Below are 57671 nucleotides of genomic sequence, written 5' to 3'. Positions count from 1 at the left end.
TACCTTCCTTCTTTTTTATTAAGTTCTTGCTGGTTTGTCTAAAAATAGAGCAAATCCCAACAAAATAGTTTACCGCTTGTCAACTAAAATGATAACACTTTATAGAGGAAATGTCCAATTATTTTTAAAATTTAATATAAAAATATTAAAAAACCAGTCTTCCCTTACAAGGACCGGTTCTGTCATTTCTCTGTTTTTCTTCTAGTTGGTTATGCGATAACAATTTTGTTTGAAGGACCAGCTGGACTATCATAGGCAGCAAAGCTGGTTAGGGGTGAAGATACAAGGTTGAGAAATGTCTTAGAGAACTGCTTGCAAGGAACAGGGTCATCCTGAGTGATCCAATTCTCAATAAGAGAACTAATCCAGCCGGCCAGCAGTTGATTGGCCAGGTCTTCAGGAATACCTAATTTTTGGTGGTCAAGATTTAGATTCTGCTCGATCCAGTCCTTGTAACTGGCAGTAATAAAATCGCTCCACAGGGGATCGACAGAACTAGTATATAATATTTTAATGCGTTGGCGTTGCTCATAAATAGCGGGAAGAATCGTTTGAGCCAAAAAGGTGAAAGGATCTAAGCCCGCTTCAGCATTATTGCTATTCCAGTTAGGAGCAAAAGCTTGCTTCACCATATCTTGGCGAATGTATTCGATAATTTCAGTAGTGTTATTAAAGTGTCGTTTGTAAATAGCCTGTCTGGACAAGCCGGCTTCTTTAGCGATTTCTGTAAAGGTAAAACGCGGTCTATCTGGCTGTTTATCTGCTAATTCAAAAAATGCATCCAAAATCCTATCTCGTGTATTAAGAGCCATAATTTTATCCCTCCTATACCATTTTACTTTTTCTATCTTAAATAAGCTAGAAAATAGCCCAGAATTTTTACTAAAAAAGTTTACACATTGTTAAATGGAAAAAATTTTAGTTTAATTTTTGGACATCGTGTCTATTTAAAAACTGGACGATTTTACAATTAATGTACATAAATCAAGCCGATAATTGTTTTGTTTTAAAAGGTTAATATGATAAAATAATAAAAAATCTTATCAGAAGTCAAATAGAAAGTGTAGTTTAAAAATTACCAAATCTGAAAGATTTATGGGAGGTTTGACTGGACTTTTTATTAAGGGTTACTGATCAGGATAATAAAATATGTTCAGAGGAGAAAAAGATGAAAAGAACAGAAAAAGTTTTGCGATATTCTATTCGGAAGTCTGTTTTAGGTGTTGGGTCAGTCCTTATTTGTGCTCTGTTTTTGGGTCACAGTTTGGTGGCGGCGGATGAGGAACAGCCAGTGGCAAATGCAGTAGAGAACCCAGTTGCTGCATCGCCAGTAAATCAGGATTTGACAACGGTTAGGGAGGCTGCTAACAAGGAAGTAGGCACATTTCTGGCTGAGAAAGTGACAGATCTTGGGAATAATCCAAATTTGTCAGATGAGGAGCTTGCAGCAGCTAAGGACGAAGTCAATCAAACAGCTGCAAAGGCTCAGAATGAAATTGCCGCAGCTGAGGATAAAGAAAGGATTGATCAAGCTAAAGAAGATGGATTGGCAGACATCAACTCTATCAATCCAGTCGGCAAAGATTTACTTCTAGATGAAATCCAAAATGGGAAAGCAGAGTTTGACAAACTTGTAGATAGTAGCGATTTGCTGCCTGAGGAGCAAAAGAAAAGTTTCCAAGAGTCTGTAAGGAAGAAGGCTGCAGAAGCAGAGGATGCAATTCAGAAATTAGATGTTAATGCAGCAACAGCAGAGCAGGCGGAAGTGATTCAAGAGCAAGCAGTAACCGAGGAAGATAAGTTTTTCAAATTTATAGCAAGTTCAACCGTAGATTTCACTCTGGCTGCCAAGTTAGCTGACTTGGAAGCAAATCCTAATCTTTCAGAAGCAGAAAAGAAAGCAGTTAGAGGCGAGATAGAGCAGGTGGTGGAAGCAGCCAAGAAGGCTATTGAAGGAGCAGATTCTCAGGAAGTCTATGACCAGGAAAAAGAAACAGCTATAGCCCGCTTAGCCAAGATTCACCCTATTGGCAAAGAGCAGTTCTTAAAAGAAATTCAGGAAGAAAAAACAGCTACTATCGAGGCTGTTGAGAAGAGTCAAAGTCTTTCTGTTGAGGAAAAAACTGCAGCTAAAAAGAAAATTGAAGATGCAGCAGCCATAGCTCAAAAAGCAATTGCAGCTTATAATGCTTGGGTTGAAAGTCCTGATGATGCCGAAAAAATTCAAGAACAGGTAGCGGCAGAGAAGCAAGGTTTGCTGAAAGCTACGACTGGACTGAAACTAGATCTTGCTCTGTCTGATAAGCTAGCAGACTTACGGAGCAACCCGAATCTGTCAGATGCAGAACGGGCTACGGCTAAAGCTGAAGCGGAAGCAACTCTAGCAGATACGAAAACAGCGCTTGAAAAGGCTGATACCGAAGAAGAACTGGAGAGAATTGAGGAAGCTGGAATTGCTAGCTTGGACACGATTCATCCAGTTGGCAAAGATTTGGTTTTAGATGAGCTTGAAGAAGAAGTCGACAAACAGATTGAAGCAATTGAACATCATCAAACACTTTCAGAACTCGATAAAAAGCAAGCTAAAGAAAAGATTCTAGCAGTATTAAAGACGGTGACAGATGCGATTGCGCAGCTAGATGATAGTGTAGACAGTGCTGAAAAAGCAGAGAAGCTGCAGGAACAGATTGCTGCTGAGCAGACAAAAGCTCTTGAAAATCTAGAAGCGATTGTCAAGAATGCTGCTAAAGCTAAGACAGCTTCTTCTATTCCAAGTGATTCACCACAGGAAGATAGGCAAGAATTTAGTGGAGGCGTCAGCGACTCTGAGCCAGCAACAGCAACGGCGTCGAAATATGATTTGTCTAGCCATGAAGTTGGAACTCATCCCGATACAGCTCCACAGTCTTCAGTACAACCAGAATTCAGTGGCAATGTAAATGATTCAGAAGCACCAACAGCAACACGGCCTGAATTTAGTGGAGGCGTCAGCGACTCTGAGCCAGCAACGGCAACGGCGTCGGAATATGATTTGTCCAGCCATGAAGTTGGAACTCATCCCGATACAGCTCCGCAGTCTTCAGTACAACCAGAATTTAGTGGAAATGTAAATGATTCAGAAGGAGCAACAGTAACACGGCCTGAATTTACAGGAGGCGTCAATGATTCTGAGCCAACCATGGCAGAAAATAACGCCTATGATGCTGGCGTTCAGCCATCAGTCAGGAGTGCACATCCAGACAGCGCTCCTCAAATGGCGGCTCTTCCGGAATTTACCGGCGGTGTCAATGCTGCTGACGCGGCAGTAGCTGATGCTTTACCTGCTTACCAAGTAACTAGCGGTATTTTGCCAGCAGTTGATGGGACCAAATCAGTACAAGAGCAGTCTTCATCAGCTAAGGTCACCCAGCTAGCTCAGCTTAAAAACAAGGAAAGTAAGAGTGGTGCGTCAGTCTTGCCGCATACGGGTCAAGCTTCTAATGCTCTTTTCACAGTTGCAGGACTTATCAGCGCTTTAGGCGCAGCTGGATTGTCATTCCGTAGTAGAAAAAAAGAAGAATAAGTTTTAAAGAGGCCCAGTGGTCTCTTTTTTTGATGGAGAAAATTTTCAAAAATTATGCAAACGTTTTACTAAAAGTGCTTGAAAAAGTCAAAAAAAAACGATATAATGGACAATGTGAAAGCGCTTTGCAAACGAGAGCTTAAAATAAAATATTTTTATTCAAAAGAAGGGGCTTATTATGGTCGAATTAAATCTAAAAAATATCTATAAAAAATATCCCAACAGCGACCACTACTCAGTGGAAGACTTCAATTTAGATATCAAGGACAAGGAATTTATCGTCTTTGTTGGTCCGTCCGGTTGCGGAAAATCAACTACTCTGCGTATGATTGCGGGTCTTGAAGACATCACTGAAGGAACTGCTTCTATTGACGGTACAGTGGTCAATGATGTGGCGCCAAAAGATCGTGATATCGCTATGGTCTTCCAGAACTATGCCCTTTATCCGCATATGACTGTCTACGACAACATGGCTTTTGGTCTCAAGCTGCGCAAGTACAGCAAGGAAGATATTGAAAAACGGGTCAATGAAGCAGCAGAAATCTTGGGCTTGAAGGAATTCTTGCAGCGTAAGCCAGCTGATTTATCTGGTGGTCAGCGTCAGCGGGTAGCAATGGGACGCGCTATTGTTCGGGATGCAAAGGTTTTCCTTATGGATGAGCCTTTGTCTAACTTGGATGCTAAGCTACGTGTTTCTATGCGGGCAGAGATTGCCAAGATTCACCGTCGTATCGGGGCAACAACTATTTATGTTACCCACGACCAGACTGAAGCTATGACTCTGGCTGACCGGATTGTTATCATGTCAGCGACCAAGAATCCTGCTGGAACTGGAACGATTGGACGAGTGGAGCAGATTGGTACACCTCAAGAAGTCTATAACAACCCAGTTAATAAGTTCGTTGCCGGTTTCATCGGCAGCCCAGCTATGAACTTTATCCCAGTTAAGCTTGAAGGGAATGAGATTGTAGCAGAAGGTCTGCGCTTGACTGTGCCAGAAGGAGCTCTCAAGGTTCTGCGGGAGAAAAATTACGAGGGCAAGGAGCTGATCTTCGGTATTCGTCCGGAAGATATCAATGCGGAAGCTGCTTTCTTGGAAACTTTCCCGAATTCAGTTGTCCATGCTAAGATTTCTGTTTCAGAATTGCTGGGAGCAGAGTCTCACCTCTACTGCCAAGTGGGTTCTAGTGAGTTTGTAGCGCGTGTGGATTCACGGGATTACCTAGAAACTGGTGCAGGTATTGACCTAGGCTTTGACCTCAATAAAGCGCACTTCTTTGATCCAGAGACAGAGAAGACAGTCTATTAATCAGTTGATAAACAAATAACGCAGACAGGCTTGTCTGCGTTTTTAAAATGGCTGTTATAACAGCGTTTTTTACTGAAAGGAGCTTAGATTTTTTCTTGTTTTAGTTTTCCGATAAGAATCTCAGCTGAAATGGTGGCATGTGTAAGCTGCTCCCAATTGATTAGATTTTTTTCAACATGAAAGAGTAAAGGAGTCATCTGCAGTAGGGCAGTTTTCTCCTTAGAATGCAGGGCATGTGTGGATTCTACGGTTTTTCTGGATAGAATCGTAAAGTGCTTCTGGAAGTGCTGGATGATATCTTGATTAGAATAATCTTTCTTGTCCAGATATTGAGTAGCTTTTTGACGAATTTCTTTCAGATGACTTTCTGTCGGGATGACTTTAATGATAAGCCCCTCTTTTTTCAATACTCGTTGAAATTCATGATAGTTAGCTGGTGAGAAGATGTCCAGTAAGACATCCATGCTTTGATCCTGAACGGGTAAGTGTGCCAAATCCCCGACGAACCATTTTACAGCAAGGCTCTGATCACTTTTGGCAGCTAGTTGAATAGAATCTTTGGATAGATCAAAAGCGTAAATTTCTTTGTTGGGGAATTTTTCCTGAATTTTTCGAGCATAGTAGCCCTCTCCGCAAGCGACGTCTAGAATGGTCTGTTCTTCAGGCAGGGCCTGCAGCAGATCCTGCAACTCGTCTAGGATATGCTGATAAAAGCCGGCTTCCAAGATGGCTTGCCTATTTTGAAAGCTTGTTTTGTCATAGTCTTTAGCTTGTTTAGCCTGGGGAGCTAGATTGACATAACCGAATTTGGCGATGTCGTAGGAATGGCGATTAGGACACTTGAGGCTGTTTTCTTCCATAGCCAAGCTTTGCTGGCAGAGTGGACAGGCCAGAGCTGGAGCTTGGGCAAAACGGGCAAGTTTTGGTTTCATAGGCGTTCTCTTTCTATTGTTTTTATAGTAAGGTATAGAAAAATCCGATTATTTGAATCGGATTTTTATCTTTAGTAGGTCAGGACAAAGTATTTCTTTTTACCGCGGCGGATAACTGTTAGCTCGTCTTCCAGTTTATCTGAGGCGCTGAGGACATAGTCTAAATCTTGAATGCGCTCACCATTGAGATAGATAGCGCCGTTTTGGACGTCCTCGCGAGCTTGACGTTTTGAGTTTACCACGCCAGCTGTCACAAGCAGTTCTACAATATTGAGGTTGTCTTCTGCTTGGACCTGATAGTTAGGCACACCGCGCAGGCCTTGTTTGAGTTCCTTGACGGACAAATTCTTGATATTTCCGGCAAAGAGCTGCTCAGTGATGTTGAGAGCTTCTTGATATGCTTCTTGACCGTGAACCAGACTGACCACTTCGCGAGCCAGAACTTTCTGCGCCAAGCGTTCGTGTGGTGCTGCTTCAAACTGTTGGCGAATCTCTTCGATTTCATCCAAGGACAGGAAGGTGAAGATTTTCAGGAAGCGGATAGCGTCTGCGTCCATGACATTCATCCAGAATTGATACATTTCGTAAGGAGAAGTCTTGTCAGGATTGAGCCAGACAGCATTACCTTCTGACTTACCAAATTTTTTGCCAGTAGCATCGGTAATGAGCGGAACGGTTATCACATGGCCAGTCTTGTCAGCCTTGCGGCGCAGGAGTTCTGTACCTGCTGTCATGTTGCCCCACTGGTCAGAACCACCGATTTGCAGGGTTACACCGTGATTTTGATTGAGGACATAGAAGTCATATCCTTGCATGATCTGGTAGGCGAATTCTGTATAGGAAATCCCTGTCTCAATCCGGCTCTTGACGGAATCTTTACTCATCATGTAGTTGACAGTAAAGTATTTGCCGACATCACGCAGGAAGTCGATAAAGCTGATGCTGCTGAACCAGTCATAATTGTTGACCATTTCGGCCTTATTATCGCCCTTTTCAAAGTCCAGAAAACGAGAAAGCTGATCTTGGATAGATTTCACCCAGCCTTCCACGGTTTCCTTGGTTTGGAGACTGCGCTCTGCATCCTTAAAGGATGGATCGCCAATCAATCCAGTTGCTCCTCCGACCAGAGCGTAGGGTTTGTGTCCGGCTAGTTGCAAGCGACGGCTGGTCAGAATGGCTACCAAGTGGCCAAGGTGCAGGCTGTCAGCGGTCGGATCGTATCCACTATAATAAGAGACTTGTCCTTCTTCTAAGGCCTTGCGTAAAGCTGCTTCATCAGTGGTTTGGAATACCAAGCCACGTTCTTTTAGCTCATCAAAAATGTGCATCATGTCTCTCCTATTCTAAAAGCCAATAAATTGGCTTATCTATATTTTAAATTTATGTTACTCTATTGTATCATAAAGCTTTTAAATAGCAATGATTCCTTGAAATAAATCATAGATATTTGGTATAATGGGAAGATAACAAGGAGAATCAAACTTGGAACAATTAATAGAGAAATTAAAAGAGTTCTGGGGAAAAGCCCAGCAGTTTATCAAAAAAATACATCTTCCAGAATGGAGCAAGAAAATCGGCAGTGGTAACAACGGCTGGTCTATCAGTGATGTTTTTGCTGTTTTCTTGCGGACTTTTAAACTTCTGATGAATATGGCTTTTGTGTTTATCTTCTTCGGTGGCGTAATCGGTGCTGGGATTGGGATAGGCTATGCAGCTAGTCTTTTCAGTAAGGTGGAAGTGCCCAAGCAGGAAGAGCTGGTCAAGCAGGTGAATAATATCTCTGGTATTTCTAAGCTTACCTATGCCGATGGCAGTTTGATTGCAGAAGTGGACAATGATTTGCTCCGCATCCCAGTTAAGAGTGACGCCATCTCTGAAAATGTTAAAAAAGCCGTTATCGCTACAGAGGATGAGAACTTTGAAACGCATAACGGAGTGGTGCCCAAGGCTGTGCTTCGGGCTACGCTCGGTTCAGTTGTTGGAGTTGGCTCGTCTAGCGGGGGGTCAACCATTACCCAGCAGTTGATCAAGCAGCAGGTGGTGGGCGATGCGCCGACCTTCAAGCGGAAAGCGGCGGAGATTGTTGATGCGCTGGCTTTGGAGCGCTACATGTCTAAGGATGATATTTTGACGACTTACTTGAACGTTTCGCCTTTTGGGCGCAACAATAAGGGGCAGAATATCGCCGGTGTGGAAGAAGCTGCTCAAGGGATTTTTGGTGTCTCTGCTAAGGATTTGACAGTGCCCCAGTCCGCTTTTATTGCCGGCTTGCCACAGAGTCCGATTGTTTATTCGCCTTATGCTGCGGATGGTAGTCTCAAGAGTGCAGGAGATATGGCTCTGGGCTTGGAACGTGCCAAGGATGTGCTCTATAATATGTATCGGACGGGCCAGCTAAGCGAGAAAGAGTACAAGGAGTACAAGGACTACGACCTGACCAAGGATTTCAAGCCTTCTGAAAGCTCGGAAAAATCTTCGCATGGCTACCTTTACTACACAGCGATTGAAGAAGCCCAGCAGACCATGTACGAGTACTTGATCCAGCGGGACAATGTTTCCCAGCAAGAGCTGAAAAACAATGATACTGTCAAGGCCTACAAGGAATTGGCTGCTAAAGAACTGAGCGATGGCGGCTATACTGTCACCACCACGATTAACAAGAACATCCACACTGCTATGCAAAATGCAGTAGCGAACTATGGCGGCGTCTTGGACGACGGAACTGGTGCAATTGAAGTGGGAAATGTCCTCTTGGATAATAAAACCGGTGCTGTGATTGGCTTTGTCGGAGGCAGAGATTATGCTTCTAATCAGAACAATCACGCCTTTGATACGGAACGCTCACCGGGTTCGACTATTAAGCCGATTTTGGCTTATGGGATTGCTATTGACCAAGGCCTGATGGGCAGTGCCAGCGTTCTTTCTAACTATCCGACTAACTTTTCAAGCGGTGACCCGATTATGCACGTGGACAGCCGTGGTACAGCCATGATGGACCTGCAAGAAGCGCTCAATACTTCTTGGAATATCCCGGCTTATTGGACTTACCGCGGATTACGCGAAAAAGGTGTCAATGTCCGTGGCTATATGGAAAAAATGGGCTATTACATCGATGACTACAGCATTGAGAGTCTCCCAATGGGCGGCGGGATCGAAGTATCTGTAGCTCAGCACACCAATGGTTTCCAAACCTTGGCTAATAATGGAACCTACCAGAAAAAATACATGGTTGAAAAAATCACAGACCGAGATGGCAAGGTGATTTACCAGCATAAGGCCAATCCTGTTCAGATTTACAGTCCAGCAGCTGCTACGATTATGCAGGAGCTCATGCGGGGAGTTATCAATTCTGGGGCTACTACGACCTACAAATCCAGAATCAGTCAGGTCAATGGAACCTTGGCTGGAGCCGATTGGATTGGTAAGACTGGAACGACCAACACCAACGGTGATATGTGGCTGATGCTTTCTACTCCTAAGATGACTCTGGGAGGCTGGATTGGTCATGATGATAATAGCTCTATGGCGGCGTTGACTGGTTATAACAATAACGCTTCCTACATGGCCTATATGGCAGATGCTATCTATCAGGCAGATCCGAATGCCTGGGGTGTTGGTGATAAGTTCACTCTTGATCCGAGTGTGATTAAGTCTGATGTACTCAAGTCCACAGGGGAAAAGCCAGGTACAGTAACGGTAAACGGCCGCTCTGTTAATCTCAGCGGTCCGACAGTGCCTAGCTATTGGGCTAAAAACGGTGCTCCGACCACGACCTACCGGTTTGGTATCGGGGCATCAGATGCGGATTATCAGAAGGCTTGGTCAGCTATACTGGGCGGTTCTACCTCTAATTCTAATTCAAGTTCCAATTCTAACAATAATCGGCAGGGGAACTAGCGCATCAAGAACAGTTTTTAACTTTTCAGAAAGCGGATGAAATCCTTGCAATTTCTAGCTAAATAAGGTATAATGATAACAATAATTTGTCGTGTGCTTTATTTGAAATATTGTCCAAATAGAAGCTTACAGCAGTTAAATCAAACTTGAATAAGTCAGATTTAGCTGCTCTTTTTGTGCCTATTTTTAGGAAAAACGGGTTACGTAATCATAATTTAATTTTTCTGAAAATTAAACAAAAGGGACTGATTGTGGCTGTTTTGCAGCGTTGTAAATGACAGAGGATTTTTCTCTGAAAACATTTCACAGAACTCGCTCTAAAAAGCGTGAGGTAAAGATATGCTTCTTCTCGCTTTATCAAGGGCTTAGTATCTTATCATAAAGGAGTAAAAACTTGGCAGGACATGAAGTTCGATACGGTAAACACCGTACCCGTCGTAGTTTTTCAAGAATTAAGGAAGTTCTTGATTTACCAAATTTGATTGAAATCCAAACGGATTCGTTCCAAGATTTCTTGGATCATGGTCTGAAGGAAGTCTTTGAAGATGTACTTCCTATTTCAAACTTTACCGACACCATGGAATTGGAATTTGTTGGCTATGAAATCCGTGAGCCTAAATATACGCTGGAAGAAGCACGTATCCACGATGCCAGCTACTCAGCGCCAATCTTTGTAACCTTCCGTCTGATTAACAAGGAAACTGGTGAAATCAAGACTCAGGAAGTCTTCTTTGGCGATTTCCCAATCATGACTGAAATGGGAACCTTCATCATCAATGGTGGTGAGCGGATTATCGTATCCCAGTTGGTGCGTTCTCCAGGGGTTTATTTTAACGATAAAGTTGACAAAAACGGAAAAGTTGGCTACGGTTCAACGGTTATTCCTAACCGCGGAGCTTGGTTAGAGTTGGAAACAGACTCAAAAGACATTGCCTACACTCGTATTGACCGGACACGGAAGATTCCTTTTACCACTCTGGTGCGTGCGCTTGGTTTCTCAGGAGATGATGAGATCTTGGACATCTTTGGTGACAGCGACTTGGTACGCAATACCATCGAAAAAGATATCCACAAGAACCCAATGGACTCCCGTACAGATGAAGCTCTGAAAGAAATCTATGAGCGTCTTCGTCCAGGAGAGCCTAAGACGGCTGAAAGTTCTCGTTCCCTTCTTGAAGCGCGTTTCTTTGATCCGCATCGTTATGACTTGGCAGCAGTTGGTCGTTACAAGATTAATAAGAAACTCAGCGTCAAGACACGCTTGCTGAACCAAACCATTGCAGAGCCATTGGTAGATGCTGAAACAGGAGAAATCTTGGTTGAAGCTGGTACAGTTATGACCCGCAGTGTCATTGACAGCATTGCAGAGCAGCTGGACAATGGTTTGAATAAAATCACTTATATTCCAAACGACTCAGCTGTCTTGACAGACCCTGTAGAATTGCAGAAGTTCAAGGTTGTGGCACCAACTGATCCAGACCGCGTTGTGACTATCATTGGTAACGCAAATCCTTCTGACAAGGTACGGATTGTAACACCAGCTGACATCTTGGCTGAGATGAGCTACTTCCTCAACTTGGCTGAAGGTATTGGTCGTGTGGACGATATTGACCACTTGGGGAACCGTCGTATTCGTGCTGTTGGTGAGCTTTTGGCTAACCAAGTCCGTCTTGGACTTTCTCGGATGGAGCGTAATGTCCGTGAACGGATGTCTGTTCAGGATAATGAAGTATTGACTCCACAGCAAATCATTAATATCCGTCCAGTAACTGCAGCCATTAAAGAATTCTTTGGTTCTTCACAGTTGTCACAGTTCATGGATCAACACAATCCACTGTCTGAGCTTTCTCATAAGCGTCGTCTGTCTGCCTTGGGACCCGGTGGTTTGACACGTGACCGCGCTGGTTATGAAGTGCGGGACGTGCACTATACTCACTACGGTCGTATGTGTCCGATTGAAACGCCTGAAGGACCAAACATTGGTTTGATCAATAACTTGTCTTCTTATGGACACCTTAACAAATACGGATTTATTCAGACTCCTTACCGTAAGGTAGACCGTGAAGCTGGCGTGGTAACCAACGAAATCGTTTGGTTGACAGCTGATGAGGAAGATGAATTTATCGTAGCGCAGGCCAACTCTAAGCTGAATGAAAAAGGTGGCTTTGCAGAGCCTATCGTTATGGGACGCCACCAAGGTAATAACCAAGAATTCCCATCAGACCAAGTAGACTACATGGATGTATCGCCTAAGCAGGTAGTTGCCGTAGCGACAGCATGTATTCCTTTCTTAGAAAATGACGACTCCAACCGTGCTCTCATGGGTGCCAACATGCAGCGTCAGGCTGTGCCTTTGATTGATCCAAAAGCACCTTATGTTGGTACTGGTATGGAATACCAAGCTGCCCACGACTCTGGTGCAGCGGTTATTGCTCAGCATGATGGTAAGGTTACCTATGCGGATGCAGACAAGGTTGAAGTCCGCCGTGAAGATGGTTCTCTTGATGTTTACCAAATTCAAAAATTCCGCCGTTCGAACTCAGGAACTGCTTACAACCAACGTACCTTGGTAAAAGTTGGCGATGTCGTTGAAAAAGGCGACTTTATCGCTGACGGACCTTCTATGGAAAATGGAGAAATGGCCCTGGGACAAAACCCAATCGTTGCCTACATGACATGGGAAGGTTACAACTTCGAGGATGCGGTTATCATGAGTGAGCGTCTGGTGAAAGACGATGTCTACACCTCTGTTCACTTGGAAGAATACGAATCAGAAACTCGCGACACCAAGCTTGGCCCAGAAGAAATTACCCGCGAAATTCCAAACGTAGGGGAAGATGCCCTACGCAATCTGGACGAAATGGGGATTATCCGCATTGGGGCGGAAGTCAAGGAAGGCGACATCTTAGTAGGTAAAGTTACCCCTAAGGGTGAAAAAGATCTTTCTGCTGAGGAACGTCTCTTGCACGCTATCTTCGGAGACAAGTCTCGTGAAGTCCGCGATACCTCTCTGCGTGTGCCACACGGTGCCGACGGAGTGGTTCGTGACGTGAAGATCTTTACCCGTGCTAATGGTGATGAACTGCAATCTGGCGTTAATATGCTGGTTCGCGTCTACATCGCTCAAAAACGTAAGATTAAGGTCGGAGATAAGATGGCTGGTCGTCACGGAAACAAGGGGGTTGTATCCCGTATCGTTCCTGTGGAAGACATGCCTTACTTGCCAGATGGAACACCAGTTGATATCATGTTGAATCCACTCGGGGTACCATCTCGTATGAACATTGGTCAGGTTATGGAGCTTCACCTTGGTATGGCAGCACGTAACTTGGGCATCCATATTGCAACTCCAGTCTTTGATGGAGCAAGCTCAGAAGATCTCTGGGATACAGTGCGCGAAGCTGGTATGGATAGTGATGCCAAGACTATTCTCTATGACGGACGTACCGGTGAGCCGTTTGACAACCGTGTATCTGTCGGTGTCATGTACATGATCAAGCTCCACCACATGGTAGATGACAAACTCCATGCCCGCTCAGTAGGTCCTTACTCAATGGTTACCCAACAGCCGCTTGGAGGTAAAGCTCAGTTTGGTGGACAACGTTTTGGTGAGATGGAAGTTTGGGCCTTGGAAGCTTACGGTGCTTCTAACGTTCTGCAAGAAATCTTGACTTACAAGTCAGATGATGTCAATGGACGTTTGAAGGCTTATGAAGCTATTACCAAAGGGAAACCAATTCCAAAACCAGGTGTGCCAGAATCCTTCCGCGTTCTTGTCAAAGAATTGCAATCTCTTGGTCTGGACATGCGCGTTCTCGATGAAGATGACAATGAAGTAGAACTGCGTGACCTAGACGAAGGTGAAGATGATGATGTGATTCACGTTGACGATCTTGAAAAAGCGCGTGAAAAAGCAGCTCAAGAAGCGAAAGCAGCTTTTGAGGCTGAAGGAAAAGAATAAGAATACACACTGATTAGAAAATGAAGAAAGGTAAGAAATAGTGGTTGATGTAAATCGTTTTAAAAGTATGCAAATCACCCTAGCTTCTCCTAACAAGGTCCGTTCATGGTCTTATGGGGAAGTGAAGAAACCTGAAACAATCAATTACCGAACCCTGAAACCAGAACGCGAAGGCCTTTTTGACGAAGTGATCTTCGGTCCAACAAAGGACTGGGAATGTGCCTGTGGTAAGTACAAACGGATTCGTTACAAAGGAATCGTCTGTGACCGCTGTGGTGTTGAAGTAACCCGCGCCAAGGTTCGCCGTGAGCGCATGGGTCATATCGAATTGAAGGCACCTGTTTCACATATTTGGTACTTTAAAGGAATTCCAAGCCGCATGGGACTCACTTTGGATATGAGCCCACGTGCCCTGGAAGAAGTCATTTATTTTGCGGCTTATGTGGTGATTGATCCTAAGGATACACCGCTAGAGCACAAGTCAATCATGACGGAGCGTGAGTACCGTGAGCGTTTACGCGAGTACGGCGCAGGCTCATTTGTAGCCAAAATGGGAGCAGAAGCTATTCAAGATCTCTTGAAACAAGTGGACTTGGAAGCTGAGATTGCTGTCCTAAAAGAAGAATTGAAAACTGCTTCAGGTCAAAAACGGATCAAGGCTGTCCGTCGTTTGGACGTCTTGGATGCTTTCTACAAGTCTGGCAATAAGCCAGAATGGATGGTTCTCAATATCCTGCCGGTTATTCCGCCAGATTTGCGTCCGATGGTTCAGCTGGATGGTGGTCGTTTTGCGGCTTCTGACCTCAATGATCTCTATCGCCGGGTTATCAACCGGAACAACCGTTTGGCTCGTTTGCTTGAACTCAACGCCCCTGGTATCATCGTTCAAAATGAGAAGCGGATGCTTCAAGAAGCGGTTGACGCTTTGATTGATAATGGTCGTCGGGGCCGTCCGATTACAGGACCAGGCAGCCGTCCACTTAAGTCTCTGAGCCACATGCTCAAAGGAAAACAAGGGCGTTTCCGTCAAAACTTGCTGGGTAAACGGGTTGACTTCTCAGGTCGTTCCGTTATCGCTGTTGGTCCTACATTGAAAATGTATCAATGTGGTGTGCCGCGTGAAATGGCGATTGAACTCTTCAAGCCGTTTGTGATGCGGGAAATCGTTGCTCGCGATATCGTGCAGAACGTTAAAGCTGCCAAACGCTTGGTAGAGCGTGGAGACGAGCGTATCTGGGATATTCTGGAAGAAGTGATCAAGGAACACCCAGTGCTTCTTAACCGCGCACCGACCCTTCACCGTCTGGGAATTCAGGCCTTCGAGCCAGTTCTGATTGATGGTAAAGCTCTTCGTTTGCATCCGCTGGTCTGTGAAGCCTACAATGCTGACTTTGACGGTGACCAAATGGCCATCCACGTACCATTGTCAGAGGAAGCCCAAGCTGAAGCTCGTATCCTCATGCTGGCTGCTGAGCACATCTTGAATCCGAAAGATGGTAAGCCAGTTGTAACACCATCTCAGGATATGGTCTTGGGGAACTACTACCTGACCATGGAAGAGGCTGGCCGCGAAGGCGAAGGCATGATTTTCAAGGATATGGATGAGGCGGTCATGGCCCTCCGTAATGGCTATGTTCACTTGCATACTCGTGTTGGTATCGCAACGGACAGTCTTAATAAACCTTGGACTGAAGACCAGAAGCATAAGATTTTGATTACAACTGTTGGTAAAATTCTCTTTAACGCGATTATGCCAGAGGAATTGCCTTACTTGCAAGAGCCGACTAATGCTAACTTGACAGAAGGTGTGCCAGCTAAGTACTTCTTGGAGTCAGGACAAGACATCAAGGAAGTTATTGAGCAGCTTGAGATCAATGTTCCGTTTAAGAAGAAAAATCTTGGTAATATCATTGCGGAAATCTTTAAACGCTTCCGTACAACAGAAACATCTGCTCTTCTTGACCGCTTGAAGAACTTGGGTTATCACCATTCTACTTTGGCTGGTCTGACAGTAGGTATCGCTGATATCCCAGTTGTCGAAGACAAGGCTGAGATTATTGAAGAATCCCATAAGCGTGTTGAACAAATTACTAAACAATTCCGCCGCGGTATGATTACTGATGACGAACGCTACAATGCAGTTACTGCTGAGTGGCGGGCAGCTCGTGAGAAATTGGAAAAACGTCTGGTTGCCAACCAGGATCCGAAGAACCCTATCGTTATGATGATGGACTCTGGAGCCCGGGGTAACATCTCTAACTTCTCTCAATTGGCCGGTATGCGTGGTCTGATGGCTGCGCCAAATGGACGTATCATGGAATTGCCAATCTTGTCTAACTTCCGTGAAGGGCTGTCCGTTCTGGAAATGTTCTTCTCTACCCACGGTGCTCGTAAGGGTATGACCGATACGGCCCTTAAGACTGCCGACTCAGGTTACCTGACTCGTCGTCTGGTTGACGTTGCCCAAGATGTGATTATCCGTGAAGATGACTGTGGTACAGATCGCGGCTTGCTCATCACTTCTATCACAGAAGGCAAGGAAATGATCGAGTCTCTGGAAGAGCGCCTAAATGGTCGTTACACTAAGAAAACAGTTAAACATCCAGAAACTGGTGCTGTCATTATTGGTCCAAATGAATTGATCACCGAAGACAAGGCACGTGAAATCGTTAATGCTGGTGTTGAAGAAGTGACAATCCGCTCCGTCTTTACATGTAACACCCGCCACGGTGTCTGTCGTCACTGTTACGGTATCAACTTGGCAACGGGTGATGCGGTTGAAGTCGGTGAAGCAGTCGGAACCATCGCTGCTCAATCTATCGGGGAACCTGGTACACAGCTGACCATGCGTACCTTCCACACGGGTGGTGTTGCCTCTAATACCGATATCACGCAAGGTCTCCCTCGTGTCCAAGAAATCTTTGAAGCCCGCAATCCGAAAGGGGAAGCGGTCATCACTGAAGTCAAGGGTGAAGTTACTGCTATCGAAGAAGATGCATCTACTCGTACCAAGAAGGTCTTTGTTAAAGGCCAAACTGGCGAAGGTGAATATGTGGTACCATTTACAGCCCGCATGAAGGTTGAAGTGGGTGACCAAGTCTCTCGTGGTGCTGCCTTGACTGAAGGTTCTATCCAACCTAAGCACTTGCTAGCTGTCCGTGATGTCTTGTCTGTTGAAACTTACCTGCTTGCTGAAGTACAAAAAGTTTACCGTAGCCAAGGGGTAGAAATCGGTGACAAACACATCGAGGTAATGGTTCGTCAAATGATTCGCAAGGTGCGCGTCATGGATCCAGGAGATACAGATCTTCTTATGGGAACTCTCATGGATATCACAGACTTTACAGATGCTAACCGTGATGTGGTTATCTCAGGTGGTGTGCCTGCGACAGCTCGTCCAGTCCTCATGGGAATCACTAAGGCTTCCCTTGAGACAAACAGCTTCTTGTCTGCAGCTTCCTTCCAGGAAACAACTCGTGTCTTGACAGATGCTGCTATCCGTGGTAAGAAAGACCACCTGCTCGGACTCAAGGAAAATGTTATCATCGGTAAGATTATCCCAGCTGGTACTGGTATGGCCCGCTATCGCAATTTAGAGCCTCAGGCTGTTAATGAAGTTGAAATTATCGACGAAGTGACAGAACTGCCAGGTGGATTTGAAACTGAAGAAAATATTGTTCTTAAATAAAGAACTTTCCCTCCCGATTTTCGGGAGGGATTTTTTGTTGTAGCCGATAATTTCTTGCTAGCTACTAAATACCATCCTATAATATACTTAGAAAGTTGTTTTTAAGCTCTCCTTTATGGATAAACAACTATAGAAGAAACACTCGAGATTTTCTATTTCAGTTTTTCTATGATGCAAGATGCCATATTTATTTTTAATCAGGGAGGTAGCTGGTTTTTTGTAGTATGATAGCGCTAGGTTATACTATTTTAAAAATCCTAAAATAGTAGGAGAGGCAGGTTTGAAATTTAAAAAAAGAGGAGGTTGGTTTTAATGGTAGTGGTCGAAGATTGTAGAGAACAGTAGCTGGCATTTATCTAGCCAGCTCATTCATGAAGGGAGGATTTTGAAATATAAAGAATAGAAAACAATTAGATTACAAATAGAATAATATTTTATTACAATGAATAAATATTAAAAAATATAGGCAAAAACCAAGAAATTCTGCATAAAACAGGACTTTAAGCCTATAAGTTCTTTCCTTTTTATTTATTTTTTTGAGAAAACCGAAAAATTTCAGTAATTTTAAGTTACAGTTAAGTTAAGAAAATTAAAATAATCTTAAATAAGTTACCAACATGTAAATTACTATTAAGAAAGTATAAAATAATAGTTCATGCTTTGATTATTGAAACGCTTGATGGTAAAATAACTAAGGTTACTTAAAACAAACATTTTTTAGTAAAAAGTTAATATAACAATGTTGATTTTTGGTGAGGAAAAATGAAGAAAATTAAGGTAATGGTTGTTTTTGGAACTCGTCCAGAAGCAATTAAGATGGCTCCACTGGTTATTGAACTGAAGAAGCAGGCAGACTTGTTTGAGACGACAACAGTTGTGACTGCTCAGCATCGTCAGATGTTGGATCAGGTACTTGAAACTTTTAAGATTAAGCCTGACTATGATTTGGATATTATGGGGAAGAATCAAACCCTGACAGATATTACTGTCAAGATCCTGCATAAGCTAGATGATATCTTAAAGGAAAACAAGCCAGATATTATGCTGGTGCACGGTGATACGACAACGACCTTTGCAGCTAGTCTTGCAGCGTTTTATAATCAAGTTCGTATCGGCCACGTAGAAGCTGGGTTGCGGACTTGGAATAAATACTCTCCTTTCCCAGAAGAAATGAATCGTCAGATGACCGACTCTTTGACCGACTTGTATTTTGCACCAACAGAACAGAGTAAGGCTAACTTGCTCAAGGAAAACCATCCAGCAGAAACAGTTTTTGTGACAGGAAATACAGCTATCGACGCTCTCAAGCTGACCGTCCAGGCTGATTATCAGCACGAGGTGCTTGACCGTATTGATCCAGCTCGCAAGATGATTTTGGTGACCATGCATCGCCGGGAAAATCAAGGTGAGCCGATGAGGAGAGTCTTTCGAACTCTACGGCAGATTGTAGATGCCCATGATGATGTGGAAATTGTCTATCCCGTTCACCTGAGCCCAGCGGTTCAGGAAGCGGCTAGAGAAATTCTGAGTGACAATGAGAAAATTCATCTGATTGAGCCTTTAGACGTGTTGGATTTCCATAATATCGCAGCTAAAAGCTACTTCATCATGTCAGACTCAGGCGGAGTACAAGAGGAAGCACCTTCCTTAGGTAAGCCTGTACTGGTACTTCGTGATACAACAGAGAGACCAGAAGGAGTTGAAGCCGGCACCTTGAAGCTGGTCGGTACAGAAACTCAAGCAGTAGCAGAGGCAATGGAAGCCCTGCTGACAGATGAGTCACTTTATCAGGAAATGGCCCAAGCCAGCAATCCGTATGGTGACGGTAAGGCTTCTGAGCGGATTGCTCAAGCTATTGCCCACTATTTTAAGCAGACGGCTAGGCCGGAAGAATTTAAGACAGGAGTAAAGAATGTTTAGGAAAAAAGGACTAGAAAAATCATTAGCCGTCTTTGTACTGGCAATTGGACTAATTCTTTTCTACAGTTGGAATTTTGCAGCTAACATATTTTATATCGGAATCGCGCTGATTTTATTAGGTATTTTTAGTGTCTTTGTCCTATCTGATCTCTTGGTGACATGGGCTATGATTCTGGGTGTGGTTATCGCAACTTTAATCTTGCTCTTTGATGTAACCTATCTACCGGACAATCAGGTTCTCTTCTTGCTTTACGTCTTCCCTGTCAGCGCTTGGCTGACCAGCCGAGTGAATTTCTATCTCCATCAGCGCTTGGGATTAGTGCAGGATGACAGTGAAGATGCTGCTGAGGCTTATGAAGAAATGGTTCAGAAAGTAAATCAGAAACAAGCTCCAGCCTTTCAGGCTTTGCTGGTCCATTGGGCACACAATCATCATTTTTATCAAATTCACTCTCGGGAGTACAAGCGGATGCTCAAGAGAATTTTACGACTGCTTAACTGGGACTTCCAGAATGTAGAAACAGTTTACTATGTATCCAATGGTAACTTTCTCGTTCTGGTAGAAGATCTGGATCAGGAAGTCAAGGAATATTTCCAAGAGAAAGTGCGTGACGATTTAACGATGATGCACTTTGAGAATAAGAAAACTGACCAAAAAATTCAGTTTCAGTCCGGCAGTTTAAAATTGAACGCTCAAAACATTGACAAATTCCATAATTTTGATGACGCTTTGAGCAATCTGGAGCGTCAGCTTGAAACCGACATTATCGTAGAATACTAGGAGGTAAACACATGTCTTTAACAGAAGTATTTTTTATCATCTCTATGGTGCTAAGTATCTTTTTTGCTATTAGCTTTTTGGTCCTCTTCATTTATTATCTGGTTATTTACAATCGGGTCAATAAAAATTTTAGGGCGGTGACTCGTCATGATTAGTCAACTTATTATGATTGTCACTCTGTTCTCCATCTGGATGTCTCTGGCTTGGGCTTTGGTTATTCTATGCTCTTCCGTGCATTTCTGGATGAAACGCAGTGACTTCAACGTGGATACCAGCCCATTGGAACATTATCCTATGGTTACAGTCGTTGTCCCAGCCCACAATGAAGATGTGGTTATCGCTCAGACAACTAAGGCCATTCTGGATTTGGACTATCCTCATGACCGAGTGGAAGTGCTGCTCTTTGCGGACAACTGCTCGGACGATACCTATCAGGAAATGCTGAAAGTACAGGCGATGCCTGAGTATGCTGGACGCAATGTTATAATTACAGATCGTACTGGTACGGGAGGTAAGGCAGGGGTGCTGAATGATGCCCTGAAGATGGCCAAAGGTGAATATATCTGTGTCTATGATGCGGATGCCATGCCAGAAAAGAATGCCCTCTACTTCCTAGTCAAGAAAGTCTTAGAAGATCCAGAACGTCACGTTGCTTCCTTTGGACGCAATAAGACCCGCAATGCCAACCAGAACTTCCTGACTCGCTGTATCAACCAAGAAATCGTTGTGACTCAGCGTGTTTACCACGTAGGTATGTGGCATCTCTTCAAGATTGGACGGATTCCAGGTACGAACTTCTTGATTAACACGGAGTTTGTTAAGAGTATTGGTGGTTGGAAAAACGGTGCCTTGACAGAGGACACGGAAATTTCCTTTAAGATTATGCAGAGCGGCAAGCTGATTGCCTTGGCTTATAACTCAGAGGCTTTCCAGCAAGAACCTGAGACCCTCAAGTCCTACTACTTGCAGCGTAAGCGCTGGGCTAAGGGAAATTACGAGGTGGTTATTGACAACTTCAAGCATCTCTTTAGCGGCGGTAACTGGCGCGTGAAACTGGAAGTGTTTAATTATTCTTGTATCTTCTTCTGGTTCAATCTGGCGATTGTCTTATCTGACTTGGTTTTCTTTGCCAATGTAGCGGCGATGATTACCCAGCTCTTTATCCCGGATGTGCGGATTCCTTTCGCTTTTGATGCTCAGAATATCTATATCGTCCAGCTGATGCTCTTTAACTGGCTTCTGATGATTTTGCTTTATCTTTTGCAGATCAATATCGCCCTGGCTTCTCAGTTTGGACAGGCGACAACCAAACAGATTTGGCTGGCCCTTGTGTCCTATTTGACTTACTCTCAGCTCTTTATCGTTGTCTCTTTAGATGCAGTAGGATCTGTTATCTTGGACAAGATTTTGAAGCGGAAAGAAACCAAGTGGGTTAAAACAAAACGATTTGCAGGTTAGGAGAAAGTGTGAAAAGAACAAGATTAAGATTTATTTGGTTTGTGATAATTCTGGCTGTCTTGGCTAGTATCCTCTTGTACACCCGCATGGGCAGTACTCCTAATATCAAAAAGAAGATATACAGCCAATGGTCTAAAGAATATGTCGTAACCAAGGACAAATTGTCTTATATTAGGACGACAAACAGTAAGACTGAAGATGTTGTGCTGTCTGAGGCACAGGGTTATGGCATGGTGATTGCTGTGGATGCAGCTAAGCAAGGCGATGCCAGTTCTTCTGATTTTGAAAAGCTCTACCAATATTATCTAGCTCATCGTCTGAAAGATACCCAACTCATGTCTTGGAAGCAGACGATTAAGGACGGGAAGAGCAATCATGAAGACGAAAACAATGCTACAGACGGCGATCTCTACATTGCCTATGCTTTGATTCAGGCGGCTAAACAGTGGCCGGACAAGGCTAAAGAATACCAAGCTCAGGCTCAGGCTATTCTGAAAGATGTCTTGGCTTATAACTATAATGAAAGCAATGGCGTTTTGACGGTTGGGAACTGGGCAAATGCAGAATCGAAATTTTATAATCTCATGCGGACTTCTGATACCTTGCCGCAACAGTTCCAGGCTTTCTATGAGTTGACCAAAGATAAGCAGTGGCTGACAATCCGAGATAATATGCTCAGCAAACTTGAAGCAATCAGCGCTGATAACAAGACTGGTTTGATACCAGACTTTATCTGGGTTGAGGGTGACAAAGTTCGGGCTGCTGAGCCTGATACAGTAGAGTCTGCAAATGATGGCTATTATTCTTATAACGCTTGCCGCCTCCCTTACAACCTGGCTCAAAGCAAGGATGAAAAAAGTCAAAAAATGCTGAAGAAGATGTTGAACTTCTTCCTCAATCAAGAAAAGATTTATGCTGGTTATAATCTGAAAGGCAAGGCTCTCAATAGCAATCAGGCTGGCAGCTTTACTGCTCCAGTATTCTATGCGGCTAATAACAACATTGAATTCCGCAAATTAGTTCAGCAGAATAAATATCTCTTCATGCAAGGTTTGCCGTCAGACAATTACTATGACGCAGCTGTGACTACAATGATTGCTTTAGAAACTTTATAATGCAGAAACAAGCAAGATGAAAATTTTGCTTAAGATCATGCAGACAATAGGGTGGGACAAAATGACATTTGTCTCACCTTTTTTGAATAAAAAGATTGAGGTTTATTTCACAAACCGTTAAAATAGAAAGCCTGTGTTTATGTTAAATCAGGACTTACTCAGTTTCTAGATGTTGAGAAGTCTGTCATATGTTCAAATGGTCCGACACTATTTGTTCGCATGGTTAAGAACACTATCCATGAGGTTACTCTTCATATTATGAAGAGCGATGTGCTTGTCTCTGTTCCAATAAAGTTCTTGTTTTCTGATTTTGAGCAAAATAGTTTTGTTCGTCAAAGAATTCATATATAATATACGGTACAAAGAGAGGACGAGTATGTATTGTGTAATTGAGATGTACGGGGACTATGAACCGTGGTGGTTCCTGGATGGCTGGGAAGAAGATGTCGTTGCAAAGAAGCACTTCGATGATTATTATCAAGCCCTTAAATATTATAAAAGCCGTTGGCTGCAAATGGCAGACCAGTCACCTTTGTATAAGAGCCGCAGTGATTTGATGACAATTTTTTGGGATCCGGAGGATCAGCGCTGGTGCGAGGAGTGCGATGAGAATGTTCAGCAATACCACTCTCTGTTTTTGCTGGAGAATGAGTGCAAGATTCCTAAAAGCAAATACCGCCCGGGCTATACTAAGCAGAACGGTCTTGAAAAGCACCGAGCTTGCTCAACTAAACTAAAATCCGCTAAGCCTCTTTAAATCGACAGAATATATTTTGCAAATCTGATAATAGAGCAGCAGAAGAGACCTAACTTGTTAGAAGTTAAGTTTCTTCCGCTGTTTTTTTCTTTTTCTGGATTTTTTGCGAATAGTAAGGTGAGGAGGATGTATGGTTCAAGAAATCGCAAAAGAGATGATTAGGCAGGCTCGAAAAGAAGGGGCGCAGGATATTTACCTCATTCCTAAGACTACCTGCTATGAGCTTTATATGAGGATTGGTGATGAACGTCGCTTTATAAAGGCTTATGATTTTGAGCTTCTGTCAGCGGTTATCAGCCACTTTAAGTTTGTCGCAGGTATGAATGTTGGAGAGAAGCGCCGCAGTCAGCTGGGGTCTTGCGATTATGACTGTGAGGAAGCCAAGGTTTCAATCCGGCTGTCAACAGTTGGTGATTACCGTGGTTTTGAAAGTCTGGTCATCCGACTTCTGCATGATGAAGACAGGGAGCTACGCTTTTGGTTTGAGCAATTGCCGGAGCTACGCAAGAAAATTCAGGCTCGCGGTCTCTATCTTTTCTCGGGTCCAGTCGGCAGTGGCAAGACGACTTTGATGTACCATTTGGCTCAGCTTAAATTTTCTGGTCAGCAAGTCATGTCAATTGAAGATCCGGTTGAGATTAAGCAAGAGGCTATGCTGCAGCTGCAGCTGAACGAAACTATTGGCATGACTTATGATAGTCTGATTAAGCTGTCTCTGCGACATCGGCCGGATCTCTTGATTATAGGGGAAATCCGTGATAGAGAGACAGCTAGAGCAGTGGTTCGGGCAAGTTTGACTGGAGCTACGGTCTTTTCAACGATTCATGCTAAGAGTGTTCGAGGTGTCTATGAGCGACTTTTGGAATTGGGCGTTAGTGAGGACGAGCTAAGAATGGTGCTACAAGGTGTTTGTTACCAGCGTTTAATTGGGGGAGGAGGTGTCGTTGATTTTGTCAGTCAAAATTATCAAGAGCACGAAGCCGCAGTCTGGAATCAGCAGATTGATCAGCTTTTTGCAGAAGGACATATCAGTGCTGAGCAAAGGCAGACCGAAAAAATTGTCTACGCCTAAGCAAAAAAAGATTATTGAGCTCTTTCATAATCTCTTCAGCAGCGGTTTTCACTTAGCAGAGATTGTAGACTTTCTGAGGCGAAGTGCCTTGCTGGAGGAGGCTTATGTGGCAGAAATGCGGGCAGGCTTGTCAGCTGGTCAGTCCTTTTCAGAGATTGTCAGTCGGCTGGGATTTTCTGACAGTGTTGTAACCCAGCTGTCCTTATCTGAGCTGCATGGCAATCTGACTCTAAGTCTAGGCAAAATTGAGGCCTATCTGGAAAATCTATCCAAGGTTAAGAAAAAATTGATAGAGGTGGGGACCTATCCTCTCATGCTGCTGGGCTTTTTGGTCCTTATCATGCTGGGATTGCGCAACTATCTTCTGCCTCAATTGGACAGCCAGAATCTAGCTACTCGGCTGATTAATCACCTGCCTCAGATCTTTTTGTGGAGCAGCCTTGCTTTAGCTGTCTTGGTTTCAGTGGCTCTCTTTTACTATCGAAAGTCATCAAAGATTCGTTTTTTCAGCAAACTAGCAGCTCTGCCTTTTATTGGACGTTTGGTCCAGGCCTACTTGACTGCTTATTATGCTCGTGAATGGGGAAATATGATTGGTCAGGGCTTGGAACTGAGTCAGATTTTTGCGATTATGCAGGATCAACCGTCCCAACTCTTTCAGGAGATCGGAGCAGACATGGCTGCCGCTTTGCAAGCTGGTCAAGGCTATGCGGACAAGGTGGCTAGCTATCCATTCTTTAAGAAAGAATTGTCTTTGATGATTGAGTATGGTGAGGTCAAGTCCAAGTTAGGTAGCGAACTGGAAGTCTATGCCGAAAAGACCTGGGAGGAATTTTTCCTACGTATCAATCGGGCCATGAATTTCATTCAGCCCCTCGTATTTATTTTTGTTGCCTTAGTGATTGTTTTACTCTATGCGGCAATGCTCTTGCCCATTTATCAGAATATGGAGGTTCATTTATAATGAAAAAACTTAACACCTTAAAAGTTCAAGCATTCACCCTTGTGGAAATGCTGATTGTCTTGCTGGTTATCAGCGTTCTCTTGCTGCTCTTTGTTCCTAATTTGACCAAGCAAAAAGATGCTGTTTCAGATACAGGAACTGCAGCGGTGGTCAAGGTGGTAGAAAGCCAGGCGGAGCTTTATGAACTGAAGAATACCAATGAAAAGGCTAGCCTGAGCAAGCTAGTCAGCGCAGGAAATATCAGCCAGAAGCAGGCAGATTCATATAAGGCTTACTATGGAAAACACAGTGGCGAAACTCAAGCGGTTGCCAATTAAGGCTTTTACCCTGCTGGAAAGTCTCCTCGTTCTTTTTGTTGTTAGTTTTCTACTACTAGGATTATCTGGATCGGTGAGGGCTGGCTTCAATCAGGTTCAAGAGCAACTCTTCTTTTTAGAATTTGAGCGGCTCTATCAGGAGACGCAGAGGCTGAGCTTAGCTGGGCATGAGAAGCTTTCTCTGGAGATTTCAGGACGGCAGATTTCCAATGGCTATCAAGAACTGGATTTTCCGCAAACTTTGCAGGAACATGAGCAGCAGGTCATTCTGTTTGACCGGGCTGGTGGGAATTCATCACTCAGCAAGATTATTTTTCAGACGGAGGACAGGACAGTTGTTTACCAGCTTTATATGGGCAACGGAAAGTTTAAAAAGACGACATCTTCAGGCTAGCATTCTGCTGGAAGCTCTGGTGGCCATGGCAGTTTTTGCGGCTATTGCCAGTCTGCTTTTGGGACAGATTAGCCAGTCTCGTAAAGAGCAGCAGATCCTTCTGCAGCAGGAAGAGGTGCTTCGGGTAGCTCGTATGGCCCTGCAAACAGGACAAGAAGAGCTTCATATCAATGGAATTGCTGTGCGTCAGCTTAAGACAGATAAGCAGCTGCTAGTCTATCACGAAGGGGAGGTAGTCATCCGTGTCCAAAAACCTTAAAGTCAAAGCCTTTACTCTCTTGGAGGCTTTAGTAGCCTTGCTGGTTCTCAGTGGCGGGGTGTTAGTCTTTCAGGCTATGACCCAGCTCTTATCTTCAGAACTGCATCAGCAGGAGAACAATCAACAACAAGAGTGGCTTTTGTTTGCCGACCAACTGGAGACGGAGCTTTCGCGAAGTCAATTTGATAAGGTTGAAGACAACAAAATCTACATCAGACAGGATGGCAGGGACTTGGCTCTAGGGAAATCCAAGGGCGATGATTTCCGTAAAACAGATAAGAGCGGTCGAGGCTACCAGCCGATGATTTATGGTTTGGAAGCAGCTGACATCCGTCAGGAAGGTAAGCTTGTCCATCTTCATTTTCGCTTTGAAAAAGGCTTAGAGAGGGAGTTCGTCTATCGTGTGGAAGAAGAAAGTTGAGGCTGGGATTTTACTGTATGCGCTGCTGATGGCCGCAGTCTTTAGCCTGCTCCTGCAGTTTTATCTCAACCGTCAAGTCAGCAGTCAGCGTTTGCAGCTTTTCAACAGGGAAAGGACGGAAGCCTATGCAATGGCAGTTCTGACAAAAGCTACAGCCAAGGATGATAGCGGTGAGATGGAGTTTGAGCAGGGCAAGGCTGTCTATCGCAGGCAAGGGAAGGAACTGGAAATCAGCAGTCAGCTCAGCAGCGGTCATTCCTATTCTTTTACTTTTGTCATTTCTAAGAAGGATGAGGATAAAGCTAAGGAAGACAAGAAAGCAACTGACAAAAAGGAGAGAGCGGTTTCGGACAAAGCTGGTAAGTCGGACTAATATAACTGTAAAATCTTTGTAATTTTATATATCTTGGAAAGGTTCCTTATTTTTGGTATGATAGGATGAACGGAGGATTCCATGAATTTTGAAAAGATAGAACAAGCTTATACTCTGATTCTCGAAAACGTCCAGAATATCCAAAACGCTCTGTCGACTAATTTTTACGATGCTCTGATTGAGCAGAACGGCATTTACCTAGATGGAGATACGGATTTACAAGAAGTTCTGGCCAACGATGAAAAAATCCGCGCTCTGCATTTGAACAAGGAAGAGTGGCGGAGAGCTTATCAGTTTATCCTGATGAAGGCTGCCCAGACGGAGCCCATGCAGGTCAATCATCAATTCACACCTGACACAATTGGTTTTCTGATTACTTTCTTATTGGACCAGCTAGCTCACGGAGAGGAAGCTGATGTATTAGAAATCGGCAGCGGAACAGGAAATTTGGCTGAGACTATTCTCAATCATACCCAAAAGAAGATTGACTACTTAGGTCTGGAGCTAGATGATTTATTAATTGACCTTTCTGCTAGTATTGCAGAGGTTATGAATTCTAAGGCTCACTTTGCTCAGGGGGATGCAGTTCGACCTCAGGTTCTGAAAGAGAGTGATATCATTATCAGTGATTTACCGGTTGGTTATTATCCAGACGACAGTATCGCCTCCCGATATGAAGTGGCTAGTCCGGATGAGCACACTTATGCCCATCATCTTCTGATGGAGCAATCGCTCAAATATCTGAAGCCAGGTGGTTATGCTATATTTCTGGCGCCAAATGATCTCTTGACCAGCGCTCAAGCTCCTCTGCTGAAAAAATGGCTCCTCGCCAAGGCTCAGTTTATTGCGATGATAACCTTACCAGAATCTATTTTCTCAAGCAGCAAGCATGCTAAAACTCTTTTTGTCTTGAGGAAGCAAGAAGCGAATAACATTCAGCCTTTTATCTATCCTCTGCGGGATTTGCAGGATCATGATGAAATGTTTAAATTCCGTCAAAGTTTTCAAAACTGGTACAAAGATAGTGAAATTCAAACAAAATTTTGATATAATGATTTTGAAAACGCTTAAAGAGGTGAAGAAATGTCGAAAACAATTTCTATTAATGCAGGAAGTTCAAGCCTAAAATGGCAACTCTACTTGATGCCGGAAGAAAAGGTCTTGGCTAAGGGCTTGCTGGAACGGATTGGTCTCAAGGATTCTATTTCAACAGTGAAATTTGATGGCCGTTCAGAAAAGCAGGTTCTTGATATTGCAGATCACACGCAGGCCGTAAAAATTTTGCTGGATGATTTGAAACGCTTTAATATCATTGAATCTTATGATGAAATTACCGGTGTGGGCCATCGTGTTGTGGCTGGCGGTGAACACTTTAAGGATTCAGCCCTCGTTGATGAAGAAGTGATTCAAAAGGTAGAGGAGTTGTCTCTTCTAGCTCCATTGCATAATCCAGCCAATGCTGCAGGCATCCGTGCTTTTAGAGAAATTCTGCCAGACATTACCAGCGTGGTAGTCTTTGACACCTCTTTCCATACAACTATGCCGGAAAAAGCTTATCGCTATCCGATTCCGACTAAATATTACACTGAAAACAAGGTCCGCAAGTACGGAGCTCACGGTACCAGCCATGAGTATGTAGCCAAGGAAGCTGCGAAAGTTTTGGGTCGTCCGATTGAAGAACTCAAGCTTATCACTTGCCATATCGGTAACGGAGCTTCTATCACAGCAGTTGATAAAGGCGTTTCTGTAGATACATCTATGGGATTCACACCACTTGGCGGTGTCATGATGGGAACGCGTACAGGGGATATCGACCCTGCCATCATTCCTTACCTGATGCAATACACAGATGACTTTAATACTCCGGAAGATATTAGCCGCGTCTTGAACCGTGAGTCAGGCCTGCTGGGAGTTTCTGAAAAGTCTAGTGATATGCGTGATATTCATGAAGCAATGCGGGCAGGTGATGCCAAGGCTCAATTAGCTAATGACATTTTTGTGGACCGGATTCAAAAATACATTGGTCAGTATCTTGCTGTCTTGAATGGAGCTGATGCTATCATCTTTACCGCAGGAATTGGTGAAAATTCTGTGACCATTCGTGAACTGGTTATTAATGGTATTTCTTGGTTTGGCTGTAACGTAGATCCAGAAAAGAATGTGCGTGGTGCAGAAGGGGTGATTTCCAGTCCTGATGCTAAGGTCAAAGTCTTGGTTATCCCGACTGACGAAGAATTGGTCATCGCGCGTGATGTCGAGCGTTTCAAAAATCAATAAATTAAGAAAATCCAAAAGCTCAGTTTGACTGGGCTTTTTGTAAGCTTTAAGAAAGGCTTTTCTTGGTTGTTGGCCTTGTAAAAACTGAGCGATTCTATCTCATAGTCACTATCAGCACTTGTTCTCAATACTTGATATACAAAATGCTTGCAGTTAAGAATTGTCTATACAAAAAGAGAAAATTGAGCTATACTAGGAGGGAAAAGGAGGAAGATATGAAAGCGATTCTAAAAAAATTAGAGTACATTCTACTGACTCTGTTTGTCTTATTTCTCAGCCAGATACCATTTATATTTATCCGACAGATGACGTCTTCTGAGAAGAGTTTTTCAGTTGGACAGACTATCTTTGTGCTGGTGGTGTATCTTTTGATTATCTTTTTTGTTCTGAGAATGGCTAAGCAAGAAGAACTGCTGAGTTTAGACTTTAGCTTCTTCAAATGGTCTTCGTTTGGTTGGTTAGCTGTTTCTAATGTTGTCATGATTGGGGTCAACATGTTGGGAGCAATTATTATGCTGCTGGAAGGTCAAGCTATTTCCACTGCTAATCAGGATGCCTTGAATGCTTTATTTCAGCATGTACCCAAGATTTTATTAGTGGTAGGTGCTGTGATTCAGGCTCCTATCTTGGAGGAAGTAGTCTTTCGTGGCTTGATTCCTCAGAAGATTTTTACCAAGCATTATGTTTGGGGATTGGTTGTAGGAGTTATTCTTTTCGGTCTTTTTCATGGTCCGACCAATATCGGCAGTTTTGTTATCTATGCAGGTATGGGTGCTGTTTTAGCTGCTGTTGCTTACATATTTAAGCGTTTGGAAATGTCTATTTTGGCACACATGCTGAGAAATGGAGTTGCAGTACTCATCATGATACTGACAGGTTTGGTGAACAAGTAGGAAAGCAGAGAATATCTGCTTTTTTTGTCATTTGAGGCACAAATTAGGACATTTGAGGGGATTTCTCCCAGCTTGCTCTTACTTCTTCTATAATGATAAGGGAAGAATGGAGAGAATATGCTGAAACTAGAGAAAATCATTCAATTGTTACTACTGGCTATGTTGACTCAGACGGGACTGCTGCTCATGCTTCATCCAATGCCTCATCGCTTGGTCTTTAGTCAGGCTAATCTGCTTTTTATGGTGGGCTTACTGGGATTGCTTTTTTGTTGTGCCTTTTATTTTTCCAGAGAACTTCAGGAAATCAAAGGTTCTCTGCGTCAGTCAAGAAACTATCGAGACTTGCTTTTCTTGTATTTTTTGATGATTTTGGTCAATGCTGCGGGGGTTCTTCTGCTGTGTGGCAAGGAGGCGCAGTCAGGACAGGCGGTGGAGCAGATGCTGACGGAGAGTTTTCTGTCATCTTCACTTTTGCTTCTGGGGATTGACATCGCCGTTTTATCCCCTGCAGCACCGAAATTTATTGACAGTGACTCCTCTCTTCGCTATCGGAAGAGCTGGGGGATTGCACTAGGTTTGCTCTGCTTTTCCCTTGCGAAAAATCTTCAGGAAACTCTGTGTTTTCTTTCCTATCTGCTTTTGGGACTAGTCTTTGCCCATCTCCTCAGGCCTTATTTTCAGCGTTTGGAGCTGTCTATGCTGGCCCATATTCTCAGAAATATGATTATTCTCAGCCTTTTACCCTTTTGCTTTTAGAAAGTGTTTTGTCAAATAGAAGAATTATGGTAAAATGGTAAATGAAACAAGGGGCTAGATGAGGTCTTCTTGTGAAGTCGAGTGCAGTTCATAGGACTGGATGCTGCATCTGCTGAGAGCTTTGCGGTACACTAGATGAGTGTGCCTTTTTTGTTGAAGAGCAGAACAGCCGATAGAAATGAGATGAAAGTCAAATGGTGAATCTAAAAGCAATTGCTCCAAATGGCCGAACGGGCCTCTGTGGCATTATCAATGCGACGCCGGATTCCTTTTCAGATGGTGGGCGCTACAATACGGTTGAGACGGCATTGGCTCAGGCTAGAAAGCTGATTTCTGAGGGAGCTCACATGCTGGATATTGGTGGTGAGTCTACTCGGCCAGGCAGTCATTTTGTGGCTATTCAAGAAGAGATAGAACGGGTGGTGCCGGTCATTGAAGCTATTCGTCGGGAAAGTGATATTGTGATTTCTGTGGACACTTGGAAGTCGGAAGTGGCTGCAGCGGCTTTGGCTGCGGGTGCAGATATCATCAACGATATTACCGGTCTTTTGGGTGATGAAAAGATGGCAGAGACGGCTGCGAAATATGGCGCGCCAGTCATTGTCATGTTTAATCCAGTGATGGCTCGTCCTCAACATGCCAGCTCAAAAATTTTCCCAGAATTTGGCTTTGGTTCAGCCTTCACAAAGGAAGAGTTATCTCTTTTTGCAGAGCTGCCGATTGCAGAACTAATGTGGAAGTGTTTTGAGAAATCTTTGAAGGTGGCCGAAAATGCTGGCCTTTCGCGTGATAATATCATGCTGGATCCAGGGATTGGTTTCGGTTTGACCAAGCGGGAGAATCTTCTCATTTTGCAGGAGCTGGATAGTCTCCATCAGGCTAGTTTTCCTATTTTTCTTGGGGTTTCTCGTAAGCGGTTTCTCGTTAGTATCTTAGAAGAAAGTGGCTTTGAGGTCAATCCTGAGACTCAGGAAGGCTTCGAAAACCGTGATACAGCTTCAGCTCATCTGACTAGCCTTGCGGCCAGCAGAGGCATTGAAGTTGTCAGAGTGCACGAAGTGGCTAAGCATCGGATGGCTGCTGCTGTTGGCGATGCTATTCGTCTAGCACAGCAGACAGAAGATCTCAATCTAGGTCAGTATAAGTAAGATGAAAAAACAAGAATTACCTGATTTAAGTTGGCTGGAAGCCTATCGGACAGCCAGTCCCAATTTTGGCTTGGAGCGGATGGAGCGTTTGCTGGAGTTGCGGGGCAATCCGCATTTGCAGCTGCCAGTCATTCATATCGCCGGGACGAATGGCAAGGGTTCAACCATTGCCCATCTGCGCCAACTTTTGGAGGTGCGAGCCCTGCGTGTTGGCACTTTCACCTCTCCCTACCTAGTCAGCTACAATGAGCAGATTGCCATTAATGGCAATGCGATTTCCGACCAAGATCTTCAGCGATTACTGTCTCTTTACCAAGAGCTTTTGGCCCAGTATGCGGCAGACTCTAGCTTGCAGGGGGTGACTGAGTTTGAGATTGTGACTGCTCTGGCTTATGATTATTTTGCTCAGCAGCAGGTGGATGTGGCTATTGTCGAGGTCGGCATGGGTGGGCTTTTGGACAGTACCAATGTCTGCCAGCCCTTGCTGACTGCAATCACGACAGTAGGTCTGGATCATGTGGCCTTGCTGGGTGACAGTCTAGAGGCTATTGCCAAGCAGAAAGCTGGCATTATCAAGCCTGGAGTTCCCCTTGTGACCGGTAGGTTGGAGCCAGAGGCTCTGGCAGTAGTCGAGCAAAAGGCTGCTGAAAAAGATGCTCCGCTCTTTTCTTGGTTTCGAGCTTATCAAGTGGAACATCAAGAGTCAGAGAAAGGGGAGCGCTTTTCCTTTTCGAATGCCTATCGGGCCAAAGACTCGTATCAAACAGCTCTGATGGGACTGCATCAGGCGGACAATGCTGGCCTAGCTCTGCACTTGTGTGACCTATACTGCCAGCTGCAGTCGCTGCCCTTATTGACAAAAGCAGAGGTTGAGAGGGCTTTGCTTGCTGCTATATGGCCAGGGCGTTTGGAAAGAATATCGGATCAGCCGCTCATCCTTTTGGATGGAGCCCATAATCCTCATGCCCTGCGGTCGTTGGCAGCGACATTAGACCAGCATTATCCGACTTATAAGAAGCACATTTTATTTACTTGTATCCAAACTAAGGCCTTGGATGATATGGTGGAGCTGCTGCAAAAGATTCCCAAAGCAGCTATAAGCTTGACAGCCTTTGATGATCCGCGGAGTTTTTCTAAAGAGAGCATGCAAGCCCTAGCTGAGCAGCAAGGTCTCTCTTACAAAGAATGGCCGGATTATTTGGCCGATTATTTAGCAGTAGAGCATGAGTCAGATGAGCTTTTGCTGATTACGGGTTCTCTTTATTTTCTGGCTCAGGTTAGAAAATCAATCCTTGAGAATCGCAAGTTAGACTTTGCTGAGCGTCCTTCTCAGTCAAGTCAATTATCAAAAAATAAAAACGAACATAGGAGTATATATGGACACGAAGAAAATTGAAGCAGCTGTTGCCCAGATTATTGAGGCGGTTGGAGAAGATGGAAACCGCGAAGGCTTGCAGGAGACGCCACAGCGCATTGCTAAAATGTACCAGGAAATCTTTGCTGGGCTGGGTGAGACTGCTGAGGAACATCTGGCTAAGTCTTTTGAGATCATTGACAATAATATGGTAGTGGAGAAGGATATTTTCTTTCATTCCATGTGTGAGCACCACTTCCTGCCATTTTACGGGAAGGTTCACATCGCCTATGTGCCTAATGGTCGAGTAGCAGGCCTGTCCAAGCTGGCCCGAACGGTTGAGGTTTATGCCAAGAAACCGCAGATTCAAGAGCGATTGACCGTAGAGATTGCTGAAGCCTTGATGGACTATCTGGGTGCTCAAGGAGCCTTGGTCTGGGTGGAAGCTGAGCATATGTGTATGAATATGCGCGGAGTCAGAAAGCCTGGCACTGCAACGGTTACTACAGCAGCGCGCGGCGTTTTAGCGACGGACAAGGAACTGAAAAATGAAGCTTACAAACTGATGGGACATTGATTTTATCAGTGGTGGAGCATGTCGGGAAAGGCTAGATAGTTTTATCAAGGATGAAATGCAGAAACTTGAATCAGAAAGGATAAGAGAATGGATCAGCTACGCATTAAGGATTTGGAAGTGTATGCCTATCACGGTCTGTTTGGAGCAGAGAAGGAATTGGGCCAGCGTTTTGTGCTGGATCTGATTTTGGACTATGATATGACTCGGGCTGCTAAAACAGGCGACCTGACAGCTTCTATCCACTATGGAGAATTGGCTCATGATTTGACCCACTGGTGTCAGGAAAGCAAGGAAGATTTGATCGAGACCCTGGCTTACAAGCTGATTGATCGGATTTTTCTGACCCATTCTTTGGTGCAGAAGGTCAGCTTGGAGGTCAAGAAGCCTTGGGCACCAGTTCCGCTGCCTTTAGAGACCTGCTCAGTCAAGCTAGTGCGTCAAAAGCGGAAAGTCTTTATCGCTTTGGGCAGCAATCAAGGCAGCCCAGCTGCTAATCTGGATGCTGCTTTGGAAAAAATGGCAGAGCAAAATATAAGAATTTTGCAGGCATCATGCCGTATTGAGACAGAGCCTTGGGGTGGCGTTGAGCAGGATCCGTTTCTCAATCAAGTTGTTGAAATTGAGACTTGGCTCAATCCTGAGGAGTTAATGCAGACACTCTTGGCCATCGAAGCTGATTTAGGGCGCGTGCGGGAGATTAAATGGGGGCCTCGTGTGATTGATCTGGATATCCTTTACATAGGGCAGGAGGAGCTATACAGTCCAGATTTGATTGTTCCTCATCCTTATGTGGCTGAGCGAGCTTTTGTCTTGCAATCTCTGGTGGAAATCGCTCCACACTTTGTCGACCCCGTGCAGAAAAAAAGCATCCGCCAGCTCTGGGATGCGGTTGAAAAATGAGAAAAGAAACTTGTCGCAAGGCAAGTTTCTTTATTGTCTGAACTTTTTCTGAACTTGCTCCTGTATACTAAAGAAAAATCAAAAGGAGTTCAATATGGAACATATGGTGAAAATAGAAGGAGTCTGCAAAAAGCATGGGAGCAAGCAGATTTTAGAAGATATTTCTTTTACAGCTAGAAGCGGGCGGATTACAGCTTTTTTGGGTCCAAATGGTGCAGGGAAAAGTTCGACCTTGAGGATTCTCTTGGGATTAGATCGGGCGACGTCTGGGACTGCGACTTTTGATGGGCAAACTTATCAGTCAATGACTTATCCGCTCAGAACGGTAGGTGCAGCCTTTGATGGCATTGGCGGTCTGCCAAATCGAAAGGTCTATGACCACTTGAGGATTATTGCGGAGAGTAATGCTATTCCCAAGTCTCGGATCAATGAGGTTTTAGAGATGACTGGAATCGCTCATAAGAGGAAGGACCTCTTGTCAAGCCTGTCTCTGGGGGAAGGTCAACGCTTGGGTTTGGCAGCAGCTTTGCTGGGTGATCCTCAGTTTCTTATATTAGATGAGCCGACTAATGGACTAGATCCAAGTGGGATTAAGTGGTTTAGAAAGTTCATCCGTCAGCAGGCTGATTTAGGGAAAACGGTACTTCTATCTTCTCATATCCTATCAGAGGTGCAAATGGTGACAGATGATGTAGTCTTGATTCATCATGGGCGAATTATTGAGCAGGGACAATTGGAAGAGGTGCTGCAAGATTCAGACAGTCTAGAAGAACTCTTCTTTGATTTGACAGAGGAGGTTTAAGATGAAAGAAACGATGTCCTTATTGCATTCGGAATGGTTGAAAATTTGCTCAACCAAGGCTTTCAAAGTGAGTATGGCCTTCATGCTGCTATTGGTGCCTGCCGTATCCTGGCTGGAGGGTCGACAGTATTTATCTGTCGGCTTGGATGCCACACCTGAGACGGTTCCCGGCTTGGCAGAAGCTATTGACCCGCTGGAATATCTAGGCCTCAATGGTGCCTCTATGGCAGGCATGGTTTTGGTCATTTTAGCTGGAATTTTGGGAGCTATGGAATTTCAGTCTCATAGCTTGAGAACCAGTCTTTTGACCTGTAATAACCGCCTGAAGTTGCTTGTGGGGAAACTCATGACCTTTGCTTGCTTTTCTCTTGCCAGTAGCTTTTTATCAATCTACTGTAGTTATATGGTCATGCATCTTGCTTTAGGAAAGGAAGGGCTTGATCCGATTCTGCTCAATCAGGCAGCTTGGAGTTTGATTTTGTGGAAAACCTTATCTCTAACCCTATTAGGAATCCTTTCATTTTTGTTAGGTTTATTGGCTCGGACCATGCTAGTTCCTCTGCTTTTTCTCGTGCCACAGATCTATAATCTAGGAAACTACCTGGCAGCTCACACGAGTTGGGGAGCTTATCTGCCACAACCAGCAGGAGAGTTGTTTGCTGCAACGCCAACTTCCCAATATGTCAATAATCCCTTGCAAGGGCTGTTGATACTAGGCACATGGTTGCTGGTCATTGGCGGCATGACCTCTCTGCGCTTTTTGAAGACGGATTTAGGAGGGCGATACTGATGATAAAAGCTCTACTTAGAAGCGAATGGATTAAGTTCCGTTCTTACTATCTCGCTCTTGGTGCAGCCTTGGTGGCTCTGGTAGCTGTTCCATTTTTTCTAATGAATCTTGACTACAGTCAGACAGCAGTTGGTCAGATGAAGGCTCTGAGCGAGGTTTTGCACGCCCTCTATCTGGCGCAGCCTGTCATCGTCATCTTTACTTCTCTCTATTTTGCCCAGGAGTTTGTCAAGTCTGGGATGCGAACGAATTTTCTAACCGTATCAAATAGAAAGGCTTGGTTGGCTGGGAAATTCCTGTTTCTGGCCTTGCTGCTCTTGGTCCTCTACAGTGTCATGATAGGCAGCTGTTTCCTTGTTATGCTGGCTCGTTTTGACCTAGACTTTAGCTGGTCCTTACTGGGGAAATTCCTTTATTACAGCTCTTTTGGTCTTCTCAGCAATCTTTTTCTGGCTTTTTTAACTGCCGGCCTCGCTTTGCTCTTTCAATCTTGGGTTGTGCCGGTGTCGGTGCTTTTTCCTCTCTTGATTGGTCTCAGCCGTTTATTGGCAACGTTCATCAAGGAAGCAAAATACCTGCCCGATCTGGCTACGCTAAATCTTTTTGAGTATGAAGGGCTTCAGCATTCAATAGATCTATCAGGGCTGGGAATACAGCTGCTCTGGCTAGCTTTGGTTTGGAGCTCTGCTATATTCTTAACCTTGAAACGAGATGTTCGCTAGAGGTATGCTATAATGGAATTCATGAGACAGTATCGTATTTTGGTGGTTGATGACGACCGGAGCATTTTGAAGCTGGTGAAAAACGTCCTAGAGCTCGACGCTTATGATGTGACGACGCTTGATAGGATAGAAGAGCTAGAGCTGACGCATTTTGTCGGATATGATTTGATTCTGCTGGATGTGATGATGGAGCCTGTTAATGGTTTTGAGCTGTGTTCCTACATTCGTCCTCATCTTTCGTGTCCCATCATCTTTCTGACGGCCAAGGAATTGGAGGCGGACAAGGTGGAGGGGCTCTTTCATGGTGCAGATGACTATATTGTCAAACCTTTTGGGACCAAAGAATTGCTGGCGCGTGTCAGAGCTCATCTTCGGCGGGAGGAGAGGCGGGAGGAGCGATATTCTGAAATTGCTTCTTGTCAATTTTATCCAGAGCGCTATGAAGTTGCCTGTTTTGGTAAAGTCTTGAAATTTTCAGAGCGAGAGTTTAAGTTGCTGCATTTACTAGCTAGCAATCCCAAGCAGACCTTTTCAGCTGAACGCCTGCATACCTTGCTTTACCCAGAAAGTTCAGAAACACAGCTTCGTTCCATCTCAGAATACGTATATCAGATTCGCCAAAAATGCAAACAAGAAGGGCTGCAAGCAATCGCAACAGTGAGAGGAGTAGGCTATAGATGGCAATTAGAACTCGAAATTTTCAAAGCCTAGTCTGGACAACCAGCTTGAAAATCGTCTTTTTCCATGTTTTGATTTTTGTGCTTATAGGTTATGAATTTACGCAAGGAAGTGATCACGTTCTTTTCACCTTGTTCTTTTGGGCAGGGAGCTTGCTGCTGATTACTTTTTATCATATTTTGAAATTGCTTCGAAAAATCGACAGGGAAATAAAAATGCTAAAGAGCGAGAAGCTTTTAGAAGAAAATCAAAGCCAGCTTTTTCGGATCGAGGAAATGCTCGAAGTCTATAGCGATTTGCGGAGCAGCCACCAAGAAAATGCTCGTCTTTTAGAAAGAGAGCTGCAGCATAATCAGGAGTTGATTTTACAGCTATCAGCGACATCGCACGATTTGAAGACGCCCCTAACTGTGATTAAAGGGAACGCTGAGCTCTTGGAATTGGCGCAGTTGGGCCAGCCACAGGCAGACTATGCTGCTGAGATTTTGCAGGCTAGTAACAAAATGGAAGAGTATTGTGGCTCTTTGATTGATTATGCTAAGACCTTTCAGATTGATTCTAATCAGTTCAGTCAGCTTTCCTTAGGGAGCTTTTTGGCTTCTCTACAGGACGACTGGGCACTGTTCAGCAAACAGGACAGCTATCGTTTTTATCTCCAAGAAGATTGTGATCTTAGTCTGATTTTGTCGATTCATTTGGACTATCTCAAACGGGCTTTACTCAATATTTTACTGAATGCGCTTGAACATGCAGACCAGGATCAAAAGGAAGTCAAGCTAACGGTATCAGTGCAGCAGGACCAGTTGGTTTTTGCTATCTGGAACAACGGCCCTTCATTTTCAGAGGAGATGCTACTGGGAGCGGAACAGCTCTTTTACCAGAGTGACCAAAGTCGCAACTCAGCCAATCCCCATCATGGCATTGGCTTAGCCTTTTCTAAGCAGGTAGCTCTCTTGCACGGTGGTCGTCTGACACTGCTCAATCCAGACCAAGGAGGAGCCTGTGTTGAGTTGAATGTAGCTTTAAAAGGCAAATAACCAAGGAAATCAATAAAGATGATAAAAGAGAGTGGGACAGAAATCGGTAATTCGTTAGAATTCGATTTCGTCGTCCCACCTCCGCACAGTTGAGTAGGGCTGTAAAAGCTGATGAAATCAGCGTAGTAGAGCCCACTCAACCACTGCGTCTTGCTCGACAATCCAAAGACAATTGAGAGGCTAGGACTTTTGTCCCAGCCTCTTTTTTGTCGCTTTCTTCTTGACAAATAATGTAAAGGAGACTATACTATGTTTGAAAAGTAAAGTTTGTTTTACATTGTGGAAAGGAGGTAGCCTTGGAAAATCGAATTCAAGAATTGCGAAAAAGAAAAAAGCTCAGCCAGGAGGAGCTGGCTGAGAAGCTAGAAGTCACGAGACAAACGATTATTTCTTTGGAAAAAGGTCGCTACAATGCCTCGCTGCTTTTGGCTCATAAAATTGCGTCCTTTTTCAATTTAAGGATTGAAGAAGTGTTTCTCTTTGAGGAGGATGAATCATGAAATGGACTTATTTGTGTAAATGGATATTGGCTATTTTGGTGGTGGTTGGCTTATTTTATCTCCATTTGCAAGCCAATTTTATACCTAAGGAAATCCTGCCTTTTGTGGGAATTATTCTAATTGTAGTGATGTTGAAAATTTTTCAAGCGTATGAAAAATAGGAGGCTGACATGGAAACATTAACTAAACAAGAATTTAGGAAAAAACTTCAAAGGAAAGTTATCGTGGGGCGAATTTTAACTTTTATCATCTTGGTAGGATTGGCCTGGAGCCACTTTCATTCTCTGGATGATCAGCAGGAAGGAGTCATGGTCGGCATACTGCTGGGGCTTTCTTTGATGACCATTCGGTATAATCTGGCCCTAAGACGGGAGGAAAATTTTGAGAAGCTCTACATTCAGGTGACTGATGAGCGCAATCGCATGATTGACGAAAAGACTCGTACTTTGCTTTTTAATATCCTTTTGTTGCTGGCAGCCTGTTTGAGTGTTTTGTCCATGGTTCTCCCAATCATCTTAAGTCTCAATCAGTTTCTGACCTTGACCATTATTCTGGTTTTGGGACTTTACTATCTCTTGCGCTTTCTCCTGTCTAAGCGTTATTAACAAAAAAAGCTGGCGGCGCCAGCTTTATCAACAAGCTTTTAACAGAGCTTGTTTTTATTTTCTATAGAGTCGATCATACTGGTAAACAGGGTCCATGGTAACGTGGATGCCTAACTTACGCAGGACGTTTTTGTCTTCATCTGTCAGAGTGACAGTGGAGTGAGCCTCGCTGCCCTTGAGATTGCCGAGTTGTTGCATGGCATTTGCTGCATCTTGATTTTCCATGGCTGTGATTGCCAGAGCCATCAAGATTTCATTGGAGTGAAGACGAGGATTGCGACTGCCCAAATGATTGATTTTCAGGCCTTGGATTGGCTTGACATACTCAGGCTCGATCAGCTTGGTCTCTTTGGCAATATTGGCTAATTTCTTAATGGCATTAATCAACACAGCAGCAGTAGGTCCAAAGAGCTCAGAGGTCTTGCCGGTTACGATTTCACCGTTTGGCAATTCCAAGGCCAGAGCTGGCTCACCAGTGCTTTCAGCCTTGGCACGCGCAGCAACTGTTACCTTACGGTCCAGCGGTGTGATGCCCAAGTCGTTCATCAAGAGTTCGATTTTCTTGACAGCAGATTCAGAAACGCGCTCTGCCTTGAAGTCCAGAATAGTCTGGTAGTAGCGACGGATGATTTCCTGTTGAGATGCCTCGATAGCTGCATCATTGTCTACAATGGCAAAGCCGACCATGTTGACGCCCATATCCGTTGGAGAAGCATAGGGTGATTTTCCAAGGATGCGCTCTAGCATACGCTTGAGGACTGGGAAAATTTCAATATCACGATTGTAGTTGACTGTGGTTTTTCCGTAGGTTTGCAGGTGGAAAGGATCAATCATGTTGACATCGTCCAGGTCTGCTGTCGCTGCCTCATAAGCTAAATTGACTGGATGGTGCAGGGGCAGATTCCAAACGGGGAAAGTTTCAAACTTGGCGTAGCCAGATTTGATGCCATTGATTTGGTCGTGGTACATATTGGATAGGCAAGTAGCTAATTTACCAGAACCAGGACCAGGTGCGGTCACTACGACTAGATTACGGCTGGTTTTGATGTAGTCGTTTTTCCCCATACCTTCAGGAGAGATGATATGGTCCATGTCAGTCGGATAGCCCTTAATCGGGTAGTGGATGTAGGAGGCGATACCATTCTTTTCCAGCTGGCTGCGGAAGAGATCAGCTGCCGGCTGACCGGAATACTGGGTGATGACCACTGAGCCTACATAAATATCCAGCTCGTTAAAGGTATCGATTAGTCGCAGAACTTCCTGGTCATATGAAATGCCCAAATCCCCACGCGCCTTAGAATGCTCAATGTTGTTGGCATTGATAGCAATGACAATCTCTACTTGGTCTTTGAGCTCTTTAAGCAGTCTGATTTTATTGTCCGGCTCATAGCCTGGCAGGACACGGGCGGCATGGAAGTCTTCCAGCATTTTACCGCCGAATTCCATGTAAAGTTTGCCCTCAAATTGATTAATGCGCTCCAAGATATGGTCGCGCTGCAGGTTTAAGTATTTGTCAGAATCAAAAGCAATTTTTTTCATGTATATTTTCACCTCTGCTAAGCATTATAACAAAATTTTCTTCAAATTGGAAAGTTGAAAGGGAAAGTATTAGACAAAAGAGATAGCAGCCCGAATGAAGAACGGGCTGCCTTTTAAAATTAGTAGTTGGTAATCGTGTCCACCGTTGAGCGATCCAGCTTTTTGACCAGAGCTTGCAGGAAAGCTTGTGCTTGTAGGAAATCGTCCATGGCATAGAGAGTTTGGTGAGAATGAATGTAGCGGGCGCAGACACCAATGGTAGTAGATGGTACGCCGCCGCTTTGGAGATGGGCAGCACCAGCATCCGTTCCGCCCTTGCCGCAGTAGTATTGATACTTGATACCTGCTTCCTCAGCAGTTGTCAAGAGGAAGTCTTTCATAGCTGGCAGCATGAGATGACCAGGGTCGAAGAAGCGAATCAAGGTTCCGTCGCCGATGGCACCTTGACCGCCATAGATGTCGCCTGCTGGGGAGCAGTCCACAGCCAGAAAGACCTCAGGGGCAAATTTTGTTGTTGAAGCATGGGCACCACGCAGGCCCACCTCTTCTTGAACATTGGCGCCGACATAGAGTTGGTTGCCTAGTGGTTGACCAGACAAGGCTTGAGTCAATTCGCTGACCATAAGGACACCGTAGCGATTGTCCCAGGCTTTGGAGATGATATTTTTCCCGTTAGCTGTGAGAATGGCAGAGCTGTCTGGCACAATCGTGTCTCCTGGACGGATGCCGTAGCTTTCAGCTTCCGCCTTATCCGCAAAGCCACCGTCAAAGACAATATCTGCAATCTGTGGCATAACTGGTCCGCCAGATCCGCGCGTCAGATGAGGAGGGACAGAGCCTGAGATAAGAGGGATTTCCCGACCTTCACGGGTAAAGAGTTTGAAGCGTTGGCTGCTAACGACCAGAGGGTTCCAGCCGCCGATTTCCACCACACGGAAAGTTCCGTCAGCTTTGATCTCGCTGACCATAAAGCCAACCTCGTCCATGTGAGCCGCTACCAATACACGGGGAGCATTTTCAGCTTCTGCATGGCGTACCCCAAAGATACCGCCCAGGCCGTCGGTGACAACCTCATCGACATGGGGAGTGATTTTTTCCCGCAGGTAGCTGCGAACAGGTGCCTCATGACCTGAAATAGCAGAAAGCTCTGTTACTTCCTTGATTTTTGAAAATAATGTTGTCATAAACTTACCTTCTTTCTGCCCCCTATTTTATCACTTTTTACGGTAAATGAGTAGGGAAATCTTATAGCTTGTATGAATCAAGAGGACTGCCCATTCAAGAATCCAGCTTCTCCCAGGAAAATCTGAAATATTGTTTGTCGCCTCTGCTCTTTTGTGTTAAAATATTCTACATGAAAGCTAAAAAAATCATTTTAACCACAACCGCCCTTTTGGGGGCTGGAGCGCTGGCTCTTGGAGCAGCCAAAGTCGTACAGGAGCAGAAACGACTGCGTAATCGGGAGGAAATCGTCGAGCTTGTGCGAGATTTCTTTTCCAGTCAGGGTATTATTTCCTGCCTTTATGTCAAGCTCTACGAGTCCACAGATGACCGCTTGGTTGGCGGTCTGGTCTTAGAGGACGACCGTCATTTTTCCTTTGTCTATGAAAATGGTCAGCTAAGCTACAAGGAAGAAGCATGATTTTTCCTGTAAATATAGAGGAATTGGCTTCTTATGTCAATGATGGGGAGAAGACTGTCTTCTTTTTCACGGCTGACTGGTGCGGAGATTGCCGATTTATCAAACCTTTTCTGCCAGAGATAGAAGCGGGAAATCCTGACTATCGCTTTATCCAAGTGGACCGTGATGCCTATTTGGATCTGGCCAAAGAGTGGGACATTTACGGGATTCCCAGTTTAGTAGTGCTGGAAAAGGGACAGGAGATTGGCCGTCTGGTCAATCGTGACCGCAAGACCAAGGGCCAAATCAATGAATTTTTAGCTAGTATAAGAGAAAAAGGGAGCGTAAAATGATTTTTACCTATAATAAAGAATATGTCGGCGACGTGTTGATGATTATTGCTGCGGACAATCAAGGAGCTAAACTGGCAGCTGAGTGCAAAGGACGGGTAGCGCGTGTTTACCGCGAAGATAATGGCCAGACAGTAGCTTGGAATATTTTTGAGCAGTCAGACCTTTTTGAAATTGCAGAGCGAGGACAGGTCTTTCTGACAGATGAGCAAGTGGCCGTTCTCAATCAGGAGTTGAGCAAGGAAGGCTTCCCAGCGGACTTGGTTAATGACAGCCAGCCGAAGTTTGTGGTTGGAGAAATTGTTGATATGGTAGCTCATCCAGATAGTGACCACCTGAATATCTGCCAAGTGCAGATAGCTGCTGATAAGACCGTTCAAATCGTGGCCGGTGCTCCTAATGCCAAAGTCGGCCTCAAAACGATTGTGGCTCTGCCAGGTGCTATGATGCCGAAAGGGAATTTGATTTTTCCGGGAGAACTTCGAGGCGAAAAGAGTTTTGGTATGATGTGCAGCCCACGGGAACTTCAGCTGCCTAATGCGCCTCAAAAACGCGGCATCATTGAATTAGCTGATAGCGAACTAGTTGGAACCGCCTTTGACCCATCCAAGCATTGGCAGGGATAAATAAGAATCTGCAAAATTGCAGGTTCTTTTTTTGACAAAAGAATATTTTTGTTATATAATCAGATAAACTGATTATCAGAAAGGGTGATTAATATAGATGTAAATAAATCGTTGGGTTTTCAATTAAGCAAAATAGCTCAGGAAATGGATTGGCGTTTCTCAGAATTGTTGAAAGAATATCAAATAAATTCAAGAGATTATGGGATACTGTTGGCCATATCTAACAAGGAAGATCTAACGCAAATAAATGTTGGCGATTTGCTTAAAATTGATAGAACAACTATTGGACAATTAATTGATTGCTTGGAAATGAAAGAACTAATTTTTCGGAAGCGGAATCCACAGGATCGCCGGCAAAACATCGTGTTGCTAACAGATAGCGGTAGAGAACTTGTAGAAACAATGTGGCTAAAAATGCTAGAAGTCGAGAAAGAAGTGCTGAATGACTTATCAGGTATTCAAGAGAAGGTTATCTTAGATATTGCTCAATTTATAAAGGAGAAGAACAATGGATAAATTAGAATTTTTAAAACTGCAAACAGAGTTGACTATTAGTCCGATGGACTATTTGGCACAAGCTAAATCAGGAACAGAGTTCATGTTAATTGATGTGCGAAATGCCCCTCCGCATTTGAAGAAAGAAAAAATTCAAGGAGCGATAGAAATTCCTCTGAATAACTTAGCTTCCTGTTTAGAGGAGTTGCCTAAGGATAAGGAAATTGTTGTTTATTGTTGGGATGTTTGGTGCAATATGGCTAAAAAAGCTTCCATTATCTTGTTGGAAAATCATTTCAAAGTAAGAGAATTATCTGGTGGTATAGCCGCTTGGAAAACTTTAGGTTTATCTACAGAAGATTTGCATAATTAACAATAGCAGTGAAGCAAATGAGCTTAATTTCTCATTTGCTTCACTGCTGTAATGATTGTAAGTATTTTAAAATTTTTCCTCACATTGTCTCAAAAGAAGACGCTGTCGCTATTACTTTGCGAGTCGGTTGTTGATTGAGGAGTGGCTGTGGGACTCTGACTTGGACTGCTGTATTTGTATTGGTAGATGAGGCTATTTAGACCTTGGTCTTCCAATAATTTGAGGCGTTTTCTCTTGAAAACAATACCGATGAGTTGGCTGTCAGGATAGGCATAAATCTTATGACGGGGATGGTTAAAGGCTGCAAAGTCATGGAAACCGTCTTCCATCCAAAGACTAATCTCGGATTCTTCACTGTCTCGGCTGTAGCGAGCATGACTAATCTGCTGCATAGGAATGCAGTAGGTGGCAGCTGATAAGAGTCCGCTATAATGGTAGGTCACATATTCGTGGTCAAAGGAGAGGATAGTCGCATGAATGGTTAGTCTGCGAATAGCAAAGATAAGGAGCAATAAGAAGAAAGCAGCAACTAGCAGACTAAGGACAAAGAAACTAGTGTCTTTGTAGGGGTTGGAGCTGGTCAGGTAGTCTACGGCAGCCAAGGCGGAAAAAACTCCGAACCACAGAGAAATCAGGAGAAAAAGAATATTTTTCACAGGGGAATGTTTAATGGTCATCGGAGCCTCCGTTGCACAAGTCTAGTAGGAAAGGGGCAGAAGCTGCAACTTTCCTTTTTATCTATACTATACCACATTTTTTTCACTTTTTGCCTCCTTTTACGAATGATAAGTTAGGAGGATATAAAATGTATAATAAAGTAATTGTAATCGGCCGGCTGACGGCTACGCCTGAACTGCACAAGACTGCGAATGAAAAATCTGTGGCCCGCGCAACAGTCGCAGTTAATCGCCGTTATAAATCTCAGAGCGGTGAGCGTGAGGCGGATTTTGTAAATGTGGTTGTCTGGGGGCGTCTAGCTGAGACTTTAGCCAGCTATGCAAGTAAGGGCAGTTTGATTTCTCTGGATGGTGAGCTACGGACTCGTCGCTATGAGAAGGAGGGGGCGACTCATTATGTGACAGAGGTGCTCTGTCATAGCTTTCAGCTCTTGGAAAGTCGGGCCCAGCGCGCTCTGCGTGAAAATAATAGCGGAGCTGATTTAGCAGATTTGGTGTTGGAAGAAGAGGAACTTCCCTTTTAAGCAAGAAGCAAAGACTGGGAAATGACCTTGCTCTAAAAAATCATCATTCAGTTTTGTAGGATGCAAGATCTGTTTGACTGAAAGTCTCTTTCTATCAAGCTTTTAAAAGTTTAATTATGATTGTCGAGGTGGGACCAAGAATCAAAAATCATGGATTTTTTAGATTCTGTCTCGCCTCTTTTATTATAGCCATTTCTGGAAAGATTTTGCTTTTTGGTGGCTTTGTAATATAATAATCCTATATGTTTCATAAAGGCGCTTACGGCATAGGGGGTGAAAAATGGTATCAACTAAGGTCAAAAAACGGATACAGCATTATCAGAAGAAGGCTCTCTGGCCGCTTTTCATTCTGCTTATCTTGGGTTTGCTTTTTGTTTATTTCAAGGGCGTTTTGCCAGATGAGAAGCAGGTCAAGATTGGGGTGACTTACATGACCATGAACAATGACTTTTACAAGACCTTAAATGCGGAGCTGGAGAAGAAAACCAACCAGCAGGGCAGCAGGCTCTACGTTCGGGATCCTGAGCTGGATGAGGGCAAGCAGAGCCAGCAGATTGACTTTTTTGTCCGAGAAAAGGTTGATGTCATTGTCATCAATCCGGTAAAAAGCAATAGTCCAAGTATTATTTCCTCTCTTCAAAAGGCCAAGAAAGCTGGTATTAAAATCATCGTAGTGGATGCGCCTATCAGTCAGGATGTAAAAGTGGATACGACCATTGTGTCTGATAACTACCAAGCAGGCGTCCTGATTGCCCAGGACATGATGAAGCGTCTGCCTTCTGCCAATATTCTCCTTCTAGAGCACCGCAATGCCGTCTCGGCCATGGACCGGATTCAGGGATTTATTGATACGATTGAAAAACAGCCTAGCTACAAGATTATTTCCCAGAAAGAAACACTAGGCCAGACTGAGGAAACCATGCCACAGGTCAAAGGGGCTCTGGATGAAGGTTTAGACTTTAATGTGGTCATGGCGCTCAATGATCGAGCAGCCATCGGGGCCTTGGCTGCTATTAAAAATCAAGGTCTTGATAAGAAAATCTCAATCTATGGCGTGGATGGTTCACCAGATATCAAAAACTTTCTGGCTACAACTAGCGACATAGAGGGAACCGTGGCCCAATCTCCTATTCAGATGGGACGCAAGGTGGCGCAGGTAATTGAGCTGATGCAAGAGGGGAAACCCTACGACAGCCAATACCTGATTCCCGTTCACTTAGTCAACAGAGATAATATCAGCCAATACACAGTTACAGGGTGGCAATAATGAGACCTCAAAAAAGTATATTTTACAGCAAAATAGCCCTGATGGTCATCAATCTGGTTGCCATTGTCTATAATGCGTCTATCTATCTCTTTGCGACCAACTATGTAGCGGCTAAGGGTTTCAGTCACTCGCTTTTGGAGCGTTTGGATGCCATTCCGGGCTCTCCCAGCTTGATTTTCTGGGTATCAATTAGCCTCTATGGCAGTCTGCTTTTGGTCATGTACTACCGGGAGCGCCACCCCAATCAGCTGTCCGTCTATGACAAGGCGACTATTATTGAAATCCTGCTCATGCTGGTCATCTTTTCCGTCTTGCACTCGTCCTACAATGGCTTGATCCTCTTGGTGTTTGCGGATATTTTCTATGGCTCTAAGGAGTTCAATTCTTCCAAGGACAAGAAGTACTGGTTTTCTTTCATTATTTTGAGCTTTGGCATGCTGCTCTTGTCCAACTATGACCTCATGTCGCTCTTTATCAAGCTGCCTTCTCTAGATACCTATATTCGGTTTTACCCAGAGTCCGTTCGGCTGTTACTGCTTTTTGGTAAGAACTTTCTCTACTCTCTCAATATCGTTGTCTTTATGATTTCCTTGCTCTTCTATATCTTGTCGGCTATTACAGAGCGTCATCGGATTGAGGAAGAGCTGCGCATGGCTTCTCAGGCTAATCGCGAGTTGAACTCTTATCTGGCTTTGTCTGAGAAAATAGCAGAAGATCGAGAGCGGAAGCGGATTGCCAGAGAAATTCATGATACATTGGGCCATGCCCTGACGGGAATTTCAGCGGGTATTGATGCGGTCAAGGTCTTGGTTGATATTGATACCAATCGGGCTAAGGAGCAGCTCAATAATGTCTCAGTCGTCGTTCGAGACGGTATCCGTGATGTCCGAGGCTCGCTCAATAAAATGCGGCCGGGAGCTCTGGAAAATAACACTTTGAAGGAAGCTCTGATTAAGATTATCCGTGAGTATGAAGCCATCTCCAATTTGGAGATTCATCTCCGTTACGAATGGGATAATATTGACTTGGATATCGCCAAGGAAGACATTGTCTTCCGGGTGATTCAGGAGTCTATTACCAACTCTGTTCGCCATGGGCATGCCAAGACTATCTGGATTGAGCTGTTGGAGGAAGAGTCCTATGTAATGACCATTCAGGATGATGGTGTTGGCTTTGATGAACTCCACTATGGCTATGGCCTCAAGCAGATGCAGGAGCGCCTAATGATTATTGGTGGAAGCGTCCGCTTTGAAAATCGGGACGGTTTCTACACGCATATCGAAATCCCAAAAATAGGAGGAAGACATGATTAAGGTTTTAATAGCAGACGATCAGGCCTTGATTCGCGAGTCTCTGCAAATCATCTTGTCAGCCCACGCTGATATTGAGGTTGTCGGGACAGTTGGAGACGGCAAGGAAGTGCTGGAAAAGCTTCATTGGGTACGCCCAGATGTGATTCTGATGGATATTCGCATGCCAGTCATGGACGGTGTTCTCTGTACCAAGGCTGTCAAGGAGAAATATCCAGATGTTAAGATTATCATTCTGACGACCTTTGATGACGATGAATTTATCTTCTCCGCTCTCAAATACGGTGCATCTGGTTATATTCTTAAAGGGGTTTCGACAGAAGAGCTTCACGAAGCCATTCAGACAGTCTATCGAGGCGGAGCTATGATCAATCCCAATATTGCCACCAAGGTCTTCAAAATCTTTTCACAGATGGCCCAGTCCAATTTTGCTATCACGGTGACGGAGGAAAATATAGAGGACATGAGCCGGACGGAGTGGAAGATTATCCAGCAGATTGGCTTTGGGATTTCTAATAAAGAAATTGCAGCCAAGCTCTTTCTGTCAGAAGGGACAGTCCGAAATTACCTGTCAGGCATCCTAGCCAAGCTAAACTTGCGCGACAGAACCCAGCTGGCTATCTGGGCTGTGCAGACCGGAGTCACTCAGAGAGATTTTAGTAAGGAAAGCGACAAATGAAGTGGAGACTAAGACATTTGGCCCTGCTGGTTGTCCTGATCATATCTGTTGCTCTGGCTTTTGTCTTTTGGGCTTCAGCTCAGGAAAAAGTCCTGCGTATCGGGGTCTATGCTGGCTCTAGCTGGGATGTGCCTAACAGCCGCGAAAACAAGGTCTTGGACAGCCTGATTAAAAAATTTGAAAAGACGCATCCTCATGTCAAGGTTGTTTATGAAAGCGGTATTCCTAAGGATGATTATGCTGACTGGCTGGCAGAGCAAGTCTTGAAAGGTGAGCAGCCGGATCTCTTTATGGTACCGGAAAACGACTTTAGCATGTTGGCTTCGACTGGCGCGCTTAAATCCTTGGATACCCTCCTAACGGATGATGAACGAAAGGCTTTTTATCCGGTGGCTTATGAATCTGGGCAATATCAGGGAGTCAGCTATGCTCTCCCAGTTGAGAGCAATCCCATCATGATGTGTGTCAATAAAGACCTGCTTGAAAAAGAAGGAATCAGCATTCCTGAGTCAGGCTGGACCCTGGCGGATTTCTATGAGATTTGCAAGAAAGTAACCAAGGATACCAATGGCGATGGTGTGGTGGATCAGTACGGTATTACGGATTACACTTGGCAGCAGGCTCTGGTAGCTTACGGCGGCCATCTTACCGATAAATCCGGTATCAATGTAGACAGCTCAGAGATGCACCAAGCCTTGGCCTTTATGAGCAAGCTAGACATGCTCAGCCAGCATTATAAGGTGACTTCTAATGATTTTGATGAAGGGCGGGTAGCCTTCTATCCTATGAGTCTGGCCCAGTATCGGACCTACAAGCCTTACCCTTACCATGTTGCCAAGTATTCTAGCTTTTCTTGGACCTGTATCCCCATGCCGACAGCCAATAGCCAAGTGATGGGAACACAGGTTAAGACCTCGCTCTTTGCCATGTCTTCCAATACCAAGCAAGAGAAGCTGGCTTGGGAATTTATGCTCTTACTGTCACAGGATAAAGAAAGCCAGCAGGCCTTATTTGAAAAATCGCAGGGGACCTCAGTTTTAGCATCTGTGGTGAAAAGTAAACAGGCTAGAGAAATCTTACAGGCTGATGATTTTGGTTTGGATTCCTTGACTTCTGAGAGGCTAGACCACATGATGAATCGCTCCATCATTGACATTAGTCTGGAAGTAGACCGTCATACAATGGATCGGATGGACTATCTGATTCAAAATGCTATGCAGAATCAAGAGATTGACAGTGCCTTGCCGAGCATTCAAAGAGAAATAGAAAGCGGAAAATAATCTGCTTTCTTTTTTATTGCCAATTAAGTCAGAAAAAAGCAGAGCTGACTAGACCAATATGACAATTGTCATATTTTTCCTAACAAATGTCATCTGGGCAAAATGACATTTGACAATATGAAACCGATTACAAATCTTGTACAATAAAATCATCAATAAATCCTTCGTCATCTAAAGCCTGACTTGGCTAAGAAGTTGAAGGATAAAGGAGGCAGTAAAGATGAAATACCTTGTACTGGTCAGCCATGGGGGACTGGCTGCAGGCGTGCAGAGTTCCTTGAAGATGTTTGCCGGAGATAAGACGGATCAGGTGATTGCGGTCGGTCTTCAGGAAGGCGAGTCAGTTGATGATTTTGCAGTTGATTTTACTCAGGCCTTGGCTGGCTTAAGCGCTGATGACAGTGTCTTAGTGCTGGCCGATATTGTAGGAGGCAGTCCTCTGACGACAGCAGCTAGCGTCTTAGCTGACATGGGTAAGCTCGACTCAGCAGTTATCTTGGGCGGTTTGAACCTGACTATGGGACTGACTGGCTTGGTTATGAAAGACATCTTAGACGGAAAAGAGCTGGCTCAGGCTATCCTTTCCGAGGCCACAGCTGCTTTGCAGGAATTTGAAGTCGTAAGCGATGTAGCTGACGAAGATGAAGACGACATTTAGTGCTTCCGCTATACATTATAAAAGATAAAAGGAGATTTTAAAGATGACAGTATCATTTGTACGGATTGACGACCGCATGATCCACGGTCAAACAGTCACTCGCTGGGCTAAGGAATACCCTTGTGATGGCTTGATTGCAGTTAATAATGCTGCGGCAGGAAACAAGGTTTTGATTCAGGCCTACAAGGGAGCTTCTGACAAGAAGACTTTTGTTTGGACCAAGGAAGCCTTCAAGGAAAAATCAGGCAAGGTCACCGAGTCAGACAGCCGCTATTTCCTCATTACAAAAAATCCTGTGGACATGAAGGAAATATTAGTGGACCAAGGTTTTGTACCTGGGGATGTTAAGGAAATCATCGTCGGTCCTGCTAATGACCGTCCGGGAGCTGTTAAGCTGGGCAACAACCAGTCCATCACTCAGGAAGAGGCAGAAGCGATTGAGGCGATTGAAAAAGCAGGCTACAAAGTCAAATTCCAGCTCTTACCAGATGTTTCCATTGGTTACTGGAGCGATTTCAAGTCTAAATTTGGTTTTTAATTACAATAATGAAAAGGAGAGTCTATTATGACAATTTCTTGGCTGCAAGCCGCTTTACTGGGTCTTTTTGCTAGTTTAGCTTCTATGCCTGGTATGGGTGGTTCTAGTATTGGTAACTACACTCTGGGACGTCCTCTGGTCGGAGGTTTGATTAGCGGGTTGATTCTTGGAGATTTAAAAACAGGGATTATGGTTGGGGTAGCCCTTCAGGTCCTCTATATCGCTCTGGTAACACCAGGTGGTACAGTTTCCGCTGACGTGCGGGCGATCTCTTACATTGGGATTCCTCTCGCAATCTTGTTTGTTCACTCTAAAGGCATCACCTCTGAATCTGCTATCGCTGCAGCAGCTGCACCAATCGGAGCAGCAGTTGGTACTATCGGTACAGTTCTCTTCTATGGAACAGCTACTACAAACTTGCTTTGGCAGCACATTGGCTGGAAAGCTGTTGAAAAAGGCGAATTCAAAAAGCTTTACGCTGTTGACTGGGTCTATCCTTGGATTTCCCACTTTGTCTTCTCTTTCCTTCCAACCATGATCATCACGAAGTTTGGTCCGAATATGGTTGAACTGATGAAAACCCATCTGCCAATGGATGGCTTCATCATGAAATCCCTCTTTACAGTCGGAGCTCTTCTCCCATGTGTCGGTATTGCCATTCTTTTGAAACAAATCGTTACCAAGGCTGCTGACTTTATCCCATTCTTTGTGGGCTTCACCTTGGCTAAGTCACTTGGTCTTAATTTGGTTGCCAGTGCAGTTGTTTCATTGATTTTTGCAGTAATTTACTATGAATTGGAAGTAATCAAATCAGCTCGAGTAACCGCACCGGCTGGTGGAGCTGACTTTGATGACGATGAGGAGGATATCTAAGATGGCTGAAAGAAAGAAAATAACTAAAAAGACTTTAGCGAAATCATTCCACCATTGGTACTATGGTCATTTGACTTGCTTCTCTCAAGAGCACATGCAGACTTTCGGCTACTTGACCTCTATGCTGCCAATCGTGGAAGAACTCTACAAAGACAAAGCAGAGCAGAAAGAAGCTATGCAGACCTATACGGCTTTCTTCAACACAGAACCTCAGCTCGGAGCTTTGGTAGTGGGGATTACAGCTGGTTTGGAAGAAGCGCGTGCCAATGGTGACGCTGTTGATGGCGAAACTATCAATGGTATGCGTGCCGGTCTCATGGGACCTATCGCGGGTATCGGTGACTCTTTGGTGGTTGGAACTTTGATTCCAGTTCTGCTGGGGATTGCCCTTGGCCTCTCGAAAGGTGGAAATCCTATCGGCGCTCTCTTCTACATTCTTGTCTGGAATGTTCTCATCTATGGAGGTATGCGCTTTGCCTACTTCAAAGGCTATGAATTAGGGGACAAGGCGGTTGAATTCCTTGTAGGACCTAAAGGACAGGCGCTTCGTAAGGCAATCAGTGTCATTGGTGGTATGGTTATCGGGGCAGTTGCTGCAACTTGGGTATCTGTAACGACTTCATTAGAGCTGAAAAATGCTGATGGCGAAGCTTTCCTGAAGTTGCAAGAAAAGATTGATGGTGTTTATCCAGGTCTCTTAACAGCTGGCTTTATCACCCTTTGTTGGTGGCTGATGGCCAAGAAAAAAGTATCACCAAACCTCGTTATGCTCCTCTTGGTTGTCATTGCTTTGATTGGTGTAGCGCTTGGCATCTTTGACCCTCAACTTAAATACTAATTCTCGCTCAATTTTAGGCTGGCAGTAAGTCCGATTTGCAGCTAGTCTAATACAAATTTGTTTGAGCAGAGTAAAAGAAAGAACGGAGAAGATCATGACAGAACAAGAATTGATTCAAGGCTATGAAACAGAAATTCACTACCAGAAGCATATGATTGAAAATCTAGGACGCTGGTTCAGTCTCTTCTTTGCCATTGCCAGCATCGGTCTTGTTCTGATTTATCTCTTTCATGAGACCAATCTCCTAGCACTGATTGCAGGAATCGTCCTAGCTCTACTAGGAATCTTAGCCATGCTTTTGTTTGGCTATGGGATCTATAGAGGGCGCCTAAATCTGCAAAAAGTGATTGATGATTTTGAAGCAAAACTAAAACTTGCAAGATAGACATTTCTCCCCCTAAAGACAAGTCTGAGATGATTTTAGCTCGGACTTGTTTTTTATTTTTTTGACTTTAGGAGCAAGTAAAGCAAAAAAATAAAATTTTTCTTTCATCTAGCCGGTTTTTTTCTTGACTATTTCTGACCAAGTGATAAAATAATAACTATAGATTAGCACTCGATAGTTTAGAGTGCTAAAAATTCAATCTTTGGAGGAAAACTATGTTAAAACCATTAGGAGACCGTGTGGTCTTGAAAGTAGAAGAAAAAGAGCAGAAAGTTGGCGGATTTGTCATTGCGGGCAACGGCCAAGCAGCGACTAAGACAGCTGAAGTTGTAGCAGTCGGTCAAGGTATTCGTACTTTGAACGGTGAGCTGGTAGCCCTGAGTGTCAAGGAAGGGGATAAGGTTCTCGTAGAAAATCACGCAGGCGTGGAAGTCAAGGACGGAGATGAAGCTTATCTCTTAGTCAGTGAAGCCAATATTCTAGCAGTTGTCGAGTAAGATTAGAAGAGAGGAATAATAAAATGGCAAAAGATATTAAATTTTCAGCAGATGCAAGAAGCAGTATGGTTCGTGGAGTTGACATCTTAGCAAATACTGTCAAGGTGACTTTGGGTCCTAAAGGCCGCAATGTCGTTTTGGAAAAATCCTTTGGCTCACCCCTTATCACCAATGACGGTGTAACCATTGCCAAGGAAATCGAACTGGAAGACCATTTTGAAAATATGGGCGCTAAGCTAGTGTCAGAAGTTGCTTCAAAAACCAATGATATTGCTGGTGACGGAACAACAACAGCAACTGTTTTAACACAGGCCATCGTTCGCGAGGGAATTAAGAATGTTACAGCTGGTGCTAATCCAATCGGTATCCGCCGTGGAATTGAAGCAGCCGTTGCAACAGCTGTTGAAGCCCTGAAATCTAACTCAGTACCAGTTTCCAACAAGGAAGCTATTGCTCAGGTTGCTGCCGTATCTTCCCGCAGCGAGAAAGTCGGCGAGTACATCTCTGAAGCTATGGAAAAAGTTGGAAATGACGGAGTTATTACCATCGAAGAGTCCAAAGGGATGGAAACGGAACTGGATGTAGTTGAGGGAATGCAGTTTGACCGTGGCTACTTGTCTCAATATATGGTAACCGACAATGAAAAAATGGTAGCCGAACTGGACAATCCTTACATCTTGATTACTGACAAGAAAATTTCTAACATTCAAGAGATTCTTCCTTTATTGGAAAATATCTTGAAAACTAATCGTCCGCTCTTGATTGTCGCAGATGATGTAGATGGTGAAGCTCTACCAACGCTGGTTCTTAACAAGATTCGCGGAACCTTTAATGTCGTAGCTGTTAAGGCACCAGGCTTTGGCGATCGTCGTAAGGCTATGTTGGAAGACATCGCTATTTTGACAGGCGGTACAGTGATTACAGATGACCTTGGTCTAGAGCTCAAAGACGCTACGATTGAAGCGCTTGGACAAGCTTCTAAAGTCACTGTTGATAAGGACAGCACTGTGATTGTAGAAGGTTCAGGCAATCCTGAAGCCATTGCTAACCGTGTGGCAGTTATTAAGTCACAGATTGAAAGCAGCACTTCTGAATTTGACCGTGAAAAACTGCAAGAACGTCTGGCTAAATTGTCTGGTGGTGTAGCTGTGATTAAGGTTGGAGCTGCAACCGAAACAGAACTCAAAGAAATGAAACTCCGCATCGAAGATGCCCTTAACGCAACCCGTGCAGCGGTAGAAGAAGGAATTGTATCAGGTGGTGGTACTGCCTATATCAACGTACTGGACGCTGTTGCAGGTCTTGAGTTGGCAGGGGATGAAGCAACTGGCCGCAACATCGTTCTTCGCGCCTTGGAAGAGCCTGTTCGTCAAATCGCTCTGAATGCAGGCTTTGAAGGTTCAATCGTCATTGACCGTCTGAAAAACTCTGAAGTTGGTACAGGCTTTAATGCCGCGACTGGCGAATGGGTTAACATGATTGAGGCTGGAATCATTGACCCAGTTAAGGTGACTCGTTCAGCCTTGCAAAATGCCGCTTCTGTTGCTAGTCTTATCTTGACAACCGAAGCAGTAGTAGCTAATCAACCAGAACCAGCTAGCCCAGCTCCAGCTATGGATCCAGGCATGATGGGCGGTATGATGTAGAAAATAATGAGATTATATATTTCTACAAATTAGATATAATCTTTGTCTTACATTTATCAATTAGAAAACTGAGCAGCTTTGTTCAGTTTTTTTATTGTGACTAGTTATCTAGCAAGCATTAATAATTATGCTTACTTTTAAAAACAAATTTATATATATGAATATTTATGGTCATATAATTCATATTTGTTCATTTATTATGTGACAAAATATTACATTTTTGTTTCAAGAAAATACAAGAAGATGACGGAGGAAACGGTTTTCAATTCTTTTATGACAAGGTTTTTGGAGAAATAAACTGGTTTACACATTGTCGACAAAAACTGAACTGGTAAAGGTAAATAGTTGACTTATAGTCAATCGTATGCTAGTCTAATATATGTAGTATATTGGAAATGTAAAGGAATTTTAATATTTTTACATGTTCGATAAAAAGGAAAAAAGGAAAAAAACGGAGGGATTATTTATGAAAAGAATATCTCATACTATTGCGCGCTTTTTCTCAGTAGTCTTTGTGCTCCTCTTTAGCCTGTTTTCTAGCAGTCAATCTGCCAGAGCTAACACGGTAGACGATGTTATCACGTCAGTAAATGTTTACAATCAAAAGGGTGAAGAACTGACTGACGGCCTTTCCCCTTGGGAAAAATTCCAAATTGACGCAAACTTTGCCTTTAATTATGGCAAGGTTCAGCCAGGAGATACTACGACCATTGGACTTCCTGCTGAATTTGCCTTGGAGGGGGCTGATTTTGAGGTCAAAGATGATGACGGCAATCTCGTAGCGACAGCTGTTGTTGATGCAAGCTCTAAGCAGCTTACACTGACCTATACAGACTATGTCCTGACTCGCTCTCATATTGAAGGGAAAGTTCATCTCTTAGCTCGGGTTGATCATACAGTAGCCAGAGATAAAGGCTCTATTCCTCTGAAACTTATCGTTGGCAAGAAGATTGTTGAATATGGAAAAATTGACTACAAAGGTCTTCCTGGCCAAGCAACTCCTTATACTTTCATAAAATACGGCTGGAATAATGCGGATAATATCAAGAGCATTACTTACAGTCTGAATATCAACCAACAAAATCAAGAATTGGATAATGTTGTTATTTCAGATACTCTGGGCTTTAATACTGGAGAAATTGATCTCAATAGCTTCCAAATTCTTAAAGGCTCATGGATTGTTGACCCAGCTGATAACTCTTACCGACTAAGTCAGCAACGCGAGGATGTGACAGCAAATTATACGATTAATCTTGCTGCTGACAAGCGTTCCTTT

Annotated in this window: 58 protein-coding genes (1 of these 58 only partly in view); 52 read left to right on the top strand and 6 right to left on the bottom strand. The window is 44.1% G+C overall.

All coding sequences use genetic code 11. The features are described from left to right. Window positions 1-209: 209 nt before the first annotated feature. Window positions 210-812, bottom strand: coding sequence for a TetR/AcrR family transcriptional regulator (locus J1C91_RS10725; RefSeq protein ID WP_002910871.1), 603 nt, complete (start codon window positions 810-812; stop codon window positions 210-212). 356 nt (window positions 813-1168) lie between these two features. Between J1C91_RS10725 and J1C91_RS10720 the strand changes: the two genes are divergently transcribed. Further along, window positions 1169-3562, top strand: a complete 2394-nt coding sequence (locus J1C91_RS10720; protein ID WP_002910870.1) for an SIALI-17 repeat-containing surface protein — start codon at window positions 1169-1171, stop codon at window positions 3560-3562. A gap of 178 nt (window positions 3563-3740) precedes the next feature. Beyond that, entirely contained in the window at window positions 3741-4871 is a 1131-nt protein-coding gene (locus J1C91_RS10715; protein WP_002910867.1) for an ABC transporter ATP-binding protein, read from the top strand. 83 nt (window positions 4872-4954) lie between these two features. Here J1C91_RS10715 and J1C91_RS10710 read toward each other — a convergent pair whose 3' ends face one another. Both J1C91_RS10710 and tyrS read right to left on the bottom strand, forming a co-directional pair. Next, window positions 4955-5803 (bottom strand): putative RNA methyltransferase, encoded by an 849-nt coding sequence (locus J1C91_RS10710; RefSeq protein ID WP_125438553.1) that lies wholly within the window; start codon window positions 5801-5803, stop codon window positions 4955-4957. A gap of 71 nt (window positions 5804-5874) precedes the next feature. Beyond that, window positions 5875-7131 (bottom strand): tyrosine--tRNA ligase, encoded by a 1257-nt coding sequence (gene tyrS / locus J1C91_RS10705; protein ID WP_032913029.1) that lies wholly within the window; start codon window positions 7129-7131, stop codon window positions 5875-5877. A 154-nt stretch (window positions 7132-7285) separates the two neighbouring features. Here tyrS and pbp1b point away from each other — a divergent pair, with 154 nt between their 5' ends. From pbp1b to J1C91_RS10545, 32 genes are all read left to right on the top strand, one after another. Then, window positions 7286-9700: a penicillin-binding protein PBP1B gene (pbp1b, locus tag J1C91_RS10700; RefSeq protein ID WP_002919874.1), complete on the top strand. Its 2415-nt coding sequence runs from the start codon at window positions 7286-7288 to the stop codon at window positions 9698-9700. Between the two features lie 394 nt (window positions 9701-10094). After that, on the top strand, window positions 10095-13661 hold the full coding sequence (rpoB, locus tag J1C91_RS10695) for a DNA-directed RNA polymerase subunit beta (RefSeq protein WP_002919872.1): 3567 nt from the start codon (window positions 10095-10097) through the stop codon (window positions 13659-13661). Between the two features lie 40 nt (window positions 13662-13701). Continuing rightward, the gene (rpoC, locus tag J1C91_RS10690) at window positions 13702-17349 is read left to right on the top strand and encodes a DNA-directed RNA polymerase subunit beta' (RefSeq protein WP_002907455.1); all 3648 of its coding nucleotides are present in this window, start codon (window positions 13702-13704) and stop codon (window positions 17347-17349) included. 762 nt (window positions 17350-18111) lie between these two features. Then, on the top strand, window positions 18112-19269 hold the full coding sequence (wecB, locus tag J1C91_RS10685; protein WP_002910860.1) for a non-hydrolyzing UDP-N-acetylglucosamine 2-epimerase: 1158 nt from the start codon (window positions 18112-18114) through the stop codon (window positions 19267-19269). Further along, window positions 19262-20050, top strand: coding sequence for a hypothetical protein (locus J1C91_RS10680; protein ID WP_002896779.1), 789 nt, complete (start codon window positions 19262-19264; stop codon window positions 20048-20050). The genes wecB and J1C91_RS10680 overlap by 8 nt, the downstream gene beginning before the upstream one ends. Window positions 20051-20061: 11 nt before the next feature. After that, window positions 20062-20205: a hypothetical protein gene (locus J1C91_RS10675; RefSeq protein WP_002896778.1), complete on the top strand. Its 144-nt coding sequence runs from the start codon at window positions 20062-20064 to the stop codon at window positions 20203-20205. Further along, on the top strand, window positions 20198-21508 hold the full coding sequence (locus J1C91_RS10670; protein ID WP_002910859.1) for a glycosyltransferase family 2 protein: 1311 nt from the start codon (window positions 20198-20200) through the stop codon (window positions 21506-21508). Before J1C91_RS10675 ends, J1C91_RS10670 begins: the two co-directional genes overlap by 8 nt. An 8-nt stretch (window positions 21509-21516) precedes the next feature. Continuing rightward, entirely contained in the window at window positions 21517-22623 is a 1107-nt protein-coding gene (locus J1C91_RS10665; RefSeq protein WP_002910858.1) for a glycosyl hydrolase family 8, read from the top strand. A gap of 376 nt (window positions 22624-22999) precedes the next feature. Beyond that, a complete protein-coding gene (locus J1C91_RS10660) occupies window positions 23000-23380 on the top strand; it encodes a DUF1033 family protein (protein WP_002910855.1) in 381 nt (126 codons plus the stop codon). A gap of 130 nt (window positions 23381-23510) precedes the next feature. Further along, window positions 23511-24452 carry a competence type IV pilus ATPase ComGA gene (comGA, locus tag J1C91_RS10655; RefSeq protein ID WP_002910854.1) on the top strand — a complete coding sequence of 314 codons (942 nt, stop codon included), beginning with the start codon at window positions 23511-23513 and terminating at the stop codon, window positions 24450-24452. After that, entirely contained in the window at window positions 24382-25416 is a 1035-nt protein-coding gene (gene comGB, locus J1C91_RS10650) for a competence type IV pilus assembly protein ComGB (protein ID WP_260468941.1), read from the top strand. The genes comGA and comGB overlap by 71 nt, the downstream gene beginning before the upstream one ends. After that, on the top strand, window positions 25416-25733 hold the full coding sequence (gene comGC / locus J1C91_RS10645; RefSeq protein ID WP_002896769.1) for a competence type IV pilus major pilin ComGC: 318 nt from the start codon (window positions 25416-25418) through the stop codon (window positions 25731-25733). Before comGB ends, comGC begins: the two co-directional genes overlap by 1 nt. Further along, the gene (gene comGD / locus J1C91_RS10640; RefSeq protein WP_002910852.1) at window positions 25693-26127 is read left to right on the top strand and encodes a competence type IV pilus minor pilin ComGD; all 435 of its coding nucleotides are present in this window, start codon (window positions 25693-25695) and stop codon (window positions 26125-26127) included. Before comGC ends, comGD begins: the two co-directional genes overlap by 41 nt. A gap of 25 nt (window positions 26128-26152) precedes the next feature. After that, window positions 26153-26386: a competence type IV pilus minor pilin ComGE gene (comGE, locus tag J1C91_RS10635; protein WP_002910851.1), complete on the top strand. Its 234-nt coding sequence runs from the start codon at window positions 26153-26155 to the stop codon at window positions 26384-26386. Continuing rightward, a complete protein-coding gene (gene comGF, locus J1C91_RS10630; RefSeq protein WP_002910850.1) occupies window positions 26370-26807 on the top strand; it encodes a competence type IV pilus minor pilin ComGF in 438 nt (145 codons plus the stop codon). Before comGE ends, comGF begins: the two co-directional genes overlap by 17 nt. Continuing rightward, window positions 26788-27180 (top strand): competence type IV pilus minor pilin ComGG, encoded by a 393-nt coding sequence (gene comGG, locus J1C91_RS10625; RefSeq protein WP_002910848.1) that lies wholly within the window; start codon window positions 26788-26790, stop codon window positions 27178-27180. Before comGF ends, comGG begins: the two co-directional genes overlap by 20 nt. Before the next feature lie 81 nt (window positions 27181-27261). Then, complete coding sequence (locus J1C91_RS10620) at window positions 27262-28227, top strand: class I SAM-dependent methyltransferase (RefSeq protein ID WP_002910847.1); 966 nt, start codon at window positions 27262-27264, stop codon at window positions 28225-28227. Between the two features lie 36 nt (window positions 28228-28263). Next, window positions 28264-29457, top strand: coding sequence for an acetate kinase (locus J1C91_RS10615; protein WP_002901705.1), 1194 nt, complete (start codon window positions 28264-28266; stop codon window positions 29455-29457). 143 nt (window positions 29458-29600) lie between these two features. Beyond that, entirely contained in the window at window positions 29601-30350 is a 750-nt protein-coding gene (locus J1C91_RS10610) for a CPBP family intramembrane glutamic endopeptidase (protein ID WP_002910845.1), read from the top strand. 117 nt (window positions 30351-30467) lie between these two features. After that, window positions 30468-31106, top strand: a complete 639-nt coding sequence (locus J1C91_RS10605) for a hypothetical protein (RefSeq protein WP_002910842.1) — start codon at window positions 30468-30470, stop codon at window positions 31104-31106. A gap of 194 nt (window positions 31107-31300) precedes the next feature. After that, a complete protein-coding gene (gene folP, locus J1C91_RS10600; protein ID WP_002910840.1) occupies window positions 31301-32254 on the top strand; it encodes a dihydropteroate synthase in 954 nt (317 codons plus the stop codon). Window position 32255: 1 nt separating this feature from the next. Further along, window positions 32256-33650, top strand: coding sequence for a bifunctional folylpolyglutamate synthase/dihydrofolate synthase (locus tag J1C91_RS10595; protein ID WP_002910838.1), 1395 nt, complete (start codon window positions 32256-32258; stop codon window positions 33648-33650). After that, window positions 33631-34185, top strand: coding sequence for a GTP cyclohydrolase I FolE (gene folE / locus J1C91_RS10590; protein ID WP_002910836.1), 555 nt, complete (start codon window positions 33631-33633; stop codon window positions 34183-34185). The genes J1C91_RS10595 and folE overlap by 20 nt, the downstream gene beginning before the upstream one ends. A gap of 87 nt (window positions 34186-34272) precedes the next feature. Next, window positions 34273-35085: a 2-amino-4-hydroxy-6-hydroxymethyldihydropteridine diphosphokinase gene (folK, locus tag J1C91_RS10585; RefSeq protein ID WP_002910834.1), complete on the top strand. Its 813-nt coding sequence runs from the start codon at window positions 34273-34275 to the stop codon at window positions 35083-35085. Between the two features lie 94 nt (window positions 35086-35179). Beyond that, complete coding sequence (locus J1C91_RS10580) at window positions 35180-35887, top strand: ABC transporter ATP-binding protein (RefSeq protein ID WP_002910831.1); 708 nt, start codon at window positions 35180-35182, stop codon at window positions 35885-35887. Between the two features lies 1 nt (window position 35888). Beyond that, window positions 35889-36677: a lantibiotic ABC transporter permease gene (locus J1C91_RS10575; RefSeq protein ID WP_002910829.1), complete on the top strand. Its 789-nt coding sequence runs from the start codon at window positions 35889-35891 to the stop codon at window positions 36675-36677. After that, window positions 36677-37399, top strand: coding sequence for a hypothetical protein (locus J1C91_RS10570; protein ID WP_002910828.1), 723 nt, complete (start codon window positions 36677-36679; stop codon window positions 37397-37399). The genes J1C91_RS10575 and J1C91_RS10570 overlap by 1 nt, the downstream gene beginning before the upstream one ends. Before the next feature lie 12 nt (window positions 37400-37411). Continuing rightward, window positions 37412-38110, top strand: coding sequence for a response regulator transcription factor (locus tag J1C91_RS10565; protein ID WP_125438550.1), 699 nt, complete (start codon window positions 37412-37414; stop codon window positions 38108-38110). Next, entirely contained in the window at window positions 38077-39114 is a 1038-nt protein-coding gene (locus J1C91_RS10560) for a sensor histidine kinase (protein WP_125438547.1), read from the top strand. The genes J1C91_RS10565 and J1C91_RS10560 overlap by 34 nt, the downstream gene beginning before the upstream one ends. A 296-nt stretch (window positions 39115-39410) precedes the next feature. Then, entirely contained in the window at window positions 39411-39614 is a 204-nt protein-coding gene (locus J1C91_RS10555) for a helix-turn-helix transcriptional regulator (protein WP_002896748.1), read from the top strand. Continuing rightward, window positions 39611-39775 carry a hypothetical protein gene (locus J1C91_RS10550; protein ID WP_125438544.1) on the top strand — a complete coding sequence of 55 codons (165 nt, stop codon included), beginning with the start codon at window positions 39611-39613 and terminating at the stop codon, window positions 39773-39775. The genes J1C91_RS10555 and J1C91_RS10550 overlap by 4 nt, the downstream gene beginning before the upstream one ends. A gap of 9 nt (window positions 39776-39784) precedes the next feature. After that, complete coding sequence (locus tag J1C91_RS10545) at window positions 39785-40219, top strand: hypothetical protein (RefSeq protein ID WP_125438541.1); 435 nt, start codon at window positions 39785-39787, stop codon at window positions 40217-40219. A gap of 54 nt (window positions 40220-40273) precedes the next feature. On the opposite strand, the gene J1C91_RS10540 is transcribed toward J1C91_RS10545, so the two are convergent. Together J1C91_RS10540 and pepA are read right to left on the bottom strand one after the other, a co-directional pair. Continuing rightward, window positions 40274-41758, bottom strand: a complete 1485-nt coding sequence (locus tag J1C91_RS10540) for a DUF1846 domain-containing protein (protein WP_125438538.1) — start codon at window positions 41756-41758, stop codon at window positions 40274-40276. A 119-nt stretch (window positions 41759-41877) separates the two neighbouring features. Continuing rightward, window positions 41878-42942: a glutamyl aminopeptidase gene (pepA, locus tag J1C91_RS10535; protein WP_002910820.1), complete on the bottom strand. Its 1065-nt coding sequence runs from the start codon at window positions 42940-42942 to the stop codon at window positions 41878-41880. A 170-nt stretch (window positions 42943-43112) separates the two neighbouring features. Between pepA and J1C91_RS10530 the strand changes: the two genes are divergently transcribed. From J1C91_RS10530 to J1C91_RS10510, 5 genes are all read left to right on the top strand, one after another. Further along, window positions 43113-43400 (top strand): DUF4651 domain-containing protein, encoded by a 288-nt coding sequence (locus tag J1C91_RS10530; protein ID WP_002910819.1) that lies wholly within the window; start codon window positions 43113-43115, stop codon window positions 43398-43400. Continuing rightward, window positions 43397-43732 (top strand): thioredoxin family protein, encoded by a 336-nt coding sequence (locus J1C91_RS10525; RefSeq protein ID WP_002910818.1) that lies wholly within the window; start codon window positions 43397-43399, stop codon window positions 43730-43732. The genes J1C91_RS10530 and J1C91_RS10525 overlap by 4 nt, the downstream gene beginning before the upstream one ends. Next, on the top strand, window positions 43729-44355 hold the full coding sequence (gene ytpR, locus J1C91_RS10520; protein WP_002910817.1) for a YtpR family tRNA-binding protein: 627 nt from the start codon (window positions 43729-43731) through the stop codon (window positions 44353-44355). Before J1C91_RS10525 ends, ytpR begins: the two co-directional genes overlap by 4 nt. Window positions 44356-44439: 84 nt before the next feature. Further along, window positions 44440-44871 (top strand): MarR family winged helix-turn-helix transcriptional regulator, encoded by a 432-nt coding sequence (locus J1C91_RS10515; RefSeq protein WP_002910816.1) that lies wholly within the window; start codon window positions 44440-44442, stop codon window positions 44869-44871. Continuing rightward, window positions 44864-45223, top strand: a complete 360-nt coding sequence (locus tag J1C91_RS10510) for a rhodanese-like domain-containing protein (protein ID WP_002910814.1) — start codon at window positions 44864-44866, stop codon at window positions 45221-45223. The genes J1C91_RS10515 and J1C91_RS10510 overlap by 8 nt, the downstream gene beginning before the upstream one ends. An 89-nt stretch (window positions 45224-45312) precedes the next feature. Here the strand turns inward: J1C91_RS10510 and J1C91_RS10505 are convergent, their stop codons facing one another. Beyond that, the gene (locus tag J1C91_RS10505) at window positions 45313-45900 is read right to left on the bottom strand and encodes a hypothetical protein (RefSeq protein ID WP_002910813.1); all 588 of its coding nucleotides are present in this window, start codon (window positions 45898-45900) and stop codon (window positions 45313-45315) included. A gap of 128 nt (window positions 45901-46028) precedes the next feature. On the opposite strand from J1C91_RS10505, the gene J1C91_RS10500 reads away from it, so the two are divergent. From J1C91_RS10500 to J1C91_RS10440, 13 genes are all read left to right on the top strand, one after another. Then, window positions 46029-46424 (top strand): single-stranded DNA-binding protein, encoded by a 396-nt coding sequence (locus J1C91_RS10500; RefSeq protein ID WP_002896737.1) that lies wholly within the window; start codon window positions 46029-46031, stop codon window positions 46422-46424. 280 nt (window positions 46425-46704) lie between these two features. Beyond that, on the top strand, window positions 46705-47691 hold the full coding sequence (locus J1C91_RS10495; RefSeq protein ID WP_002910807.1) for a substrate-binding domain-containing protein: 987 nt from the start codon (window positions 46705-46707) through the stop codon (window positions 47689-47691). Further along, window positions 47691-49004, top strand: a complete 1314-nt coding sequence (locus J1C91_RS10490; protein WP_002896734.1) for a sensor histidine kinase — start codon at window positions 47691-47693, stop codon at window positions 49002-49004. The genes J1C91_RS10495 and J1C91_RS10490 overlap by 1 nt, the downstream gene beginning before the upstream one ends. Beyond that, on the top strand, window positions 48997-49680 hold the full coding sequence (locus tag J1C91_RS10485) for a response regulator transcription factor (protein WP_125438535.1): 684 nt from the start codon (window positions 48997-48999) through the stop codon (window positions 49678-49680). The genes J1C91_RS10490 and J1C91_RS10485 overlap by 8 nt, the downstream gene beginning before the upstream one ends. Further along, entirely contained in the window at window positions 49677-50960 is a 1284-nt protein-coding gene (locus J1C91_RS10480; protein ID WP_125438532.1) for an ABC transporter substrate-binding protein, read from the top strand. Before J1C91_RS10485 ends, J1C91_RS10480 begins: the two co-directional genes overlap by 4 nt. Before the next feature lie 220 nt (window positions 50961-51180). Further along, window positions 51181-51618 carry a PTS sugar transporter subunit IIA gene (locus J1C91_RS10475; protein WP_002903468.1) on the top strand — a complete coding sequence of 146 codons (438 nt, stop codon included), beginning with the start codon at window positions 51181-51183 and terminating at the stop codon, window positions 51616-51618. A 43-nt stretch (window positions 51619-51661) separates the two neighbouring features. Further along, on the top strand, window positions 51662-52156 hold the full coding sequence (locus J1C91_RS10470; RefSeq protein WP_002896729.1) for a PTS system mannose/fructose/N-acetylgalactosamine-transporter subunit IIB: 495 nt from the start codon (window positions 51662-51664) through the stop codon (window positions 52154-52156). Between the two features lie 27 nt (window positions 52157-52183). Then, window positions 52184-53029: a PTS mannose/fructose/sorbose/N-acetylgalactosamine transporter subunit IIC gene (locus J1C91_RS10465; protein WP_002896728.1), complete on the top strand. Its 846-nt coding sequence runs from the start codon at window positions 52184-52186 to the stop codon at window positions 53027-53029. Further along, entirely contained in the window at window positions 53013-53867 is an 855-nt protein-coding gene (locus tag J1C91_RS10460; RefSeq protein ID WP_002896727.1) for a PTS system mannose/fructose/sorbose family transporter subunit IID, read from the top strand. The genes J1C91_RS10465 and J1C91_RS10460 overlap by 17 nt, the downstream gene beginning before the upstream one ends. A 94-nt stretch (window positions 53868-53961) precedes the next feature. Next, a complete protein-coding gene (locus J1C91_RS10455; RefSeq protein ID WP_002901670.1) occupies window positions 53962-54252 on the top strand; it encodes a hypothetical protein in 291 nt (96 codons plus the stop codon). Between the two features lie 215 nt (window positions 54253-54467). Then, entirely contained in the window at window positions 54468-54749 is a 282-nt protein-coding gene (gene groES / locus J1C91_RS10450) for a co-chaperone GroES (protein ID WP_002898579.1), read from the top strand. A gap of 23 nt (window positions 54750-54772) precedes the next feature. After that, window positions 54773-56395: a chaperonin GroEL gene (gene groL, locus J1C91_RS10445; RefSeq protein WP_002896724.1), complete on the top strand. Its 1623-nt coding sequence runs from the start codon at window positions 54773-54775 to the stop codon at window positions 56393-56395. 466 nt (window positions 56396-56861) lie between these two features. Continuing rightward, window positions 56862-57671 carry the start of a Cna B-type domain-containing protein gene (locus tag J1C91_RS10440; protein WP_032912551.1) on the top strand. It continues 1044 nt past the right edge of the window, so only the first 810 of its 1854 coding nucleotides appear in the window; its start codon is at window positions 56862-56864; its stop codon lies off the right edge, out of view.

Origin of the sequence: Streptococcus sanguinis (assembly GCF_050222175.1) — a bacterium.
Taxonomy (GTDB): Bacteria; Bacillota; Bacilli; order Lactobacillales; family Streptococcaceae; genus Streptococcus; species Streptococcus sanguinis_M.
This window is presented reverse-complemented; position numbering and strand designations above follow the sequence as displayed.

Excerpts from the sequence above, each read along its gene's own strand:
- J1C91_RS10595 (WP_002910838.1), top strand. The coding sequence starts at position 32,256 with ATGAAAAAACAAGAATTACCTGATTTAAGTTGGCTGGAAGCCTATCGG.
- J1C91_RS10545 (WP_125438541.1), top strand. The coding sequence starts at position 39,785 with ATGGAAACATTAACTAAACAAGAATTTAGGAAAAAACTTCAAAGGAAA.
- comGD (WP_002910852.1), top strand. The coding sequence starts at position 25,693 with ATGGAAAACACAGTGGCGAAACTCAAGCGGTTGCCAATTAAGGCTTTT.
- J1C91_RS10485 (WP_125438535.1), top strand. The coding sequence starts at position 48,997 with ATGATTAAGGTTTTAATAGCAGACGATCAGGCCTTGATTCGCGAGTCT.
- J1C91_RS10575 (WP_002910829.1), top strand. The coding sequence starts at position 35,889 with ATGAAAGAAACGATGTCCTTATTGCATTCGGAATGGTTGAAAATTTGC.
- J1C91_RS10460 (WP_002896727.1), top strand. The coding sequence starts at position 53,013 with ATGAGGAGGATATCTAAGATGGCTGAAAGAAAGAAAATAACTAAAAAG.
- J1C91_RS10610 (WP_002910845.1), top strand. The coding sequence starts at position 29,601 with ATGCTTGCAGTTAAGAATTGTCTATACAAAAAGAGAAAATTGAGCTAT.
- ytpR (WP_002910817.1), top strand. The coding sequence starts at position 43,729 with ATGATTTTTACCTATAATAAAGAATATGTCGGCGACGTGTTGATGATT.
- comGA (WP_002910854.1), top strand. The coding sequence starts at position 23,511 with ATGGTTCAAGAAATCGCAAAAGAGATGATTAGGCAGGCTCGAAAAGAA.
- J1C91_RS10580 (WP_002910831.1), top strand. The coding sequence starts at position 35,180 with ATGGAACATATGGTGAAAATAGAAGGAGTCTGCAAAAAGCATGGGAGC.
- J1C91_RS10490 (WP_002896734.1), top strand. The coding sequence starts at position 47,691 with ATGAGACCTCAAAAAAGTATATTTTACAGCAAAATAGCCCTGATGGTC.
- tyrS (WP_032913029.1), bottom strand. The coding sequence starts at position 7,131 with ATGCACATTTTTGATGAGCTAAAAGAACGTGGCTTGGTATTCCAAACC.
- J1C91_RS10715 (WP_002910867.1), top strand. The coding sequence starts at position 3,741 with ATGGTCGAATTAAATCTAAAAAATATCTATAAAAAATATCCCAACAGC.
- J1C91_RS10495 (WP_002910807.1), top strand. The coding sequence starts at position 46,705 with ATGGTATCAACTAAGGTCAAAAAACGGATACAGCATTATCAGAAGAAG.
- J1C91_RS10710 (WP_125438553.1), bottom strand. The coding sequence starts at position 5,803 with ATGAAACCAAAACTTGCCCGTTTTGCCCAAGCTCCAGCTCTGGCCTGT.
- folE (WP_002910836.1), top strand. The coding sequence starts at position 33,631 with ATGGACACGAAGAAAATTGAAGCAGCTGTTGCCCAGATTATTGAGGCG.
- J1C91_RS10570 (WP_002910828.1), top strand. The coding sequence starts at position 36,677 with ATGATAAAAGCTCTACTTAGAAGCGAATGGATTAAGTTCCGTTCTTAC.
- J1C91_RS10510 (WP_002910814.1), top strand. The coding sequence starts at position 44,864 with ATGGATAAATTAGAATTTTTAAAACTGCAAACAGAGTTGACTATTAGT.
- groL (WP_002896724.1), top strand. The coding sequence starts at position 54,773 with ATGGCAAAAGATATTAAATTTTCAGCAGATGCAAGAAGCAGTATGGTT.
- J1C91_RS10550 (WP_125438544.1), top strand. The coding sequence starts at position 39,611 with ATGAAATGGACTTATTTGTGTAAATGGATATTGGCTATTTTGGTGGTG.
- J1C91_RS10540 (WP_125438538.1), bottom strand. The coding sequence starts at position 41,758 with ATGAAAAAAATTGCTTTTGATTCTGACAAATACTTAAACCTGCAGCGC.
- J1C91_RS10480 (WP_125438532.1), top strand. The coding sequence starts at position 49,677 with ATGAAGTGGAGACTAAGACATTTGGCCCTGCTGGTTGTCCTGATCATA.
- J1C91_RS10620 (WP_002910847.1), top strand. The coding sequence starts at position 27,262 with ATGAATTTTGAAAAGATAGAACAAGCTTATACTCTGATTCTCGAAAAC.
- J1C91_RS10455 (WP_002901670.1), top strand. The coding sequence starts at position 53,962 with ATGACAGAACAAGAATTGATTCAAGGCTATGAAACAGAAATTCACTAC.
- J1C91_RS10470 (WP_002896729.1), top strand. The coding sequence starts at position 51,662 with ATGACAGTATCATTTGTACGGATTGACGACCGCATGATCCACGGTCAA.
- J1C91_RS10505 (WP_002910813.1), bottom strand. The coding sequence starts at position 45,900 with ATGACCATTAAACATTCCCCTGTGAAAAATATTCTTTTTCTCCTGATT.
- groES (WP_002898579.1), top strand. The coding sequence starts at position 54,468 with ATGTTAAAACCATTAGGAGACCGTGTGGTCTTGAAAGTAGAAGAAAAA.
- J1C91_RS10465 (WP_002896728.1), top strand. The coding sequence starts at position 52,184 with ATGACAATTTCTTGGCTGCAAGCCGCTTTACTGGGTCTTTTTGCTAGT.
- J1C91_RS10475 (WP_002903468.1), top strand. The coding sequence starts at position 51,181 with ATGAAATACCTTGTACTGGTCAGCCATGGGGGACTGGCTGCAGGCGTG.
- J1C91_RS10720 (WP_002910870.1), top strand. The coding sequence starts at position 1,169 with ATGAAAAGAACAGAAAAAGTTTTGCGATATTCTATTCGGAAGTCTGTT.
- wecB (WP_002910860.1), top strand. The coding sequence starts at position 18,112 with ATGAAGAAAATTAAGGTAATGGTTGTTTTTGGAACTCGTCCAGAAGCA.
- pepA (WP_002910820.1), bottom strand. The coding sequence starts at position 42,942 with ATGACAACATTATTTTCAAAAATCAAGGAAGTAACAGAGCTTTCTGCT.
- J1C91_RS10565 (WP_125438550.1), top strand. The coding sequence starts at position 37,412 with ATGGAATTCATGAGACAGTATCGTATTTTGGTGGTTGATGACGACCGG.
- folK (WP_002910834.1), top strand. The coding sequence starts at position 34,273 with ATGGATCAGCTACGCATTAAGGATTTGGAAGTGTATGCCTATCACGGT.
- J1C91_RS10660 (WP_002910855.1), top strand. The coding sequence starts at position 23,000 with ATGTATTGTGTAATTGAGATGTACGGGGACTATGAACCGTGGTGGTTC.
- J1C91_RS10725 (WP_002910871.1), bottom strand. The coding sequence starts at position 812 with ATGGCTCTTAATACACGAGATAGGATTTTGGATGCATTTTTTGAATTA.
- J1C91_RS10605 (WP_002910842.1), top strand. The coding sequence starts at position 30,468 with ATGCTGAAACTAGAGAAAATCATTCAATTGTTACTACTGGCTATGTTG.
- J1C91_RS10670 (WP_002910859.1), top strand. The coding sequence starts at position 20,198 with ATGATTAGTCAACTTATTATGATTGTCACTCTGTTCTCCATCTGGATG.
- J1C91_RS10530 (WP_002910819.1), top strand. The coding sequence starts at position 43,113 with ATGAAAGCTAAAAAAATCATTTTAACCACAACCGCCCTTTTGGGGGCT.
- J1C91_RS10500 (WP_002896737.1), top strand. The coding sequence starts at position 46,029 with ATGTATAATAAAGTAATTGTAATCGGCCGGCTGACGGCTACGCCTGAA.
- folP (WP_002910840.1), top strand. The coding sequence starts at position 31,301 with ATGGTGAATCTAAAAGCAATTGCTCCAAATGGCCGAACGGGCCTCTGT.
- J1C91_RS10560 (WP_125438547.1), top strand. The coding sequence starts at position 38,077 with ATGGCAATTAGAACTCGAAATTTTCAAAGCCTAGTCTGGACAACCAGC.
- comGE (WP_002910851.1), top strand. The coding sequence starts at position 26,153 with ATGGCAGTTTTTGCGGCTATTGCCAGTCTGCTTTTGGGACAGATTAGC.
- J1C91_RS10615 (WP_002901705.1), top strand. The coding sequence starts at position 28,264 with ATGTCGAAAACAATTTCTATTAATGCAGGAAGTTCAAGCCTAAAATGG.
- J1C91_RS10675 (WP_002896778.1), top strand. The coding sequence starts at position 20,062 with ATGTCTTTAACAGAAGTATTTTTTATCATCTCTATGGTGCTAAGTATC.
- J1C91_RS10525 (WP_002910818.1), top strand. The coding sequence starts at position 43,397 with ATGATTTTTCCTGTAAATATAGAGGAATTGGCTTCTTATGTCAATGAT.
- J1C91_RS10680 (WP_002896779.1), top strand. The coding sequence starts at position 19,262 with ATGTTTAGGAAAAAAGGACTAGAAAAATCATTAGCCGTCTTTGTACTG.
- comGC (WP_002896769.1), top strand. The coding sequence starts at position 25,416 with ATGAAAAAACTTAACACCTTAAAAGTTCAAGCATTCACCCTTGTGGAA.